Source organism: Nocardia sp. NPDC127526 (genome assembly GCF_042672265.1).
Classification (GTDB): Bacteria; Actinomycetota; Actinomycetes; order Mycobacteriales; family Mycobacteriaceae; genus Nocardia.
On the sequence record NZ_JBHXVO010000003.1, the window covers coordinates 169,707 to 227,377 of the forward strand.

At 68.3% G+C, this 57,671-nt stretch carries 47 protein-coding genes and 3 tRNA genes (2 of these 50 cut by a window edge); 25 read left to right on the forward strand and 25 right to left on the reverse strand.

All coding sequences use genetic code 11. The features are described 5' to 3' along the window. From recF to ACFVIV_RS06975, 11 genes are all read left to right on the forward strand, one after another. A protein-coding gene (gene recF / locus ACFVIV_RS06925) for a DNA replication/repair protein RecF (protein WP_379193853.1) crosses the window boundary here: on the forward strand, positions 1-1,056 show its 3' portion. The gene continues 117 nt to the left of window position 1, outside the view; the window shows 1,056 of its 1,173 coding nt (coding positions 118-1,173); its start codon lies off the left edge, out of view; its stop codon occupies positions 1,054-1,056. A 110-nt stretch (positions 1,057-1,166) separates the two neighbouring features. Beyond that, positions 1,167-1,742 (forward strand): DUF721 family protein, encoded by a 576-nt coding sequence (locus ACFVIV_RS06930; protein WP_379193854.1) that lies wholly within the window; start codon positions 1,167-1,169, stop codon positions 1,740-1,742. Positions 1,743-2,266: 524 nt separating this feature from the next. Then, on the forward strand, positions 2,267-4,297 hold the full coding sequence (gyrB, locus tag ACFVIV_RS06935; protein WP_379194201.1) for a DNA topoisomerase (ATP-hydrolyzing) subunit B: 2,031 nt from the start codon (positions 2,267-2,269) through the stop codon (positions 4,295-4,297). Between the two features lie 80 nt (positions 4,298-4,377). Then, a complete protein-coding gene (gene gyrA / locus ACFVIV_RS06940; protein WP_379193855.1) occupies positions 4,378-6,891 on the forward strand; it encodes a DNA gyrase subunit A in 2,514 nt (837 codons plus the stop codon). 44 nt (positions 6,892-6,935) lie between these two features. Further along, positions 6,936-7,919, forward strand: coding sequence for a DUF3566 domain-containing protein (locus tag ACFVIV_RS06945; protein ID WP_379193856.1), 984 nt, complete (start codon positions 6,936-6,938; stop codon positions 7,917-7,919). A 202-nt stretch (positions 7,920-8,121) separates the two neighbouring features. Next, positions 8,122-8,195, forward strand: a tRNA-Ile gene (locus tag ACFVIV_RS06950). Positions 8,196-8,224: 29 nt separating this feature from the next. After that, positions 8,225-8,332 (forward strand): DLW-39 family protein, encoded by a 108-nt coding sequence (locus ACFVIV_RS06955; RefSeq protein WP_218020906.1) that lies wholly within the window; start codon positions 8,225-8,227, stop codon positions 8,330-8,332. Between the two features lie 28 nt (positions 8,333-8,360). After that, positions 8,361-8,433: transfer RNA gene (locus ACFVIV_RS06960), tRNA-Ala, on the forward strand. A gap of 116 nt (positions 8,434-8,549) precedes the next feature. Beyond that, a complete protein-coding gene (locus ACFVIV_RS06965; RefSeq protein WP_379193857.1) occupies positions 8,550-9,575 on the forward strand; it encodes an adenylate/guanylate cyclase domain-containing protein in 1,026 nt (341 codons plus the stop codon). A gap of 499 nt (positions 9,576-10,074) precedes the next feature. Further along, complete coding sequence (locus tag ACFVIV_RS06970) at positions 10,075-11,076, forward strand: ATP-binding cassette domain-containing protein (RefSeq protein ID WP_379193858.1); 1,002 nt, start codon at positions 10,075-10,077, stop codon at positions 11,074-11,076. Next, positions 11,073-11,921 carry an ABC transporter permease gene (locus tag ACFVIV_RS06975; RefSeq protein ID WP_379193859.1) on the forward strand — a complete coding sequence of 283 codons (849 nt, stop codon included), beginning with the start codon at positions 11,073-11,075 and terminating at the stop codon, positions 11,919-11,921. The genes ACFVIV_RS06970 and ACFVIV_RS06975 overlap by 4 nt, the downstream gene beginning before the upstream one ends. Here the strand turns inward: ACFVIV_RS06975 and ACFVIV_RS06980 are convergent. The 3 genes from ACFVIV_RS06980 to ACFVIV_RS06990 all read right to left on the reverse strand — a co-directional run bounded on the left by ACFVIV_RS06980 (position 11,907) and on the right by ACFVIV_RS06990 (position 14,296). After that, on the reverse strand, positions 11,907-12,089 hold the full coding sequence (locus tag ACFVIV_RS06980) for a hypothetical protein (protein ID WP_379193860.1): 183 nt from the start codon (positions 12,087-12,089) through the stop codon (positions 11,907-11,909). The two genes, ACFVIV_RS06975 and ACFVIV_RS06980, sit on opposite strands and share 15 nt — an antisense overlap. 80 nt (positions 12,090-12,169) lie before the next feature. Beyond that, positions 12,170-14,008, reverse strand: a complete 1,839-nt coding sequence (gene glmS, locus ACFVIV_RS06985) for a glutamine--fructose-6-phosphate transaminase (isomerizing) (protein ID WP_379193861.1) — start codon at positions 14,006-14,008, stop codon at positions 12,170-12,172. A gap of 18 nt (positions 14,009-14,026) precedes the next feature. Continuing rightward, a complete protein-coding gene (locus ACFVIV_RS06990) occupies positions 14,027-14,296 on the reverse strand; it encodes a hypothetical protein (protein WP_379193862.1) in 270 nt (89 codons plus the stop codon). Positions 14,297-14,428: 132 nt separating this feature from the next. Between ACFVIV_RS06990 and ACFVIV_RS06995 the strand changes: the two genes are divergently transcribed. Together ACFVIV_RS06995 and ACFVIV_RS07000 are read left to right on the forward strand one after the other, a co-directional pair. Then, on the forward strand, positions 14,429-14,965 hold the full coding sequence (locus ACFVIV_RS06995) for a peptidylprolyl isomerase (RefSeq protein WP_379194202.1): 537 nt from the start codon (positions 14,429-14,431) through the stop codon (positions 14,963-14,965). Between the two features lie 28 nt (positions 14,966-14,993). Further along, positions 14,994-15,869 carry a rhomboid family intramembrane serine protease gene (locus ACFVIV_RS07000; RefSeq protein ID WP_379193863.1) on the forward strand — a complete coding sequence of 292 codons (876 nt, stop codon included), beginning with the start codon at positions 14,994-14,996 and terminating at the stop codon, positions 15,867-15,869. A gap of 6 nt (positions 15,870-15,875) precedes the next feature. Here the strand turns inward: ACFVIV_RS07000 and ACFVIV_RS07005 are convergent, their stop codons facing one another. Both ACFVIV_RS07005 and crgA read right to left on the reverse strand, forming a co-directional pair. Further along, the gene (locus tag ACFVIV_RS07005) at positions 15,876-16,319 is read right to left on the reverse strand and encodes a PH domain-containing protein (RefSeq protein ID WP_379193864.1); all 444 of its coding nucleotides are present in this window, start codon (positions 16,317-16,319) and stop codon (positions 15,876-15,878) included. A gap of 73 nt (positions 16,320-16,392) precedes the next feature. Further along, positions 16,393-16,656 carry a cell division protein CrgA gene (crgA, locus tag ACFVIV_RS07010; RefSeq protein ID WP_379193865.1) on the reverse strand — a complete coding sequence of 88 codons (264 nt, stop codon included), beginning with the start codon at positions 16,654-16,656 and terminating at the stop codon, positions 16,393-16,395. Positions 16,657-16,783: 127 nt separating this feature from the next. On the opposite strand from crgA, the gene ACFVIV_RS07015 reads away from it, so the two are divergent. From ACFVIV_RS07015 to ACFVIV_RS07025, 3 genes are read left to right on the forward strand one after another with little or no spacing between them, the layout of a single operon-like run. Then, positions 16,784-17,422, forward strand: a complete 639-nt coding sequence (locus ACFVIV_RS07015; RefSeq protein ID WP_379193866.1) for an aminodeoxychorismate/anthranilate synthase component II — start codon at positions 16,784-16,786, stop codon at positions 17,420-17,422. A gap of 20 nt (positions 17,423-17,442) precedes the next feature. Next, positions 17,443-18,117, forward strand: a complete 675-nt coding sequence (locus tag ACFVIV_RS07020; protein WP_379193867.1) for a RibD family protein — start codon at positions 17,443-17,445, stop codon at positions 18,115-18,117. Further along, positions 18,104-18,568 (forward strand): dCMP deaminase, encoded by a 465-nt coding sequence (locus ACFVIV_RS07025; protein WP_379193868.1) that lies wholly within the window; start codon positions 18,104-18,106, stop codon positions 18,566-18,568. Before ACFVIV_RS07020 ends, ACFVIV_RS07025 begins: the two co-directional genes overlap by 14 nt. A gap of 6 nt (positions 18,569-18,574) precedes the next feature. Here the strand turns inward: ACFVIV_RS07025 and ACFVIV_RS07030 are convergent, their stop codons facing one another. The 8 genes from ACFVIV_RS07030 to ACFVIV_RS07065 all read right to left on the reverse strand — a co-directional run bounded on the left by ACFVIV_RS07030 (position 18,575) and on the right by ACFVIV_RS07065 (position 28,931). Beyond that, positions 18,575-18,808 (reverse strand): hypothetical protein, encoded by a 234-nt coding sequence (locus tag ACFVIV_RS07030; protein WP_379193869.1) that lies wholly within the window; start codon positions 18,806-18,808, stop codon positions 18,575-18,577. 96 nt (positions 18,809-18,904) lie between these two features. Beyond that, entirely contained in the window at positions 18,905-20,812 is a 1,908-nt protein-coding gene (pknB, locus tag ACFVIV_RS07035) for a Stk1 family PASTA domain-containing Ser/Thr kinase (RefSeq protein ID WP_379193870.1), read from the reverse strand. After that, positions 20,809-22,383: a serine/threonine-protein kinase gene (locus tag ACFVIV_RS07040; protein WP_379193871.1), complete on the reverse strand. Its 1,575-nt coding sequence runs from the start codon at positions 22,381-22,383 to the stop codon at positions 20,809-20,811. The genes pknB and ACFVIV_RS07040 overlap by 4 nt, the downstream gene beginning before the upstream one ends. A gap of 34 nt (positions 22,384-22,417) precedes the next feature. Continuing rightward, on the reverse strand, positions 22,418-23,893 hold the full coding sequence (locus ACFVIV_RS07045; RefSeq protein ID WP_379193872.1) for a peptidoglycan D,D-transpeptidase FtsI family protein: 1,476 nt from the start codon (positions 23,891-23,893) through the stop codon (positions 22,418-22,420). Next, positions 23,890-25,365, reverse strand: coding sequence for an FtsW/RodA/SpoVE family cell cycle protein (locus ACFVIV_RS07050; protein ID WP_379193873.1), 1,476 nt, complete (start codon positions 25,363-25,365; stop codon positions 23,890-23,892). The genes ACFVIV_RS07045 and ACFVIV_RS07050 overlap by 4 nt, the downstream gene beginning before the upstream one ends. Beyond that, the gene (locus tag ACFVIV_RS07055) at positions 25,365-26,873 is read right to left on the reverse strand and encodes a protein phosphatase 2C domain-containing protein (RefSeq protein ID WP_379193874.1); all 1,509 of its coding nucleotides are present in this window, start codon (positions 26,871-26,873) and stop codon (positions 25,365-25,367) included. The genes ACFVIV_RS07050 and ACFVIV_RS07055 overlap by 1 nt, the downstream gene beginning before the upstream one ends. Continuing rightward, positions 26,870-27,337, reverse strand: a complete 468-nt coding sequence (locus ACFVIV_RS07060; RefSeq protein WP_379193875.1) for an FHA domain-containing protein — start codon at positions 27,335-27,337, stop codon at positions 26,870-26,872. The genes ACFVIV_RS07055 and ACFVIV_RS07060 overlap by 4 nt, the downstream gene beginning before the upstream one ends. Positions 27,338-27,533: 196 nt before the next feature. Further along, the gene (locus ACFVIV_RS07065; RefSeq protein ID WP_379193876.1) at positions 27,534-28,931 is read right to left on the reverse strand and encodes an FhaA domain-containing protein; all 1,398 of its coding nucleotides are present in this window, start codon (positions 28,929-28,931) and stop codon (positions 27,534-27,536) included. A gap of 299 nt (positions 28,932-29,230) precedes the next feature. Here ACFVIV_RS07065 and ACFVIV_RS07070 point away from each other — a divergent pair. Both ACFVIV_RS07070 and ACFVIV_RS07075 read left to right on the forward strand, forming a co-directional pair. Then, positions 29,231-29,313, forward strand: a tRNA-Leu gene (locus ACFVIV_RS07070). Between the two features lie 104 nt (positions 29,314-29,417). Continuing rightward, the gene (locus tag ACFVIV_RS07075; RefSeq protein ID WP_379194203.1) at positions 29,418-30,803 is read left to right on the forward strand and encodes a hypothetical protein; all 1,386 of its coding nucleotides are present in this window, start codon (positions 29,418-29,420) and stop codon (positions 30,801-30,803) included. A 596-nt stretch (positions 30,804-31,399) separates the two neighbouring features. Here the strand turns inward: ACFVIV_RS07075 and ACFVIV_RS07080 are convergent. Continuing rightward, positions 31,400-32,455, reverse strand: a complete 1,056-nt coding sequence (locus tag ACFVIV_RS07080) for a stage II sporulation protein M (RefSeq protein ID WP_379193877.1) — start codon at positions 32,453-32,455, stop codon at positions 31,400-31,402. Between the two features lie 58 nt (positions 32,456-32,513). On the opposite strand from ACFVIV_RS07080, the gene ACFVIV_RS07085 reads away from it, so the two are divergent. Continuing rightward, positions 32,514-33,293, forward strand: coding sequence for an RDD family protein (locus tag ACFVIV_RS07085; protein ID WP_379193878.1), 780 nt, complete (start codon positions 32,514-32,516; stop codon positions 33,291-33,293). Positions 33,294-33,365: 72 nt separating this feature from the next. On the opposite strand, the gene ACFVIV_RS07090 is transcribed toward ACFVIV_RS07085, so the two are convergent. From ACFVIV_RS07090 to ACFVIV_RS07110, 5 genes are all read right to left on the reverse strand, one after another. Further along, positions 33,366-34,661: a DUF58 domain-containing protein gene (locus ACFVIV_RS07090; RefSeq protein WP_379193879.1), complete on the reverse strand. Its 1,296-nt coding sequence runs from the start codon at positions 34,659-34,661 to the stop codon at positions 33,366-33,368. Positions 34,662-34,663: 2 nt separating this feature from the next. Continuing rightward, a complete protein-coding gene (locus ACFVIV_RS07095; protein ID WP_379193880.1) occupies positions 34,664-35,680 on the reverse strand; it encodes an AAA family ATPase in 1,017 nt (338 codons plus the stop codon). Next, the gene (locus ACFVIV_RS07100) at positions 35,677-36,753 is read right to left on the reverse strand and encodes a DUF4129 domain-containing protein (protein ID WP_379193881.1); all 1,077 of its coding nucleotides are present in this window, start codon (positions 36,751-36,753) and stop codon (positions 35,677-35,679) included. The genes ACFVIV_RS07095 and ACFVIV_RS07100 overlap by 4 nt, the downstream gene beginning before the upstream one ends. Next, entirely contained in the window at positions 36,750-37,613 is an 864-nt protein-coding gene (locus ACFVIV_RS07105) for a hypothetical protein (RefSeq protein ID WP_379193882.1), read from the reverse strand. Before ACFVIV_RS07105 ends, ACFVIV_RS07100 begins: the two co-directional genes overlap by 4 nt. 64 nt (positions 37,614-37,677) lie before the next feature. After that, entirely contained in the window at positions 37,678-38,238 is a 561-nt protein-coding gene (locus ACFVIV_RS07110; RefSeq protein ID WP_379193883.1) for a TetR/AcrR family transcriptional regulator, read from the reverse strand. A 75-nt stretch (positions 38,239-38,313) separates the two neighbouring features. On the opposite strand from ACFVIV_RS07110, the gene ACFVIV_RS07115 reads away from it, so the two are divergent. Continuing rightward, entirely contained in the window at positions 38,314-39,864 is a 1,551-nt protein-coding gene (locus ACFVIV_RS07115; RefSeq protein WP_379193884.1) for an MFS transporter, read from the forward strand. A gap of 75 nt (positions 39,865-39,939) precedes the next feature. Here ACFVIV_RS07115 and ACFVIV_RS07120 read toward each other — a convergent pair whose 3' ends face one another. Continuing rightward, entirely contained in the window at positions 39,940-41,853 is a 1,914-nt protein-coding gene (locus ACFVIV_RS07120; RefSeq protein WP_379193885.1) for a DUF4407 domain-containing protein, read from the reverse strand. 899 nt (positions 41,854-42,752) lie between these two features. On the opposite strand from ACFVIV_RS07120, the gene gltB reads away from it, so the two are divergent. From gltB to ACFVIV_RS07135, 3 genes are all read left to right on the forward strand, one after another. Further along, on the forward strand, positions 42,753-47,402 hold the full coding sequence (gene gltB / locus ACFVIV_RS07125) for a glutamate synthase large subunit (protein WP_379193886.1): 4,650 nt from the start codon (positions 42,753-42,755) through the stop codon (positions 47,400-47,402). Between the two features lie 44 nt (positions 47,403-47,446). Next, positions 47,447-48,916 (forward strand): glutamate synthase subunit beta, encoded by a 1,470-nt coding sequence (locus tag ACFVIV_RS07130; RefSeq protein ID WP_379193887.1) that lies wholly within the window; start codon positions 47,447-47,449, stop codon positions 48,914-48,916. Positions 48,917-49,240: 324 nt separating this feature from the next. After that, a complete protein-coding gene (locus tag ACFVIV_RS07135; protein ID WP_379193888.1) occupies positions 49,241-50,137 on the forward strand; it encodes a cutinase family protein in 897 nt (298 codons plus the stop codon). An 84-nt stretch (positions 50,138-50,221) separates the two neighbouring features. On the opposite strand, the gene ACFVIV_RS07140 is transcribed toward ACFVIV_RS07135, so the two are convergent. From ACFVIV_RS07140 to lysX, 3 genes are read right to left on the reverse strand one after another with little or no spacing between them, the layout of a single operon-like run. Continuing rightward, positions 50,222-50,827 carry a histidine phosphatase family protein gene (locus ACFVIV_RS07140; RefSeq protein WP_379193889.1) on the reverse strand — a complete coding sequence of 202 codons (606 nt, stop codon included), beginning with the start codon at positions 50,825-50,827 and terminating at the stop codon, positions 50,222-50,224. 48 nt (positions 50,828-50,875) lie between these two features. Next, on the reverse strand, positions 50,876-51,094 hold the full coding sequence (locus ACFVIV_RS07145) for a hypothetical protein (protein WP_379193890.1): 219 nt from the start codon (positions 51,092-51,094) through the stop codon (positions 50,876-50,878). 52 nt (positions 51,095-51,146) lie between these two features. Next, positions 51,147-54,476 (reverse strand): bifunctional lysylphosphatidylglycerol synthetase/lysine--tRNA ligase LysX, encoded by a 3,330-nt coding sequence (lysX, locus tag ACFVIV_RS07150; RefSeq protein WP_379193891.1) that lies wholly within the window; start codon positions 54,474-54,476, stop codon positions 51,147-51,149. Between the two features lie 130 nt (positions 54,477-54,606). Between lysX and ACFVIV_RS07155 the strand changes: the two genes are divergently transcribed. Further along, a complete protein-coding gene (locus ACFVIV_RS07155; protein ID WP_067532435.1) occupies positions 54,607-54,828 on the forward strand; it encodes an RNA-binding S4 domain-containing protein in 222 nt (73 codons plus the stop codon). 91 nt (positions 54,829-54,919) lie between these two features. On the opposite strand, the gene rraA is transcribed toward ACFVIV_RS07155, so the two are convergent. Together rraA and ACFVIV_RS07165 are read right to left on the reverse strand one after the other, a co-directional pair. Further along, positions 54,920-55,408: a ribonuclease E activity regulator RraA gene (rraA, locus tag ACFVIV_RS07160; protein ID WP_379193892.1), complete on the reverse strand. Its 489-nt coding sequence runs from the start codon at positions 55,406-55,408 to the stop codon at positions 54,920-54,922. 4 nt (positions 55,409-55,412) lie between these two features. Beyond that, the gene (locus ACFVIV_RS07165; RefSeq protein WP_379193893.1) at positions 55,413-55,919 is read right to left on the reverse strand and encodes a nitroreductase family deazaflavin-dependent oxidoreductase; all 507 of its coding nucleotides are present in this window, start codon (positions 55,917-55,919) and stop codon (positions 55,413-55,415) included. 95 nt (positions 55,920-56,014) lie between these two features. Here ACFVIV_RS07165 and ACFVIV_RS07170 point away from each other — a divergent pair, with 95 nt between their 5' ends. Next, positions 56,015-57,671: the 5' portion of a serine/threonine-protein kinase gene (locus tag ACFVIV_RS07170; RefSeq protein ID WP_379193894.1), read on the forward strand. It continues 572 nt past the right edge of the window; 1,657 of the gene's 2,229 nt are visible here — the first part of the coding sequence; the start codon lies at positions 56,015-56,017; the stop codon falls past the right edge of the window.

The window sequence follows — 57,671 nt, forward strand, 5'->3', positions numbered from 1 at the left end:
ATCGAAGCCGTCGGCTATTTGTCCACACTCGGTTCACACCGGGTGGCCGCCGATGCCCCGCTCATCCGCATCGGCGCGACGCGCGCCCGCATCGGCGCCACCGTGGTCAATGCCGGGCGGGAGCTGCGGGTGGATATGGAGCTCAATCAGGGCACCGCCAACAAGGCGCAGATCAATCGCTCGCCGGTGCGGCGGCCCCGGGAAATCCTGGGGATTCTGCAGACCGTGCTGTTCGCGCCCGAGGATCTGTCGCTGGTGCGCGGCGATCCGTCCGAGCGCCGCCGCTTCTTGGACGAGCTGGCCACGGCCCGGTTGCCGCGGCTGGCCGGGGTGCGCGCGGACTACGACAAGGTGCTGCGGCAGCGCTCCGCCCTGTTGAAAACCGCTGGGCGCAATGCCCGTTCGGGCAATCGCGGCGCCGAGCTGAGCACCCTCGACGTGTGGGACGGCCACCTCGCCGCGCACGGTTCGGTACTGCTGGCGCAGCGGCTGCGGTTGGTGCACGAACTTTATCCACATCTTGCACAGGCTTATTCAGGTATCGCTCCCGAATCCCGGCCCGCCGCAATCGGTTACCGCAGTTCGAGTCTGCCGCCGGAGTTCCTGGACCCGGCCCGGCCGCCCGGCGACGACGATGCGGAGGTGCTGGAGGCAATCCTGTTGCGCGAGTTGTCCACAGCTCGTCCCAAGGAACTGGAACGCGGGGTCTGCCTGGTCGGCCCGCACCGCGACGATCTGGAGCTCATGCTGGGCAGCGCACCCGCCAAGGGTTTCGCCAGCCACGGCGAATCCTGGTCCTTCGCACTGGCTTTGCGGCTCGGCGCATTCGAGCTGCTGCGCACCGCGGGCACCGATCCGGTGCTGATCCTCGACGATGTCTTCGCCGAACTGGATCGCCGCCGCCGCACCGCCCTGGCCGCCGTCGCCGCCACCGCCGAACAGGTGCTCATTACCGCCGCCGTTCCCGAGGACGTCCCCGCCGAACTCGACGCCAACCCGCTGCGGGTGGAAACCACCGGCGAAGCCGACCGCCGCATCTCGCGAATCGCCGCATGACACGCGGTCCACATGGCGTGACTGCGACAACCCCGCATGGGCCCGGCGAGCCTGTCGGCCCGATGCGGCAGAATCTCCCAGACTGACTGGCACGGACGAAAGGGAAGTGAATGGCCGAACAGCCGGAATTTCACGAGCCCGCGCCCGGCGCCACCGGCCCGGAGGGCGAACTCCGCGGCGTGGATCTGGCCCGCCGGGCACTCGAGGAAGCACGCGCCGCCGCCCGTGCCGCCGGTAAATCCGTCGGTCAGGGCCGCGCCTCGCCGCGCAAGGGCGGAGTCCGCGCGCTGCGCCGCCGCCGCACCGGCTGGTCCGGAGCCCATCCCGATGATCGCGATCCCCAGACCCTGTCGTCGCTGGCCATGCAATTGGCGAAGGGCCGCGGGTGGTCGGGCAAGGTCGCCGAGGGCACCGTCTTCGGCCGCTGGTCCAGCGTGGTGGGGGAGGACATCGCCGCGCACGCCCAGCCGATCTCCCTGGAGAACGGCGTGCTGAGCATTCAGGCCGAGTCCACGGCCTGGGCCACCCAGTTGCGCATGTTCCAATCCCAGATCCTGGCCAAGATCGCGGCCGCGGTCGGCAACGGCGTCGTCACCTCGGTCCGCATCAACGGCCCGACGGCCCCGAGCTGGCGCCACGGCGAACGCCACATCAAAGGCCGCGGTCCCCGCGACACGTACGGATAGCGCGCGACCGCCGGCCCGACAGCTTCTCGGAAAGGGGTTCGGGGGCGAAGCCCCCGAGAGCCTCCCGAGAGTTGGGGCGTTTCACGTGGAACCAGGCTGTTTTTGTCGGTGCCGCCGACTAGGGTGGGAAGTGATCGGTCGCTTTCCTCGCCCTGTCGTCGGCAGCGCGCGACCTAGATCGCGGTGGAAACCTGTCGCAAACTTTCCGGCCCGATTTCCGGCGCGCCGCGCCCGCCGCAGGATCGCCCGCTGAGGCTCTCGGAACCCCCGCCGCCCATGACCGGACATATTGTTGGTCGATTTCACGCGCGCACGGCCCACTCAGGGGTGTCATAGGTGCATTCTGTGTCGGGTGTACCAGTAGGATGGGGGAGTAACTAGCGGCGATACCTCCCGGCGCGTTCGGCGGCACTTCGCGCGTGAACCCGTAACTCTCGAGCAGACAGGCTTCGGGCCCCACGTGTGCACGCTCGCCAGTGCCCGGAGGATCAGCAAGTAAGGAGAGCTACCGACCAGTGGCTGCCATGGACTCCAACGCATCCGGCTCGACCTCGGGCAAGCAGAACTACGGTGCCGACTCCATCACCGTCCTCGAAGGCCTCGAAGCGGTTCGCAAACGCCCCGGTATGTACATCGGTTCCACCGGTGAGCGCGGCCTGCACCACCTGATCTGGGAAGTCGTCGACAACTCCGTCGACGAGGCGATGGCCGGATACGCCTCGCGGGTCGACGTGAAACTGCTGGCCGACGGCGGCGTCGAGGTCATCGACGACGGCCGCGGCATTCCCACCGGCATGCATGCCCAGGGCGTGCCCACCATCGAGGTGGTCATGACCCAGCTGCACGCCGGCGGCAAGTTCGACGGCGAATCCTATGCGGTGTCGGGCGGTCTGCACGGCGTCGGCATCTCGGTGGTGAACGCGCTGTCCACCCGGCTCGAGGCCGAGGTGGATCACGACGGTTACCACTGGACCCAGGAATACAAGGATTCCAAGCCGGGCAAGCTGTTCCAGGGACAGCCGACCAAGCGCACCGGCACCACCATCCGGTTCTGGCCGGATCCGGAGATCTTCGAGACCACCACCTTCAACTTCGAGACGGTGGCGCGGCGCCTGCAGGAGATGGCCTTCCTGAACAAGGGACTGACCATCACCCTGACCGATGAGCGGGTGTCCGAGGGAGATGTCACCGACGAGGTGGTGTCCGAGACCGCCGAGGCGCCCAAGCACGCCGAGGAGGGCGCGGAAGCCGCCGCGCCGAAGGTGAAGACCCGCACCTACCACTACCCGGGCGGGCTCGAGGACTTCGTCAAGCACATCAACCGCACCAAGACGCCGATCCACAATTCGATCGTGTCGTTCAGCGGCAAGGGCACCGGGCACGAGCTCGAGGTGGCCATGCAGTGGAACTCGGGTTACTCCGAGTCCGTGCACACCTTCGCCAACACCATCAACACCCATGAGGGCGGCACGCACGAAGAGGGCTTCCGCGCGGCGCTCACCACGGTGGTGAACAAGTACGCGAAGGACAAGAAGCTGCTCAAGGAGAAGGACGGCAACCTCACCGGTGACGATATCCGCGAGGGTCTCGCCGCCATCGTGAGCGTGAAGATCGCCGATCCGCAGTTCGAGGGCCAGACCAAGACCAAGCTCGGCAATACCGATGTGAAGGGTTTCGTGCAGCGCACCTGCAACGAGCACCTGACGCACTGGTTCGAGGCCAATCCGGCCGATGCGAAGACCATTGTGACCAAGGCGGTTTCGTCCGCCCAGGCCCGCGTCGCCGCGCGCAAGGCGCGCGAGCTGGTGCGCCGCAAGTCCGCCACCGATCTGGGCGGTCTGCCCGGCAAGCTGGCCGACTGCCGGTCCAAGGATCCGAGCAAGTCCGAGATCTACATCGTGGAGGGTGACTCCGCCGGTGGCTCGGCCAAGTCCGGCCGCGACTCGATGTACCAGGCGATCCTGCCGCTGCGCGGCAAGATCATCAACGTCGAGAAGGCGCGCATCGACAAGGTGCTGAAGAACAACGAGGTCCAGGCCATCATCACGGCCTTCGGCACCGGAATCCACGACGAGTTCGATATCGCCAAGCTGCGCTATCACAAGATCGTGCTGATGGCCGACGCCGACGTGGACGGCCAGCACATCTCGACGCTGCTGCTCACCCTGCTGTTCCGCTTCATGCGCCCGCTGGTCGAGCAGGGTCACGTATACCTGGCCATGCCGCCGCTCTACAAGCTCAAGTGGCAGCGGTCCGAGCCGGAGTTCGCCTACTCCGACCGGGAGCGCGACGGCCTGGTGGAGCGTGGCCTGGCCGCCGGCAAGAAGATCAACAAGGACGACGGCATCCAGCGCTACAAGGGTCTCGGCGAGATGAACCCGAAGGAGCTGTGGGAGACCACCATGGATCCGGCGGTTCGCGTGCTGCGCCTGGTCACCCTCGACGACGCGGCCGCCGCGGACGAGCTGTTCTCCGTTCTCATGGGCGAGGACGTGGAAGCCCGCCGCAGCTTCATCACCCGCAATGCCAAGGACGTTCGGTTCCTCGACGTCTAGTCCGCGCGAGCGGGGGCCGGTGAGCCCCCGCCTGCGCGCCGCGAGGAACCCCCGAACCCCCTTCTTACGGAGACCAATTCATGACTGATACCACCCTTCCGCCGTCCGGTGGCGACCGCATCGAACCGGTCGACATCCAGGCGGAGATGCAGAATTCCTACATCGATTACGCCATGAGCGTGATCGTCGGCCGCGCGCTGCCCGAGGTGCGCGACGGCATGAAGCCGGTGCACCGGCGCATTCTGTACGCGATGTACGACAACGGGTATCGGCCCGACCGCAGCTATGTGAAGTCCGCCCGCCCGGTCGCCGACACCATGGGTAACTATCACCCGCACGGCGATACGGCCATCTACGACACTTTGGTGCGCATGGCGCAGCCGTGGTCGCTGCGGTATCCGCTGGTGGACGGTCAGGGCAACTTCGGTTCGCGCGGCAATGACGGCGCGGCCGCCATGCGCTACACCGAGTGCCGCCTGACGCCGCTGGCCATGGAGATGCTGCGCGAAATCGACCACGAGACGGTCGATTTCCAGGCGAACTACGACGGCAAGACGCAGGAACCGATCGTCCTCCCGGCCCGCGTGCCCGCGCTGTTGATGAACGGCGCCAACGGCATTGCCGTCGGTATGGCCACCAATATCCCGCCGCACAATCTGACCGAGCTGGCCGAGGCCATCTACTGGGCGCTGGACAATCACGAGGCGGACGAGGAGTCCACCCTCGCGGCCTGCATGGAACGCGTGAAGGGCCCGGACTTCCCGACCTCCGGCCTGATCGTCGGCACCCAGGGCATCCACGACGCGTACACCACCGGCCGCGGTTCCATCCGCATGCGCGGTGTGGTGGAGATCGAGGAGGACGCCCGCGGGCGCACCACCATCGTCATCACCGAGCTGCCGTACCAGGTCAATACCGACAACTTCATCAATGCCATTGCCGAACAGGTGAAGGACGGCAAGATCGCGGGCGTCTCCGACATCCACGACGAGTCCTCCGACCGCGTCGGCATGCGCATCGTGGTCACGGTCAAGCGTGACGCGGTGGCCAAGGTGGTGCTGAACAACCTCTACAAGCACACCCAGCTGCAGACCTCCTTCGGCGCCAACATGCTGTCCATCGTGGACGGGGTGCCGCGCACGCTGCGCCTGGATCAGATGATCCGGCTGTACGTGACGCACCAGTTGGAAGTGATCGTCCGGCGCACCAAGTACCTGCTGCGCAAGGCCGAGGAACGCGCCCACATCCTGCGCGGTCTGGTGAAGGCGCTCGATCAGCTGGACGCGGTGATCGCCCTGATCCGCCGCTCGGCCGATACCGAGACCGCCCGCACCGGCCTCATGCAGTTGCTGGAGATCGACGAGATCCAGGCGACCGCCATCCTGGACATGCAGCTGCGCCGGCTGTCCGCCCTGGAACGCCAGAAGATCCTGGACGAATTGGCCAAGATCGAACTGGAGATCGCGGACCTGAAGGATATTCTGGCCAAGCCGGAGCGGCAGCGCGCCATCGTGCGCGACGAGCTGCAGGAGATCGTCGACAAGCACGGTGACGATCGCCGCACGAAGATCATCTCGGCCGACGGCGACGTGGCCGACGAGGATCTCATCGCCGTCGAGGACGTGGTCGTCACCATTACCGAGACCGGGTACGCCAAGCGCACCAAGACCGATCTCTACCGCTCGCAGAAGCGCGGCGGCAAGGGCGTGCAGGGTGCGGGGCTGAAGCAGGACGATATCGTCCGGCACTTCTTCATCAGCTCCACCCACGACTGGCTGCTGTTCTTCACCAACAAGGGCCGGGTGTACCGCGCCAAGGCCTACGAGCTGCCCGAGGCCAATCGCACCGCGCGCGGTCAGCACGTGGCGAACCTGCTGGCCTTCCAGCCGGACGAGAAGATCGCCCAGGTCATTCAGCTCAAGACCTATGAGGATCAGCCGTATCTGGTGCTCGCGACCCGCAATGGTCTGGTCAAGAAGTCCCGTCTGACCGATTTCGACTCGAACCGTTCCGGCGGCATTGTCGCGGTCAATCTTCGCGATGGGGACGAATTGGTCGGTGCGGCACTGTGTTCGGCCGATGACGACCTGCTGCTGGTGTCGGCGCACGGTCAGTCCATCCGCTTCTCCGCCAATGACGAGGTGCTGCGCCCGATGGGCCGCGCCACCTCCGGCGTGCAGGGCATGCGGTTCAACGCCAGCGATGAACTGTTGTCGCTCAACGTCGTTCGCGAGGGCGATCAGACCTATCTGCTTGTCGCCACCGCCGGTGGGTACTCCAAGCGCACGGCGATCGACGAGTACACCGCACAGGGCCGCGGCGGAAAGGGCGTATTGACCATTCAATACGACGAGAAACGTGGCAGTCTGGTCGGTGCGCTCATCGTCAACGACGACGACGAGCTGTATGCGATCACTTCGGGCGGCGGCGTAATCCGCACCGCGGCGAATCAAGTTCGCAAAGCCGGACGTCAAACCAAGGGCGTGCGATTGATGAACTTGGGCGAGGGCGATACGTTGCTTGCGATCGCGCGTAACGCGGATGAGCCCGACCAGGTTGCCGAAGATGACACCAGCGGTTCGGCGAAGCAGTAGTTTCTCCACAGCAGCGGCGGCACCAAGAATCGAAGGATTCACCATTGACCACGAATCAGCCGAATGACCAGCGCGGTCACGCCAACGGTGTGACCGAGAGAATCGCCCCCTCTCCGATTCCGCCGCGGCCCATTCCGCGCCCGGGTGCGAGCGAGGGCGGAGCGCCGCAAGCGCAGTCTCAATCGCACGAAATGCCGGATAACTCCGGTGATTTCGCGCCGGAGGTCACGGGGCGAATGAGTGATCCGACCGAGGTGACCGCACCCGAGTCGGTGGATGAACCACAGCAGCAGCCGGCCGGTTCGCCGTATCAGGACGGCGGCTGGTCGCAGCTGCCGCAGCGGGAGCCGCAGTCCAATCTGTACCGGCCCGGTCAGGCGCCGGTCCAGGGGCGGCCCAGCGGCGGACTGTCGGGCGGCCTCAATGCCGGCGTCTCCAATGCCCGCACCACCGCCGACCTGGCGGCCAAGGCGGCGCGCAAGGAGGCCGCCATGGTGAAGTCCGTCGGCATCGACGGGCCCACCCGCAGCATCGCCCGGCCGGAACTGGTGAAGGATCTGCCGGATCTGTCGGAGATGCGGCATCCGCTGCCGCCGCCGGAGCCCATCGCCCCGGCCGGTCCGGTCTCGCCGTCCGCCCCCGCGGCGGTGGCGCAGGCCGCGGCCACCGGGGAGCCGCTGCGCGCGACCGTGCAACTGCGCCATATCGATCCGTGGTCCACGCTCAAGGTCTCGCTGGTCATCAGCGTCGCCATGTTCTTCGTGTGGATGCTCGCGGTCGGCCTGCTCTACCTGGTGCTCGAGGGCATGGGCGTGTGGGAGCGCCTGAATTCCACGTTCACGGACATGGTTTCGGACAGCTCCTCCACCGCGCTCATCGACGCGGGCACCGTCTTCGGCTACGCCGGCGTCATCGGCCTGATCAATGTGGTGCTGCTGACCGCGCTGTCCACGGTCGGCGTCTTCGTCTACAACCAGTGCACCGACTTGGTCGGCGGCATTCAGGTGACCCTGGCCGACCCGGACTGACGCCCCTTCGGGGCGAAGGACAAGAGGGGTTCGGGGGGCTTCCCCCCGAACCCCCCTTTCATGTTGGGGGTTCGGGGGCGAAGCCCCTGAGAGTCCGAGAGTTGCAGCTGCCTCACAGGCCTGTGACCGGCCGTTTTGGTTATCGCAAGCCGATCCGGTAACCTTTTGCCTCGGCTCGGGAAACACTCCCGGAGCCGAACTAGGGCCTATAGCTCAGGCGGTTAGAGCGCTTCGCTGATAACGAAGAGGTCGGAGGTTCAAGTCCTCCTAGGCCCACTCCCGAGAATCACAGTAGGGTGGGATTCATGAAATTTCTCCTCACGATCGGTATTGTCGCCGCGGTGATCTTCGGAATCAGCAAACTGCGTCAGCGCAATGACGCGGACCTCTGGCACGAGGTAACCACCCGCTGATCGAAACTTCGGGGTTCCCACCCCGTCCGGGGCCTTAGCTCAATTGGCAGAGCACTGCCTTTGCAAGGCAGGGGTTAGGGGTTCGATTCCCCTAGGCTCCACACTCACGAAAGCCGTAGGCCACAAGCCTGCGGCTTTTTCACGTATTCGGTCCGGTTGCCCTGTGACACGGGACATCACGCGCTTTTCCGGCCTGATCCGGACGTAAGGTGGCGAGATGGCGTCCACTGAGATCTCCAAGCTCGTCCAGTCTGTGGTGGACCCGTATCTGCTGAACGGGACCCGCAAGTACAACCGGCGCGAGGTGGCGCGCAAGACCAAGGTGCCGACCTCGCTGACGCGACGGCTGTGGGTGTCGCTGGGATTCCCGGCCGATCCGGACGACAACGCGCTCGAATACAGCGACGCCGATATCGAGGCGGCCAAGACCTTCGGGCGGCTGAATGTGCTGGCGTCGGCCGATATTCACCGGCAGACCACCGCGGCGCGGACGCTGGGGCGGTCCATGGCGCGGTTGGCGGAGTGGCAGGTGGATCTGGTCACCGAGGAGATCCTGGAGCGGATCGCCAAGCGCACCGCCGCGGATCCGCAGGCCGATCCGGAGGCGGTGGCGCTGGTCGCCACCCAGGAGGTGATCGCCGACTTCGAGTCGCTCATGTCCTATGCCTGGCGGCGGCATCTGGACGCGGCGCTGGCGCGGTCGCTGGACGAGGGCGCGGTCGCCGGCGACACCATGCGGGTGCTGGCGGTGGGCTTCGCCGATATGGTCGGCTACACCCGCCTGACCCGGCATCTGGAGCCGGACGAGCTGTCGGCGCTGCTGGAGGCGTTCGAGACGGCCACCAGCAATGCGATCATCGCCAATGGCGGCTGGGTCATCAAGAACGTCGGCGACGAAGTCATGTTCGCCGCCAACAGCGCCAAGGACGGCGCGCGCATCGCGCTCGCCATCCAGGAGGCGGCGACGGCCTCGCACGGCGTCACCCAGGAATTGCGGGTCGGGCTCGCGTACGGCGAGGTGCTGCAACGGTTCGGCGATCTGTACGGCTCGGTGGTGAATGTGGCGGCGCGGCTCACCGGTGTGGCGCGGCCGGGCACCGTGCTGATCGACGAGGGCGCGGCCAAGGCGGTGACCGGTGATCCGCAATTCGAATTGCGCAATCTGCGCACCGTGCGGGTGAAGGGCATCAATAGGCTGCACGGATATGTGCTGCGCCGGAACGAGATTCGCCCGCTGGTCTGAGCGCGCCGGAAAAATGGTCCGGGAATAGGGGCGGGCCTCGGCGAAGGGGGGGAGTTAGCCGAGGCCCGCGTAAGGTCGGCCCGGGGGGGAGGGGCCGACGGGAACGATCCTACGCGACACCGGGCGATTGTGTGGCCATCGGGGCATCGCGTTCGAAGATTTTTTCGCGGAAAAGATGTCGTACCCCGGTGCGAGGATGGCGTCGTGACCGCGAAACCGGTTCCGAGCCTGCGAAGTCGAGTAGTGCGCTACTCGCGTTTCCGCCCGCTGACCGGGCGGATCATCGAATCGGCCGCATCCCGTCCCGGCACCCCCGAGCACCGCCGGACCCCCACGGGATGCGGCCACTGCTGTATTACGGCTTTTTCACATCCGGTAATTCAGATGACTTCCCACTCGGCGAAGAGTGATACTTGCTCGGAATGTCCGGTCTTGGTCGGCAGCATCGATGCAGCTCAGGGCACCTGCCACGACGAAATCACGAGACATCAGGAGAATCATGCCCGACGCCATAGTCGCCGAGGGTCTGGTCAAGAGATACGGCAAGGTAGCCGCTCTCGACGGACTCGACTTATCCGTACCCGAAGGAACCGTCACCGCCCTGCTGGGCCCGAACGGCGCCGGTAAGACGACCGCGGTCCGGGTGCTCACGACCCTGTTGATCCCGGATGCCGGGCGCGCCACCGTCGCCAATGTCGATGTGCTGAAGGATCCGCAGCTGCTGCGCTCGCGCATCGGCACCTCCGGCCAGTACGCGGCCGTCGACGAATACCTCACCGGCTTCGAGAATCTCGAAATGGTCGGCCGGCTCTATCACATGGGCGTGCAGCGAAGTAAAGAGCGCGCTCGCGAACTCCTGGAACGCTTCCGGCTCAGCGATGCCGGCGACCGGCCCGTGAAGGGCTACTCCGGCGGTATGCGCCGCCGCCTCGACCTGGCCGGCGCCCTGGTCGCGAATCCGCCGGTGCTGTTCCTCGACGAACCCACCACCGGCCTGGATCCCCGTGCGCGCCTGGATCTCTGGGATGTCATCGAGGAATTGGTGGCGGGCGGCACCACGCTGCTGCTGACCACCCAGTACCTGGAGGAGGCCGACCGACTGGCCGATTCCATCGCGGTCATCGACCACGGTCACGTCATCGCCGAGGGCACCTCCGACGAATTGAAGGCCATGGTCGGCGGCGACCGCATCGAGCTGGTCGTCGACCACGTGGACAATCTGGCCGTCGCGCAGCGTGCGCTGCAGGGCCTGGCGGGCGGCGAGATTCGGCTCGAACCCGGCCTGCGCCGCATTATCGTGCCGGTGAACGACGGGTCGCAGGCGCTGGTGGACGCCATCGGCCAGCTCACCAAACACGAAGTGGCGATTCATGATGTCGGCCTGCGCCGGCCCTCGCTCGACGATGTGTTCCTGACCCTCACCGGGCACGAGGCAGAGGAATTGATCAACGGCGCCAAGGGCGGCGCGGAGGATCTGGCCACGGACGGAGGAGCCCGATGAGCGCCACCCTGATCACCGCCGAGAAACCCTCGCTCACCCAGCGGGCCGCCATGCTGGTCAGCGACAGCCTGACCATTACCAAGCGCAATGTCATCAAGATCAAGCGTGTGCCCGACGTCCTGATCTTCACGACATTGTCGCCGATCATGTTCGTGCTGCTGTTCGCGTACGTGTTCGGCACCGCCATCAAGGTGCCCGGCCTGGAGGGCGGCTACCGCGAATTCCTCATCGCGGGCATCTTCGCCCAGACCGTGGTCTTCGGCGGCACCTTCACCGGCCTGAGCCTGGCCGAGGATATGCAGAAGGGCATTATCGACCGATTCCGGTCGCTGCCCATGGAACCGGCGGCCGTGCTCATCGGGCGCACCGGCGCGGATGTCGTCATCAATGTGGTGAGCCTGGTGGTCATGTCACTGGCCGGCCTGGTGGTCGGCTGGCGCATCCGCGGCTCGTTCCTGGACGCCGTGCTGGCCTATGTGCTGCTCTTGCTGTTCGCCTACGCGGTCTCGTGGATCATGGCCGTCATCGGCCTGATAGTGCGCGCGCCCGAAGTGTTCAACAACGCGGTGTTCATGGTGATCTTCCCGCTCACCTTCCTGGCCAACACCTTCGTGCCGCTGAACGATCTGCCCGGACCGCTGAAGGTGTTCGCGGAATGGAATCCGGTGTCGGCGTTGACCGAAGCGACCCGCGAGCTGTTCGGCAACACCAGTCCGGCCTTCCCGCCGCCGGACACCTGGTCCATGCGGCATCCGGTGGCGACGACCCTCATCTGGGTCGTGGTGATCCTGGTGATCTTCGTGCCGCTGGCCGTGCGCCAGTACAAGCGGTCAGTGAGCCGCTGAGTAATCCGGGGACGGAGCGGAGCCGTTGCGCGAATAACCCAGGCGCGGCGGTTCCGCGGCGGGCGCCGGAGGCTGCGGGCGGCGGCTCACGAAGAACGCCACGACCCCGCCGGTGACGGCGAGCAGCGCGGCCAGAATCAATCGAGTGCGAGAACTACCCAGGCCCATGCGACCACTGTGACACAGCAACAGTTTTCGCGCACGAATGGGTGCTGAGAGGCCCCGGAGACGGCTCCGGGGCCTATTTCTCATTCCACCGTCACGCTCTTGGCGAGGTTGCGGGGCTTGTCGACGTCGCGGCCCAGGGCGAGGGCGGTGTGGTAGGCCAGCAGTTGCAGGGGGATGGTGAGGATGATGGGGTCGAGTTCCGGGCAGACCGCGGGGACGCGGATGATTTCGTCGGCGACGCCGTCGGGGAGGGGGGCGTTGGTGACGGCGATGACCGGGCCGCCGCGGGCCTTGATCTGCTCGATGGTGGTGAGGTTCTTGGCGAGCAGTTCGTCGTCGGGGACCAGGACGACGCTGGGCATGTCCGGGTCGATGAGGGCCAGGGGGCCGTGTTTGAGTTCGGAGCCCTGGTACGCCTCGGCGTGAATGTAGGAGATCTCCTTGAGTTTCTGGGCGCCTTCGCGCGCCACCGGCCAGGCGCGCACGCGGCCGACGAAGAACATGCTGCGGGCCTTGGCGTAGCGGGCCGCCACCTCGGCGATGGCGGCATCGTCGGCGAGTACCGCGTCGATGGCGTCGGGCAGGGCGCGCAGACCGGTGACGACGCGTTCGCCGGCCGCCGCGGACAGGTCGCGGACGCGGCCGAGCAGCAGGGCGAGCATGGCGAAGGAGACGGTCATATTGGTGAGCGCCTTGGTGGAGGCCACCGAGACCTCGGGACCGGCGTGCAGGAACACGCCCGCGCCGCACTCCCGGGCGATGGCGCTGCCCACCACGTTCACCGCGCCGATGACGCGGCCGCCCTTGCGCTGCAATTCCTGAACGGCGGCAAGGGTATCCAGGGTCTCTCCGGACTGGCTGATGGCGATGTAGAGGGCATCCGGGTCGACCACCGGATTGCGGTAGCGGAATTCGGAGGCGGGCTCGGCCACCGCGGGAATGCGGGCCAGCTCCTCCACCAGCTGTGCGCCCAATTGGCCCGCGTAATAGGCGGATCCGCAGCCCAGGAAGACGACCTTGCGGATGCCGCGCAGCTCCCGCGCGTCCATATTGAGCCCGCCCAGGACCGCGGTGGCGAAGCGCTCGTCGAGCCGGCCGCGCAGGGCGCGGCGCACGGCGTCGGGCTGTTCGGCCATCTCCTTGCGCATGAAGTCCGGGTAGCCGCCGAGCGCGTAGTCCTCGGCCGCCATATCGATGGTGGTGGGCGTCTTGTCGGTGCGCCGGGCCTCGAGTCCCAGTGTGCTGGTGCGGAATTCGCCCGCCCGCACGGTAGCCAGCTCGCCGTCGTCCAGGAACACCACCCGCTGGGTGTGGTGCACCAGCGCGGCCACATCGGAGGCCACGAACATCTCGCCGTCGCCCACGCCGAGCACGATGGGGCTGCCATTGCGGGCCACCACCAGCTCGTCGGGGCGGCGCGGGTCCAGGACGAGCAGGCCATAGGTGCCCTCCACCCGGCGCAGCGCCGTGCGCACCGCATCCTCCAGGGAGTCGGCGTCGTCGAGCGCGGCGGCGATGAGGTGGGCGATGGCCTCGGTATCGGTGTCGGACACGAATTCCACGCCGGCGGCGGTCAATTCGGCCCGCAGCTCCTCGGCGTTCTCCACGATCCCGTTGTGCACCACGGCGATCCGGCCCGCGCCGTCGGAGTGCGGGTGCGCATTGGCGTCACTGGGCTCGCCGTGGGTGGCCCAGCGGGTGTGCGCGATGCCGGTATTGCCGCGCAGCCGCGCGCCCTCGGCGTCCACCCGGTCGCGCAGATCCTGCACCCGGCCCTGGGTTTTGGTGATCCGCAGCCGGCCGCGGTGCGGCACCGCCAGGCCGGCGGAGTCGTAGCCGCGGTATTCGAGCCGGTGCAGGCCCTCCAGCAGGACCGGTACCGCATCCCGATGGCCGATGTATCCGACGATTCCACACATTGCGCGTTGGTCTCCTAGTTACCCGTAGACGAGGCGTCGCAGCTGTCGTTCGGTGAAGGCGGGGGCGGCGACGCGGCGCTGCGCCAGCTCGGCCGCGATGCGCTGCCAGATCTCGGCATTGCGCACCTGCCGCCGCTGCAGCTCGGCATGGCGGCGGCGCACGAACTGTTCCGCGGTCTCGTCGAAATACCCGACCACATCGGCCACCACCCGGGCGGCCACCGCGGGCGGCAGGCCGGTGGAGGCCGCCACATGGCGGACCAGATCGTCGGGAACCCCGTCATTCACCCGCACGAGCCTGCCCGATGATCGGCAATTCGCCAACATTTCTGCCCGAATCCGGGCAAGAAGTCACATGCGCGCCATCTCTGCTGCTCGAGGCGCGTGCCGTGGAGCAGCCGGAACCCGCCCGCACTTAAGCTGGGCGGCGTGACCTCACCGAATCAGACCGCCGTGGCGACGCTGCACACCAATCACGGCGATATCAAGATCTCGCTCTTCGGTAACCACGCACCCCGCACGGTGGCGAACTTCCTCGGCCTGGCCGACGGCTCCGCCCCGTACACCACCAAGAACGCCGCGGGCACCGACTCCGGACCGTTCTACGACGGCGCCATCTTCCACCGGGTCATGGACGGTTTCATGATCCAGGGCGGCGATCCCACCGGCACCGGCCGCGGCGGCCCGGGCTACGAGTTCAAGGACGAGTTCCATCCGGAACTGCGGTTCGATCGCGCCTACCTGCTGGCCATGGCGAATGCCGGCCCGGCCACCAATGGCTCCCAGTTCTTCATCACCCTGGGCCCGCAGCCGCATCTGAACCGCAAGCACACCATCTTCGGCGAGGTCCTGGACCCGGACTCGCGCAAGGTGGTCGACACGATCGGGGCGGTGGCGACCGACCGCAACGATCGGCCCAAGGACGAGGTCGTGATCTCCGGAATCACCATCTCCTGAATCCGGCCGGACCCGAAGAGAAGTCGATATGAATCCGTACCAGCCCGCACCGACCTGCTTCCGCCATCCTGATCGCACCACCGGGCTGGGCTGCACCCGGTGCGGGCGTCCGGCCTGCCCGGACTGCCTCACCCCGGCCGCGGTCGGCCAGCACTGCACCGAATGCGTGCGCCAGGGCCGCCAGGATGTGCGGCCGGTGCGCAATCAGGCCGGGGCGGCGGTGTCGAGTAACTCGCAGCCGTTCGTCACCTGGGCGCTGATCGCGATCAATGTCATCGTCTTCGGCATCACCGCGTTCGAGGCGCGCAACGCCATGGAGAACCGCTACTCCAACCTGTTCATGGAGTGGGTGCTGGCGCCCGCGCTGGTCGGCGAGGGCGAATGGTGGCGGGTTATCGGATCTGGATTCCTGCACTTCGGCTGGATCCACCTGGCGGTGAACATGCTCGCGCTGTACATGCTGGGCCCGTATTGTGAGGCGGCGCTGGGGCGGGCGCGGTATCTCGCGGTGTATGTCGTGTCGCTGCTGGGCGGCTCGGCGGCTGTCACCGTTCTCGAGGATCCGTTGAGAGGGACAGCGGGCGCCTCGGGAGCCATCTTCGGCCTCTTCGGCGCGGTGGCGATCATCATGCTGCGAACGAAGCAGAACCCGACGCAGATCCTGGTGCTGCTGGTGATCAACCTGATCATCACGTTCACGGTGCCGAACATCTCGGTGTGGGGTCACCTCGGCGGATTGGTGGCCGGAACTGTCGCCGCGGCCGGGATCCTGTATCTGCCGCGCTGGCTGCGGGTCCGCACCCAGGGTTCCGCCGCGGGGATCGGCTGGGCGGTGCTGGCGGCGGTCGCGGTGGTCGCCATCGCGGCCATCGTGGCCGGTGCGCCGGCAGTGGTGTCGTTCTAGACGCGGCTACTTCGCGGTGAGATACGTGCGCAGTGTGTCGAGGACTTCCTCGGGACGCGTGCCCAGATCCCAGCGGCCGAAGATGAGCAGCTTCTCCGCGCCGTCGTGGTCCACATCCATTTCCAGCATGGGCAGGCGGCGGCCGAGCCGCCGGTAGTGCACCACGCGGGCGCGCATGACCTGATCCGCGGTGTAGCGCTGCGGCCCGGTCAGGCCGCGCACCACCAGCTGCGCCGGTTCACCGGGCTCGATGGCCAGGCGCGGGCGCTGCCGTGCGCCCATGAAGGCCAGGAACAGCACGCCCGCCGCGGCCAGCCCGATGAGCAGTTTGGCCGGAGGGTCGTTCGAGACGACGGCGGCCACCGCGAGCGCGAGGCCGCCGATACCGCAGGCGACGATGGCCGCGGTGGGGGTGGACCAGGAGAGCCGGGAGTCGGTCGGCGTGGTCACTGTCCGCACTCCATCCTCGAGTTGTCCACAAGGTCATCCACAGGTGTGTATGAATAACAATGATGTAAGGCACTCATCGCCAGCGCATGGTCATGATCAGACCCACGACCATGAGGCCGAAGCCGACCAGGAAGTTCCACGCGCCCAGATCGTTCATCCAGCTGATCTGCTCGGCCGCCAGGTAGTAGACGAGCAGCCACACCAGGCCCGCGAGCATGAAGCCCAGCATGATGGTGACGTACCAGACCGGTGACGGGCCGGCCTTCACCTTGACCGGCGTCCGGCTGGCCGGGTTGATCGTGTAATCGGTCTTCTTCCGGACCTTCGACTTGGGCATGACGTCCTCTTTTTTGGCGTGCGGTCTGGTTACAGGTTATCCCGGGCACCCTGGGGAAAGGCGACTTGGGGAGCCGTTCGGCGGTATTGCGTGCGACGTTTGCGGGCGCGACAACTACTCTCGACATATGCGTGTTCTGGTCGTCGACAACTACGACAGCTTCGTCTTCAACTTGGTCCAGTATCTCGGACAGCTGGGTGTCGACGCGGTGGTCTGGCGCAATGACGACCCGCAGCTCGCGGATCTGGACGCCGTGGTGACGAGCTTCGACGGCGTGCTGATCAGCCCCGGACCGGGCACCCCCGAGCGCGCCGGCGCCAGCATGGACCTGGTGAAAGCCTGTGCGCGGCACGAAACCCCGCTGCTGGGCGTGTGCCTGGGACACCAGGCCATCGGCGCGGCCTTCGGCGCGACGGTGACCCGGGCCCCCGAACTGCTGCACGGTAAGACCAGCGATGTCTTCCATATCGGCGCGGGCGTGTTGGCCGGTCTGCCCGACCCCTTCACCGCCACCCGCTACCACTCGCTGACCGTGCTGGAAGAGACCATGCCGGCCGAGCTGGAAGTGCTGGGCCGCACCGAATCCGGCATCGTCATGGCCATGCGGCATCGCACGCTGCCCATTCACGGCGTGCAGTTCCATCCCGAATCGGTGCTCACCCAGGGCGGGCACCGCATGCTGGCCAACTGGCTCGGCGTGTGCGGCGAGCGGCCCGCCGAGGGTCTGGTGCAGACCCTGGAGGCGGAGGTCGCGGCACTGGTGTGAGTGGCCTGAGGAGACCGCATGTGCTGCTGTCGGTGGCGGTGAGCATCGACGGCTATATCGACGATGCGGGACCGGACCGGCTGCTGCTGTCCAATGCCGCCGATTTCGACCGCGTCGACGAACTGCGGGCCGAGTCCGACGCCGTTCTCATCGGCGCGGAGACCCTGCGCCGGGACAATCCCCGGCTGCTGGTCAATGACGAGGAACGCCGCCTGCGCCGCATCGCCGCGGGCAAGCCGGAGTACCCACTGCGCGTAATCGTCACCGCGCGCGGTGATTTGGACCCGGACCTGCGCTTCTGGCACTGCGGCGGCGAACGGCTGATCTACACCACCGATCCCGGTGCCGCACGCCTCGACGAATGGATATTCGGCGAGAGCGAAGTCGTATCCCTGGGCGAGACCATCGATTTCGCGGCCCTGCTGGACGATCTCGCCACCCGCAAGGTGTCTCGCCTCATGGTCGAAGGCGGCGGTTCCATCCACACCGCCTTCCTCTCCACGGGCCTCGCCGACGAAATCCGCATGGCCGTCGCCCCGATCGCGGTCGGCGATCCCGCCGCCCCCCGCTTCCTCGGCCCCGCCGCCTTCCCCGGCGGCACACTGCATCGCATGCGGTTGGCCGATGTGGGCCGGGTCGGCGATATGGCGCTGCTGACGTATCTGCCGAAGGAGGAGTCGAATGTCGTCGGATGAGGCCCGCCTGGACCGCGGCTGGATGCGGCACGCCATCGGCCTGGCCCGCCTGTGCCCGCGCAGCGAAACCGCCTTCTCGGTGGGCGCGGTCATCGTCGGCGCGGACGGCGTGGAAATCACCCACGGCTGGTCCCGCGAAACCGACGACAAGGTCCACGCCGAGGAATCCGCGCTGAACAAGCTGGAACCCGACGACCCGCGCCTGCCGCACGCAACCATCTACAGCACCTTGGAGCCGTGTTCCCTCCGTGCCAGCAAGGACCGCACCCCGTGCACGGACCGCATTCTGGCGGCCGGAATCCGGCGCGTGGTTATCGCCTGGCGCGAGCCGGGCACATTCGTGGACAACTGCATCGGCGTCGAGCGGCTGCGCGAGCACGGCGTCGAGGTGGTCGAGCTGCCCGATCTGGCGGACGAGGCCATGTCCATGAATCGGCACCTGCGGCTCTGAGGCGTTTCACAGACGCCGTTTCGTGTTCCTGTCGCGCATGACAGTCACTGCGATCAACACCGCGATTCCGGAGAACACCCCGGCGATACCGATACCGAGCGTGGTCAGCACGCCCCAGACAATCGAGGACCCCATGCCAAGCCCGATGGCGACGGTGGTACCGAACGATCCCGCCGTCTGCACCGGGTAGGTGCCGGTCTGCTCGCCGCGCCGCATCACCCGGCAGCGGCGGGACTTCATACGGCGATCCGGCCACCCCGAAAGGATGACAGAAAGCAGCCTCAGGTTTGTGGCCTACGGCTTTCAGGGGGCACAGTCGTTTCGACTACCGCGAACTCACGGCGGGCCGAGGGAGAGGACGCCGGTCGTGATGGTTACCGTCTGGGTCTTGCCCAGTGAGGAGCCTGCGCTCGGTTGCTGGGCGATGATGCGGCCGACCTCGCCGGTGTTCAGGGTGCTCTGGGTGGTTTGGGTGATCTGGCCGGCCCAGCCGCGTTGGCGGAGTAGGTCGGCCGCTTGGGCCGGGGTGAGGCCGCGGAGGTCGGGCATGGAGATCTGGTCGCCGGTGGAGACCTGGACGGTGACGGTGGAGCCCTTGTCGGCCATGGTGCCGGCGGCCGGATCGGTCTCGATCACCGTGCCCTTGGGCTGTGAGTTCGGGACTTCCTCGATGACGACCTTGAAGCCCGCGCTGTCGGCCAGGTTCGGTTTGGCCACATCGATGGATTGGCCGACCACGTCGGGGACGCGCACCTTTTCCGGGCCGGAGCCGAGGGTGATGGTGACCTGGCCGCCGGCGTCGATCTTCTGGGCCTCGCCGGGGACCTGGCTGGTGACCTTGTCTTTTTCCTCGGCGCTGGAGGGTTCGCGCTTGATGTCCGGGTTGAGTTGGAGGCCTTGGGCTTTGAGTTGTTGTTCGGCTTGCTGCTGGGTGAGGCCGGCCAGGCGCGGGACCGAGACCTGGGCGGGGCCGGTGGACACCTGCAGGGTGATGGTGGAGCCCTTGTCGACGCGGGAGCCGCCCAGCGGCTGGGTGGCGATGACATTGCCCTGCGCGATCTTGGAGTCGGCCTTGTCCTGGACGGCCACGCTGAAGCCGAGCCGTTCCAGATCTCGTTGCGCCAGTTGGGCGTTCTTGTTGGCCAGGTCCGGCACCGCCACCTGATCGGGGCGCGCGCCGGGGCCGACCAGCATCCACAGCAGGGCGCCGATCAGGATTACCGCGACCGCGCCGAGCCCGGCGACCAGCATGGTGCGGCGCGGCGGCGAACCGGGTTCGACGATCTCCTGTTCGGTGGTGTCGTCGCGGCGTTCCACGGTGCGGTAGGTGCGCGGCGGCGGCAGTTCGTCGTCGAGGAAGCCGGCGCTCTCCTCCTCGGTCATGACCATGGGGGCGGTGGGCTTCTGCCCGCCCAGCACCCGGATCAGGTCGGCGCGCATCTCGGCGGCCGTCTGATACCGGTTGGCCGGGTTCTTGCTCATGGCCTTGAGAATCACCGAGTCCAGTTCGCGCGGGACGCCCGGATGCACGTGCGAGGGCAGCCGCGGATTCTCTCGCACATGCTGGTAGGCCACCGCGACCGGCGAATCGCCGGTGAAAGGCGGTTCGCCGGTGAGGATCTCGTAGAGCACGCAGCCCACCGAGTACACGTCCGAGCGCGCGTCCACCTGTTCGCCGCGGGCCTGCTCGGGCGAGAGGTACTGGGCGGTGCCGATGACGGCCGCGGTCTGGGTCATGGGATTGGAGCTGTCGGCGATGGCGCGCGCGATGCCGAAGTCCATCACCTTCACCGCGCCCGCGCGGTTGATCATGATGTTGGCGGGCTTCATATCCCGGTGCACGATGCCGTTGCGATGCGAGAAGTCCAGCGCCGCACACACATCGGCAATGATCTCCATGGCGCGCCGGGGCGGCAGCGGGCCCTTGCCGCGCACGATGTCGCGCAGGGTGTCGCCGTCGACGTACTCCATCACGATGTAGGGCAGCGGCCCGCCGTCGATCTCGGCCTCGCCGGTGTCGTAGACCGCCACGATGGCCGGATGATTCAGCGCGGCCGCGTTCTGGGCTTCCCGTTTGAAGCGCAGATAGAACGTGGGGTCACGGGCGAGATCCGCGCGCAGCACCTTGATCGCCACATCGCGGCCGAGCCGCATATCGCGGGCCTTGTGCACTTCGGACATGCCGCCGAACCCGATGATCTCGCCCAGCTCGTAGCGAGACGAGAGGTTCTTCGGGGTCGTCATGGCAGTCCTCGAGGGCTGGAGGGAGCGAAGTTGTCCTGCGATGAAGCGGGTTCACGGCCACCGTTTCCGATGCCCCCCGGAAATGTTAGTGAGGGGAAGCTCGGCAGCGGGAAGCGATCGGTGGTCGTCTTCGGCGGCGCGGTGGTCTTCTCGGCCGTCGTCGTCGGCGGCGCGGTCGTGGTCTTCTGCGGCGTGGTCGTCGGCGGCGTGGTGGTGACCGGCGGCGGCGTGGTCGTGACCGGCGGTTCCTCGGTCGTCGGCGGCGGCTCGTAGGTGGGCTGCACCGGCTGCGGCCGGGTGGTCGGCGGCACCGTGGTGGTGGTGCTCGGCGGCACCTGCGGCGGCGCCACCACGACACTGGTCTTGGTGGTCGGCGTCGACTCCGGCGGATTGCCGCTGAGCAGCACGAAAGCGGCCGCGGCGCCGAGGATCAGCGCGCCCACGCCGAGACCGGCGAGGGCCTTCTGGCTATTGGTGAAGCGTCCGCCGGACTCGCCGGCGCCGCCGAACTTGGCCGGCGGGGGCGGCCCGGCGGGCGTGTTCGGACCCGACATCATGACGGTCGCGCCGGTGGGCGGCGCGGGCTGCGGCTGCCGCATGGGCTGCGGCGGCGTCGGATAGCGCGTGGTGGCCTGGTCGGCATTGTTGGCGCCGGGAATCACCATGGTCGGCCCGGGCGGCAGGATGCGGGTGGCCCCGGTGGCCGTGCCGGTCGGGATGCCGCCGGTGGCGGGCGGTCGGCGGCCGGAGCGCACCGCCGCCACCGCGTCGGCGAATTCGCCGCCGCTGGTGTACCGCAGCTGCGGATCCTTGGCCATGGTGATCTCGATGAGCTCGCGCACATTCGGCGGCAGGTCCGCCGGCAGCGGCGGCGGCGCGTCGCGCACATGCTTCATGGCGACGGTGAGGGCGCCGTCACCGGTGAACGGCCGCGTCCCGGCGAGAGCCTCGTACCCGACCACGCCCAGGGAGTACACGTCGGAGGCGGAGGTGGCTTCCTCACCGGTGGCCTGTTCCGGCGCGATGTACTGGGCGGTGCCCATGACCATGCCGGTCTTGGTGACCGGTGAGGCGTCCACGGCCTTGGCGATGCCGAAGTCGGTGATCTTCACCAGGCCGGTCGGGGTGACGAGGATATTGCCCGGCTTCACATCCCGGTGCACCACGCCCGCCGCGTGCGCGACCTGCAGTGCGCGGCCGGTCTGCTCCAGCATGTCCAGGCCCTGGGCGACCGAGAGCCGCCCCATCCGGTTGAGCACCGCATTGAGCGGTTCGCCCTGCACGAGTTCCATGACCAGGTAGGCGGTTTCGCCGCCGGAGGGGTCCATGGTCTCGCCGTAGTCGTAGATGCCGGCGATGCCGGGGTGATTCAGCTGCGCGGTGGTCCGCGCCTCGGTGCGGAAGCGGTGCCGGAAGGTGGGGTCGGCGGAGAATTCCGCCTTGAGCACCTTCACCGCGACCCGGCGATCCAGCCGGGTGTCGAGCGCTTCCCAGACCTGGCCCATTCCACCGGTGGCGATCAAGCGTTTCAGCCGGTACCGGTCCGCGATCATCGCACCGTTGTTCAGCATTCGAGACCCTGTCTACCTTGCATGTTCATATCGTTCAGCCCCCCTGCAATCCGGCATCGAGCACCGCGCGCGCAATGGGCGCGGCGACCGATCCGCCGGTGGCGGCCAAGGCCCGGTCGCCGCCGTTCTCGACGATCACCGCAATGGCGATCTTCGGGTTCTGCGCCGGCGCGAAGGCGATGTACCAGGCGTGCGGCGGGGTGTTGCGGGGATCGCTGCCGTGCTCGGCGGTGCCGGTCTTGGAGGCGATCTGGTAGCCGCGCTGCTGGTTGCCGCCCTGGGTGTTCTTCTCCGATTCGATCATCAGGGTGGTCAGCTGGGAAGCCACCGGCTGGCTGATGGCCTGGCCGACCGACATGGGTTTGACGGTCTCCAGGGTGGACAGGTCGGGGCCCTGCAGCTGATCCACCAGATGCGGCTGCATCCGGACGCCGCCATTGGCGACGGTGGCCGCGATGACCGCATTGTCCAGCGGGGTGAGCGCCACATCGCGCTGCCCGATGCTGCTCTGGCCGAGCGCCGCGTTGTCGGGAATGGTCCCGACCGTGCTGTCCGCCCAGGGAATCGGAATATTCGGATGCGTGCCGATGCCGAAGGCGGCGGCCTCGTCCTTGAGCTTCGCGGCCCCCACTTTGATACCGAGCTCCACGAAAGCCGTGTTACACGAGTACTTGAAGGCCTCGGTGAGCGACGCGGTCGCCGAATCGCCGGGACCGCAGTGGCTGCCGTTGTAATTCTCCAGCGTGGTCGTGGTGTCCGGCAACGTGATCCGCGGCGCCGCGGTGAACTGGTCGTCGGGCTTGGCGATACCGCTGGACAGCGCCGCCGCGGTGGTGATCACCTTGAAGGTGGAACCCGGCGGATAGGTCTGCGACACCGCGCGATTCAGCATGGGCTGGCGCGGATCGGTCTGCAGCGACTTCCACGCCTCGCCGGCGGCCGCACCGTCGTGGGTGGACAACAGGTTCGGATCGTAGGACGGCGTGGACACCATGGTCAGGATGCGGCCGGTGCTCGGTTCGATGGCCACCACCGAACCGGTGTAGCCCTTGGCGGTGAGCTGCTCGTAGGCCACCTTCTGCATGACCGGGTCGAGCGTGGTGATCACATTGCCGCCGCGCGGATCCCGGCCGGAGACCATATCGATGAGCCGCCGCCCGAACAGCTGGTTGTCCGAGCCGTTGAGCACCGAATCCTCGGCGTGCTCGAGCCCGGTGCTGCCGTACTGCATGGAGTAGAAGCCGGTCGCCGGCGCGTAGGCCAGCGGATCGGTCGGGTAGGTGCGCAGGTACTTGTAGCGGTCTTCGGTGGCGACCGAGCTGGCCAGCACGGTGCCCGCGGCGGAGATCTGGCCGCGCTGGCGGGCGTACTCGTCGAGCAGCACGCGCACATTGCGGGGATCGCTGCGCAGGCTGTCGGCCTTGATGACCTGGACGTAGGTGGCGTTGGCGAGCAGCGCGACGATCATGACCATGACGGCCATGGCCACCCGGCGCAGGGGTGTGTTCACGCGGCGCCCCCCTTCGGCGGCCGCTTCACCAGTTCGGTGGGCGCGTCCGCGATCGGCTGGTCCGGCAGCCGCTTGCGCGCCGGGGCGGGCGCGCGGGCGGCGTCGGAGACCTTGATCAACAGGGCCAGCAGGGCGTAGTTGGCCAGCAGCGAGGAACCGCCGTAGGAGACGAACGGCGTGGTGAGGCCGGTCAGCGGAATCAGTTTGGTGACACCGCCGACCACCACGAACAACTGGATGGCGATGGTGAACGCCAGGCCCGCGGCGAGCAGCTTGCCGAAGCTGTCGCGGACCGCCAGCGCGGTGCGCAGGCCGCGGATCACGAAGACGCAGAACAGCATCAGGATGGCGGCCAGGCCGATCAGGCCCAGCTCCTCACCGATGGTGGTGATGATGAAGTCGGTCTTGGCGAAGGGCACCTGCGAGGGCCGGCCGCTGCCCAGGCCGGTGCCGGCCAGACCGCCGGTGGCGAGTCCGAACAGCGACTGCGAGATCTGGTAGCCGGTGTTGTTGTAGTCGTCGAAGGGATGCAGCCAGGTCTCGACGCGCACCTGCACATGCCCGAAAGCGTTGTAGGCGATCACGAATCCCAGGGCGAGCAGCCCGAGCCCGATGATCACCCAGCCCACCCGCTCGGTGGCGATGTAGAGCATCACCAGCACGGTGCAGAAGATGAGCAGCGAGGTGCCGAGGTCCTTCTCCAGGACCAGCACCCCGAGGCAGACCACCCAGACCACCAGGATCGGGCCGAGATCGCGGGCGCGCGGCAGTTCCATGCCGAAGACGTGCTTGCCCGCCGCGGTGAACAGGTCGCGCTTGGCGACCAGCACGCCCGCGAAGAAGATGATGAGCAGGATCTTGGCGAACTCACCGGGCTGCATGCTGAAGCCGGGCAGCCTGATCCAGATCTTCGCGCCGTTCACCTCGGAGAACCGGCTCGGGAGCAGGGCCGGGATGGCGAGCGCGATGAGCCCGATCAGGCCCAGGGTGTAGGCGTAGCGCGCCAGCGTGCGGTAGTCGCGCAGCACGATCAGCAGCGCCATGAAGACCACCATCCCCAGCCCCGTCCACAGCACCTGCTGATTGGCATCGGGGGAGGGGATGGGCTGGGACGCGGAGGCGGCGTTCTGCGCTTCGGCCAGATCGAGCCGGTGGATCAAGACCAGCCCGAGCCCGTTGAGCAGCGCCACGATCGGTAGCAGCAGCGGGTCCGCGAAGGCCGCGAAGCGCCGCACCGCCAGGTGCGCCACCCCGAACAGGGCCAAATAGGACGCGCCGAGTTTGGCGATGTCCCAGGTGATGGACTGTTCCTGACTGGCCTCCACCAGCACCAGCGACACCGTCACGATCACCGCCGCGAGCCCGAGCAGCAACAGCTCGGCATTGCGCCGGGTGGACGGCGGCGGCGCGGGTGCGAATCCGCCCGGCGGACTGGGAAAGGCCCCAGCGGACGGTGGTGCCGGCGCGGACATCAGTCCGTCACCCTGCAGTTCTGACCCGGCGTCTGCGGCACGGTCGTGGTGGTGGTGACCGGCGGCGTCGGCTGCTCGCTGACGCCCGGGGAACGCGGTTCCAGCGGACGGCCCTCACCGGTCTGCTCACCGGCGCCCGGCTGCGGGGCGCCCGGCGTGGTGGTGGCTGGCGCGGCGGGCGTGGTGGCGGTGGTGGTCTGGCCCGGATCGGTGGCCGGGGTGGTCGGCTGCCCCTGGGCGGCCTTCTCGCACGGCGGCAGCAGTTCGCTCTGCGCCAGCGCCTGCATCTGCTTGACGGCATCGTCGCGGGAGCCGGGCGGCAGGCCCTTGTCGACCGAATCACGGCCGGTGGGCTTGAGATCGGTGAGCTTCAGTTCCCGGCAGCCGGCCGGGAAACCGGCGCCGGGGGCGGTCAGCTGCAGTTCCCCGGTGCGGGTGACGCAGCCGACCTGATCGACATCGCGAATGGAGTAGCCGAGCACCGAACCGGGTAGCCCGCGCAGCACCACGACCCGGCCATTGTCCGCGCCCACGTAGTAGTTGCCGCGAATCATGTTGTAGCCCACGGTCAGTCCCGCGCCCACCGCCACCAGCAGCGCCAGCGACAGGGCCAGCCAGCGCAGTTTATGGCTCTTCTTCGGCGGTTCCGGCTCCGGCGCGGAGACCGCGCGGCGCGGGACCGCGCGCGGCGGTCTCATGGCGGCGGCGCGCCCGGCGGCGGTATTCGGCGGCGGCGTGTCCTCGTCCTCGCCGGAGGCCGCGCCCGCCACGATCGGATGGGACTGGCCGTAATCCAGATCGATGACATCGGCGACCACGACGGTCACATTGTCGGGACCGCCACTGCGCAAAGCCAATTCGATGAGCCGGTCGGCGGCCTCGTCGGTGCTGCCCTCGCGCAGGGTATTGGCGATGGTCTCATCGCTCACCACATCGGACAGGCCGTCCGAGCACAGCAGGTACCGGTCCCCGGCGCGCGCCTCGCGCACCACCAGGGTGGGCTCGATCTCGTTGCCGGTGAGCGCCCGCATGATCAGCGAGCGCTGCGGATGGGTATGCGCCTGCTCGGGGGTGATGCGGCCCTCGTCGACCAGCGACTGCACGAAGGTGTCGTCGCGGGTGATCTGGGAGAGCTCACCGCCGCGCAGCATGTAGGCGCGGGAGTCGCCGATATGGGCGAGGCCGAGTTTGGAGCCGGCGAACAGGATGGCGGTGAGCGTGGTGCCCATGCCGTCGAGCTCGGGCTCCTCCTCGACCTGATCGGCGATGGAGGCATTGCCCTCGCGCACCGCGCGATCCAGCTTGCCCAGCAGATCCGGGCCGGGCTCGTCATCGTCGAGATGCGCCAGCGCCGCGATCATCAGCTGGGAGGCGACTTCACCGGCGGCGTGACCGCCCATGCCGTCCGCGAGCGCGAGCAGCCGCGCTCCCGCATAGACGGAATCCTCGTTGTTGGCTCGGACGAGACCGCGGTCGCTGCGCGCTGCGTAGCGGAGAACAAGTGTCACGATCGCAGCTCGATCACTGTCTTACCGACACGGACTGGGGTGCCGAGCGGAACTCGCACCGGGGTGGTGACCTTCGACCGGTCGAGGTAGGTCCCGTTGGTGGAACCGAGATCCTCGACGTACCAGTCCTCCCCGCGCGGCGACAGGCGCGCATGCCGGGTGGAGGCGTAGTCGTCGGTGAGGACCAGTGTGGAGTCGTCCGCGCGCCCGATCAGCACCGGCTGTGTGCCGAGTGAGATGCGGGTGCCGGCGAGTGAACCCTGAGTCACCACGAGATATTTGGCGCCCTTCTGGCCCCGGCGCAAGGACGGGAGCACCGCGGAACCGCCAGCGGCGCGCGGTGCGACCCGGATACCGGAGGCCGCGTAGATATCGCTGCGTAGGGTCCGCAGCACCGCCCAGACGAACAGCCAGAGCAACAGCAGGAACCCCGCACGGGTCAGTTGCAGGATCAATCCCTGCACGGTGCTCCACCTCCTGTTCGACCGTGTCGTAGGTACGGGCAGTCAGTACGGAAAAAAGCTCCGTGACCCCCAACCGGTGCGCTTCGGCATGCCGCCTCGAGTGTTGGCAGCATCATAGGGCCGACGACCGGTTGCGATCACGATACGACCGAGGAATCTCGAGCCATATCGTGACCTGCATCGCGAGCTTACGGGATCAGACGATCCGGATCAGGATCTCGGAATGCCCGGCGCGGATGACATCCCCGTCGGCGAGCTGCCAATCCTGTACCGGCGACCCGTTGACCAGCGTTCCATTGGTCGAACCGAGATCGGAGAGCATGGCCGTCTGGCCGTCCCAGCGGACCTCGATATGACGTCGCGAGACCCCGGTGTCGGGCAGCCGGAAGTGGGCGTCCTGGCCGCGGCCGATGATGTTGCTGCCCTCGCGCAACTGGTAGGTGCGGCCGGAGCCGTCGTCCAGCTGCAGCGTGGCCGAGTAGCCGGAGGCGCCCGCCGGGGCCGCGTACCCGCCCTGCTGGCCGTAGCCGCCCTGCTGCTGCCCGTAGGCCTGATCGTCGGCGTAGCCGCCCTGATCGGGGTACTGGTCGTAGCCCTGCTGGCCGTAACCCTGCTGGCCGTAGCCGCCCTGGTCGTATCCGGGCTGCTGCGCGTAGCCCTGCTGCTGGCCGTAACCCTGGTCGGCGTACCCGCCCTGCTGGCCGTAACCCTGATCGGCATAGCCCTGCTGGCCGTAGCCTTGATCGGCGTAGCCCTGGTCGTAGCCGCCGCCCTGCTGGCCGTAGCCCTGATCGGCGTAACCCTGCTGGCCGTAGGCCTGGTCGCCGTACCCGCCCTGCTGGCCGTAGGCCTGATCGCCGTAACCACCCTGCTGGCCGCCGCCGTAGCCGCCGCCCTGCTGCTGGTAGTCGTAGCCGTTCTGGTAGTCGCCGTAGCCCTGCTGATCGGGCGCGTAGCCGCCCTGATCGGGGTACTGCTGACCGCCTTGGGGCGGATAGTCGCCGTAGCCCTGCGGGCCGGGCCGGCCCGCAGGCGGGGGCGCGTACCCGCGGTTACGTGGATCGGACTCCGCGGGCTCACGGCTGGGGTCGTAGCCTGAGTTCTGCGTCATGGGGCCAGCTCCTGGTTGCGGGTTGGGTCGTGGTCTGCGTTCAGGGTCGCGCGCCGGGCCCGCCCGGCGGTCGGCGGCCGGTGTGCCGCCGACGGCGTCCGGGTCCACCCGGCCGCGTGTCCTGAACTGTCCGGTGTGCAGCGTAGGGGATGCCTCGAACTCCACGTGCACTTCGCCGTAGGTCTGCCATCCTTGCTCGCGGATGTAGTCCTGCAGGTGTTTGGCGAATGCTCGCACGGTGAGGTCGTGGTCGGCCTGTCCCTCGCCCTGGACGAGCTGCCCCAGGTCCGACTCGTTGATGGTGATGACATAGCTGTTGGGTGCCAGCAGGTGGCCACCGCCGACGTCCTGGACGTGGTCGGCGGCCTCGCGCTGCAGCGCCGCCTCGACTTCCTGCGGGACGACGCTACCGCCGAACACCCGGGCGAACACATCACCGACAGCCCCTTGGAGGCGCCGTTCGAATCGCGAAACGATCCCCATCGCCCCTCCTCTCGGGTCAGGACGCTCCCTCGAGTGAAGCGTGCTTCGTGTCGTGCGTGTGCGACGCCGTGGCCCTGCCCGTCGGGCAAGGTGAACGCGGTGCATCCCCGATACAGCGACACGCGAACATGGCGTGTCGCCGCAGGGACACGGTGATTGCATGATATCCACGATCGTCCACACCTGTAACTCTTGGAAACGGCCCAAGGTTCCCTAGGTGGGAGTAACCATGTCCACCGGCGATAACCAGGCGATTTCGTTTTGGCGCATACCCCGTGATACGTTTCTTCCCGTCGCTCGGGCGAGTGGCGGAATGGCAGACGCGCTGGCTTCAGGTGCCAGTGTCCGTAAGGACGTGGGGGTTCAAGTCCCCCCTCGCCCACTTGAATAGGCATTAGGCCCGATCCGGATTCCGGATCGGGCCTAATGTCTTTTTCCGTGATCTCTGTGCGTGCGAAACGGTCGGCATCTTTCCTGGTGGCGGCCATGGCGGTAATGGGCTGGGCGGCAATGGGTTCCGCCGGTGCGGCGTGGGGGCCGCTGGCCGAGCCGAATCCGTATCTGGGTCCGGTGGGCACCTCGACCATGCACGGCGACGCCGGATCCTCCGATGCCGTCCCGTATCCGGGACCGGGCACCGGCGCGCAGCTGAAATCGGTCTATCCGCTGGCCTCGGCCTGCCCGACGCTGCTACAGGGTTCGGACGGCTTGGTGGTGGCGCTGTGCACGGCCATCGTGAATCGCGCGCCAGTGGTGCATCTCATAGATCCCGCCGCCGCGGGGCCCGTGGCCGGATCGCTCACCGCGCTGGAACTTTCACGCGGCGGACTGCTCGGCGGCGTGTATGCCTACCTGGACAACGCCGATCGTCTGGTGGTGGTCGACGGGGAGCGGCGACTGCTGCGGATCGGGCATGCGCGCGGCGACGCCGGCTGGCGGCTCTCCATCGAGGAGTCGGTGGATCTGTCGGCGGCCATCCCGGACGGCGACAGCGTGACGGGCCTGGTCCCGGACTGGTCCGGCACGGTCTGGTTCGCCACGGCGAAAGGGATTGTCGGCACGGTGGGTTCGGGCGGCGCGGTCGCGACTCTCGCGCTGCCGGCGGGGGAGCAGGTGGCCAACAGTATCTCCGCCGCGCCCAGCGGGCGGGTGACCGTCGCGACCACGCACGCGCTCTACGAGTTCACCGCGGATGCGGCGGGCCGCCCGCACCAGTTGTGGCGCGCGGTCTACGACCGAGGTTCGGCGCGCAAGCCCGGCCAGTTGTCCTGGGGCACCGGATCCACGCCCACCTATTTCGGTCCGCGCACCGGCGCGGACTACCTGACCATCGTGGACAACGCCGACGGGCAGGTGCACGTGCTCGTATACCGGTCCGGCAGCGGTGAACTCGTGTGCGAGCAGCCGGTGCTGACGCGCGGCGGCCCGGGCAGTGAGAATTCGCCGATCGGGGTGGGCCGGTCGGTCTTCGTGGCCTCCACCTACGGCTATCCGTATCCGGCGGTGCCGGAGGGCGCGGGTCCGGCGGTGCCGGCTGCGGCGCCGTTCACCGGCGGGATGACCCGGGTGGACATCGACGACGCGGGCGGCTGCCGGACGATCTGGGAGAACACGGTGCGCAGTGCGGCGGTGCCCCATCTCGCTATCGGTGACGGGCTGCTGTACACGGTGACGCGGGTGGGCCTGCCGGTCACCACCCCGGCGGACGGTTACGCGTTCACGGTGCTGGATCCGGAGACCGGGGCGGTGCTGTCGGATCGGGCGCTGCCGGGCACCGTCGTCTCCGATCCGCTGCAGACCTCGCCGCTGCTCCTGCCGAGCCAGGGCGTACTGCAGGGGACGACCACCGGGATCGTGCGCGTGGACCGCTGAATGGGATGGAAATTCCCAGGTCGCATGCGGTGTGACGAAGATCGCAGCCCCGGCCGGGAACCCCCCGGCCGGGGCGTTGCCGGAGGGGTTTTCCGGGGCCGCGCGGGGGTGAAAAACGATTGCCGGAAGGTGTCGGCTCGGGTATGCGCCCGATTTTCTTCCTCCATTGCCTGACGCTAGTTTAGTCAAAACTCGTTTAAACAAACTTCTAGTTTGTTTCAGATTGGGCGACCGCTCCGCAAAGGTTCTGAGCTGGGGCGAAACGCCAGCTTAACGCCGGTTGAACCGTGAGCGACCGGCAAAAGCGCGAGTTTTCCGCAAACCGTGCGAAGGGTGTCGCGCCGGTTCGTGCGCAAGGGGTCGAAACGGACGCGCGAACGGTACCGCGCGGAAGGATTCAGGGGTGTCCGCAGACCGCCCGCAAAGCGGAAGCTGGAAATTAGCGATCTTGTCGGGTTGCCTTCCGGCAAGGGGTGTTTCGCCTGGTCACTTATACGCCCGCCGCGCAAGTTGGAGGTTGCGTAGCCATAACGATTGTGTAGAGTCATCGGCAACGCTGGCCGCAGCTGAGCCGGACTCGCTGCGGCCAGTGGAAATCAATTTCCGGTACGAACGAGCGAGGGTGAACCCGCCCCTCCCGCAACCGGATCCACGCCTCTCCCCGTCGAGTAGCTCGACATGTGCTCTTCCCCGGTTACCGCGTCCTGATCGAGCGCCACCCGCCGGCCCAGCCCGAAGACGTAGCACAGGAAGCCCAGCTCGGCCAGTGCGCCGATGCCGATCCGCAGCGCGGCGGGCAGTCCGCTCGGGGTCACGAAACCCTCGAGCAGACCCGAGATGAACAGCACCACCACCAGGCCGAGCGCAATGACGGCCGTCGTCCGGCCCTGCCGCGCCAGCGCCGCCGCCCGGCTGGACCGGCCCGGATCGATGAGCGTCCAGCCGAGCTTCAGCCCGGCCCCGCCCGCCACGAAAATGGCCGTCAGCTCCAGCATTCCGTGCGGCAGGATATAGCCGAACAGCGCGTCCAGCCGCCCGGCATCGGCCATCAACCCGGCGCTCACGCCCAGATTGAGTGCGTTCATGGCCAGCACGTACACCGCGGGCAGGATGAGCACCCCGGTGAAGAGCGCGACCGCGGCCACCGAGGCATTGTTGGTCCACACCTTGGCCGCGAACGCGTCATTGGGATGCTCGAAGTAGTAGGTCTCGAAGGCCCCGCCCGGCTGGGTCAGGCGATCGGTATCGGTGTCCAGGCCCAAATGCCGCCGCGCCGATTCGGATTCGGCCACCCAGGCGCCCAGCGCCGTGGAACCGGCCAGGAACAACGCCGCCACGGTCACCCACCACGGCCACGCCCGGTACACCGCCGCCGGGAAGCGGTGCGAGAAGAACAGGCCGATCTCGCGCAGGGTATTGGTCTGCGCGCCCAGCACCCGCCCCCGCGCCCGGGTCAGCACCGCCGAGAGCCCGGCGATCAGTTCCGGATCGGCCGAGCGCGCCTGCAAGCGGGCCAGCTGCTGCGACGCCAGCCGGTACAGCCGCACCAGTTCGTCGGCCTCCGCGCCGCTGAGCCGCTTCCCGCGCGTGGCCAGGTGGTCGAGGCGGTCCCAGGACGGCTTGTGCACGAACGTATATACGTCGAGATCCATGGTTGCCTCCCCGTGCCGTCGCTCGGAAGAATGCTAGTCGCCCCCCACAAGGAGTGACATGGCACTTTTCACCACCGGCGAGGCCGTCGCCGTCGAGCTGCCGATCGCGCGCATCGCCACCCGCGCCGCGGCGTTTCTCCTCGACCTGACCCTGCAGGTGGTCCTCGGGATCGTGCTCGTGTTCGGAGTCGAGGCGATCCTGGTGTCCTGGAACGCGGATTCGGCGTGGCGCGATGCCGCCGCGGTCGTCACGATCGCGGCCGTGCTCGTCGGATATCCGGCGGTCGTCGAAACCCTCACCCGGGGACGGTCGGTCGGGAAGATCGCCCTGGGACTGCGGGTGGTGCGCGCCGACGGCGGGCCGATCGACTTCCGGCACGCGGTCACCCGGTCGCTGTCCGGGCTGGTGGACTTCTGGATTCTGGGCACCGGGCTGGTCGCGGTGGTGACCTCGATGTGCTCGCCGCAGGGCCGCCGGATCGGGGACGCGCTGGCGGGCACGGTGGTGGTGCACGATCGCAGCCGGTTGCCGTGGGCGCCGCTGGCGGTGTCGCCGCCGTGGCTGGCGGGCTGGGCGCGGCAGCTGGATCTGTCCGGGCTGCCGGAGGAGCTGGCGTTGGCCGCCCGCAACTATCTGATGCGCTCGCGCACGCTCACGCCGGCGATCCTGGACCAGCTGGGCCGCCGGCTGGTTATCGAGGTGTGCACCGCGGTGCGGACGCCGCCGCCGAATGGCTATCCGCCCGTGCACATTCTGGGCGCGGTGCTCGCCGAGCGGCAGCGCCGGGCCCTGCAGCGGTCGCCGCGACAGGCGCCCATGCGCCCGGTCGCCGCCTGACCGCCCCGATCGCCGCCTGACCGCCAGCGCCTTTCGTCATTCCGGCGTGCTTTTGGCCAGAATCCACACGACTTACAGTGCGCCCGTTTGCTTGAGCTCCAAGTATTCGTCGGCGAGGGCCTCGGGCAGCCGGTCGGGCGTGGCGGCGATGACGCGAACCCCGGCGCGGCGCAAGGTCTCCCGGGCGATCGAATGTTCGGCGATGACATTCTCGGCGGCGGCCGCGGTGTAGAGGTCGTCGAGGCCGGAGCGCCGGGTGGCGGCGGCCGCGACCTGCGGATCGGTGACCGAGACGAGGAGCACGCGATGCCGCCGGGTGAGGGTGGGCAGCACCGGCAGGATGCCCTCCTGCACGGTGGCGGCGTCGAGATGGGTGAACCAGACGACCAGGCTGCGGCGGCGGGCGCGGCGCAGGGTGGTGCGCAGCAGGCCCTGATAGTCGGTGTCGACGAGCTGCGGGGAGACCCCGGCGAGCGCGTGCATGAGCTTGAGCTGCAGGCGTTTTCCGCCGATACCGCTCACCTCGGCGCGCAGCTCGCGATCGTAGGCCAGCAGGTCCACCGAATCGCCGCCGGCGGCGGCCAGCCCGCCCAGCAGCAGGGCGGCCTCGATGGTGGCGTCCAGGCGGGTGCCCGCGCCGACGCGGCCCGCGCTGACCCGGCCGGTGTCCAGCAGCATGACCACGTGCCGATTGCGTTCCGGCCGCCAGGTGCGGACCAGGACGTCCTGGGCGCGGGCGGTGGCGCGCCAGTCGATGGTGCGCACGTCGTCGCCGGCCACGTATTCGCGGAAGGAGTCGAATTCGGTGCCCTGACCGCGAATCGGCGAGGTGTTGCGGCCCTCGAGCTGCTGCAGCTGCCGGACCTTGGCGGCCAGCAGGCGTTCGCTGCGGAACGGCGGCAGCGCCCGCAGCCGGGCCGGAATCCGGTGCCGCACCTGCCGTCCGGCAATGCCGAGCGGTCCGAGCAGCCGCACCGTGACCGGCCCGGCGGCGCGATCGCCGCGGTATTCGGGGGTGAGCTCGGTGTGCAGCCGGACCTTGGTGTTGGGCGGCAGTTCCAGTGGGTGGCCGCGGTTCTCGGGATGGGTGCTGGCGGGCCAGTCGTCCCACAGGGTGCCGCGCAGGGTGCGGGCGCCGGTATTGAGCGCGACCACCTCGACCTCGACGGTGCGGCCGGTGCGCACGATGGTGAGCGGCTCCCGGGAGATCTCCAGGGCGCCGGCGCCGCCCAGCAGCGCCAGATCCGCGGCGACCAGCGCCGCCAGCACCGCGGTGGCCAGCACCACGCCGAGCCAGGACGGCATGACCAGGGTGACGAACAGGGCCACGACCGCCGCCGCGACGGCCGCCCGGCCGGTGACGACCACGACTAGACCGGGACGGGAACGGACATGAGCAGCGAGTTCATCACGCCCTCGGCGGTGACGCCCTCCACCTCGTGTTCGGGCCGCAGCTGCAAGCGGTGCCGGAGCACCGCCACCGCAACGGCTTTCACGTCGTCGGGGGTGGTGTAGCCGCGGCCGTGCAGCCAGGCGAAGGCGCGCGAGGCCGCCATGAGCGCGGTGGCGCCGCGGGTGGAGGCCCCGTGCGCGACGGCGGGGGAGGTGCGGGTGGCCCGGCACAGATCGACGGTGTACGCCAGCACCTCCGGGCTGACGGCCACCTTGGCGACGGCCTGGCGGGCGGCCGCCAGATGCGCGGGCCCGGCCACCGGTCGCAGCCCGGCCGCGACCAGATCGCGCGGATCGAATCCGGCGGCATGCCGTTGCAGGATGCGGAATTCGTCGTCGCGCCCGGGGAATTGCACGTCGACCTTGAACAGGAACCGGTCCAGCTGCGCCTCCGGCAGCGGATAGGTGCCCTCCTGTTCGATGGGGTTCTGGGTGGCGATCACCACGAACGGGTCGGGCAGCGGCTGCGGCACGCCGTCCACCGAAACCTGCCGCTCCTCCATGGATTCCAGCAGCGAGGACTGCGTTTTCGGTGGGGTGCGGTTGATTTCGTCGGCGAGCAGCAGATTGGTGAACACCGGCCCGCGCCGGAAGGTGAACTCCGCCGAATGCGGGTCGTAGATCTGCGATCCGGTGACATCGCCGGGCATCAGGTCGGGGGTGAACTGAATGCGCGCGTGCTCCAGATCCAGCGTGGTGGCCAGCGCCCGCACCAGCAGCGTCTTGGCCACGCCCGGAACGCCTTCCAGCAGGACGTGGCCGCGGCACAGCAGCGCCAGCACCAGGTACATGACGGCGTGGTCGTTGCCGACCACCGCCTTGCCGATTTCGGCGCGCAGTGCGAGCAGCGCCTGCTGGGCCTGTTCGGCGGTGGGGGCGTGGTCGGTGTCCACGAGTGCCTTGTCCACGAGTTCCTTTGCGTCAGATCGGGTCACAGGACCTCCGCTTCGATCCATTCGAGTTGTGCGGCCACGAGTTCCAGGGTCGCCCGGTCCGGGACGGGGTCGTACAGGGCGGCGCGGACCGTGGCCGGGTCGGCGCCGGTGCGCACCGCGAGGGCGGTGACCACCACCTCGGGGGCGGTGTCGGCGGTGAGGTCGAGGGCGGGCCGCAGCCGGCGCAGCGCCGCCGCGCGCAGTTTGGCCGCCACATGATCGTGATCGCGGGATTTCCGGTACAGCCCGGCCTGTCCGGTGAGCAGTTCGGTGGCGGGCGCCTCCACGGGCCGGGCTTCGCCCACGACCGCGCCGCGGCGGCGGCCGCGCCAGGCGATGACCACGGCCCAGGCGATGAGGAATTGGACGCCGCCGAAGGCGGCCCAGGCGGGCATGCGCTGGAAGATCGAGTCCTGGCCCTCGCCGAAGTCCGGCGCGTCGACGTCCGGCCGCCGCGGCGGTTCGTCCGGGAGATCGATCGGCGGCGGGCGGTCCGGCAGGTCCGGTTTATCCGGCGGCGGTGGAGGCGCGCCGATGCGGGTCAGCAGGTAGACGACGGCGATGACGAGGATCGCTCCGCCCAGTGCCGCCCAGAATCGCCAATCGCGTAGGAGCGCGGGCAGTTCCAGCGGTTCACGATCGCGCTTCGCCTTCGTCTTCTTGGTGTTCTTCTTGCGACGGCGTTCGGTGATCTCGGCCGGTTCGGCCTTGGGCGGCGGTGCGACGGAGAACAGGTCGGCCTGTTCCAGCAGCCGGTACTCGGCCTCCTGCGCGGGCCGTCCGCCGTAGACGATCTCGTCGAAACTGTGTGCCGCCGCGGGCAATCCGGCCGAGCCCTCGGGCAGGGCGGCGGTGGCGGCGTGCGCGGTCTCGCGGGCGGTGCGGGCGCGCCGCACCTCGAGGATGCCGCGCTGTTCCAGGCCGCGGGTGACGGCGCGGTAGCGTTCGCGCACGGCGGTGCCGAAATCGGCGCGCAGGGCGGCCTCTTCGGCGGCGGCGCGGTGCAGGGCGGCCGGGCCGAGGGCGGGTTCCGGCGGTGCGGCGGGTAGGGCGGGGCGCTGCGTTTCGTTCATCGGCGGGCCTGTTCGGGCCAGCGGATATCCCAGGCTTCGCGGCGGCAGCGGCGGTCCACGTAGGACACCACCTGCGCCGCGGATTCCACCATTTCGGCGAAGGCCACCAGGAACAGGCCCAGCACGATGAGCATGACGGTCACCGTCCAGCGCCGGGTGCCGGCGATATCGGAGAACAGCCCGGGCACCACCAGGAACGGCACCAGCAGCACCAGCACCAGGCCGCGCAGATACATCAGCACCCCGACCAGCCGCCATTCCGCGCCGGACACCAGCAGTTTCGAGCGGGCCGCCGCGATCCGGTAGGCGGCGGACTCGTCGAAAATGGCGGGCACCGTGGCGAATTGCCGCGCCCGCAGCCAGAGCAGCCACAGCAGGGCCAGCGGCGCGGTGACGAGCAGCGGCGCGCCGAGCGCCAGCACACCGACGCCGATCAGGGTGTACATCACCTGATAGCCCAGCAGCGGACCGGCTTCCGAGGCCAATTGCTGTACGGCCCACCGCCAGGTGATGGGCTGGTTGTGCACCGCCGCCAGGCCGACCGGCACGGTGATGCCGCGCACGAACATGCGCAGCGCCCAGGCGCAGACCAGGGTGGTGAGCAGCGCGGCCCAGAAGACCCCGGCATCCGAATCGCCGGTGGCCAGCGAGACCAGCACGGTCGAGGTCACCGCCAGCGCGGACGCGACCGCGACGCCGATCCCGAAGAGCGTCGCCAGCATGGTGATCCGGGTCTGGATGAGCGCGAACGGGAGATCGATGAGTTCCCGGAACTGGAGGGGGCGGACAGGCACCGGCTCGGTGGCCGGTTCCCCCACCGAGCCGGCCGGACCGAACGAATCGGCAGCGGCAGGCAACACGAGCCCGAGTCTATAGTGACCAGCCCATTCGGTCGCCTGATCTTTTCCGGGGTGCGTCGCGGGATCAGTCGCCGAGCAGCCGGTCGACGACCTTGCGGTAGAGCTCCGGTTCGACGGGCGGCATGCCGAGTAGGGCGCGCAGGTAGACGCCGTCGCCGACCAGTTGCACGATCTCGGCCTGGACCGGGTCCCGGATCTCCTTGTCGAGTCCGGCCTTCCAGGTGGCCATCACCTCGGTGAGTGCGCGGTCGACCTCGTCCTCGTCGGTGTCGTGCGGCCCGTCGACGGTGCGCATGGCGGCCAGCATGGAGCGATAGAGCGCGATCTCGAGGGCGTCGGTCTCATTGTCGGGATGCGGCGCCTGCAGGTACCACTCCGTCACCGATTTTCCTTGGTCGACGGCGCTTTTCAGCTGCTGTTCGGCGCGTTCGCCGAGGCGGCGCACCAATCCGGCGAGCAGCGCGTCCTTGGACTTGAAGTGGTAGAGCAGCCCGCCCTTGGACACTCCGGCGGCCTTGGCGACGCTCTCCAGCGTCACCTGGGACATGCCCTTGTCGAGCAGCAGGGTTTCCAGGGCGTCGAGGATCCGGTCGCGGGTGCCGGATGCATCGCGGGTGTTGGTCACGGAATGACTGTACCGTCCGGACGGTTGAATCTGTTACTGTACCGTCTGGACGGTTCAACTCTGAAAGAGAAGACAATGACCACCCACACCACACCCTCCGGTTCCGCCGCCACCGCGGCGACCGGTGCGAGCACCGGCAGAGCGACGGCCCGCACCTGGGCCGGCCTCGGTGTGCTCGCCCTCGCCCTCCTGCTGATCTCGGTCGACGCCACCGTGCTCGACCTCGCGATCCCGGCCATTACCGGCGATCTCGCGCCCACCACGCCGCAACTGCTGTGGATCATCGACGTCTACTCGTTCGTGCTGGCCGGTCTGCTGATCACCATGGGCACCCTCGGCGACCGCATCGGCCGCCGCCGGCTGCTGCTGATCGGCGCGGCCGGCTTCGGCATCGCCTCGGCCCTGGCCGCCTGGGCAATGAGCCCGGAAATGCTGATCGCCGCGCGCGTGCTCCAGGGTGTCGCCGGCGCCACGCTCATGCCCGCCACCCTGGGTCTGATCCGCGCCATGTTCACCGATGCCCGCGAACGCACCCTCGCCATCTCGGTCTGGGGCGCCATGGCGAGCAGCGGCGCCGCGTTCGGCCCGCTGCTGGGCGGCTGGCTGCTCGAGCACTACTGGTGGGGCTCGGTCTTCCTGATCAACCTGCCGGTCATGGCGGTGCTCATTGTCGTGGCCCCGTTCCTGGTGCCGGAGTCGCGCGACCCGAACCCGGGCCGCTTCGACCTGGTGAGCGCCGGGCTGTCGATGCTGGCGCTGATCCCGGTCGTGTACGCGGTCAAGGAATTCGCCGCGCACGGCCCGAGCGTGAAACTGCTGATGCTGGCCCTGATCGGCGTCGCCGCGGGTGTGGCGTTCGTGCGCAGGCAGCGGGCCCTGGCCGATCCCCTGATCGACCTGGACCTGTTCCGGCTGCCGCCGTTCCGCTCGGCCGTGTTCGCGAACCTGCTGGCGGTGTTCGCGCTGGCGGGTGTGCTGTTCTTCGGTTCGCAGTACTTGCAGCTGGTGATCGGCAAGTCGCCGTTGCAGGCGGGTCTGCTGCTGATTCCGGGCACCATCGGCAGCATGGCCGGTGCGCTCGCCGCCGCGTACGCGGTGCGCCTGTGGCGTCCGGTGACGGTGCTGGCCGGCGCGCTGGTGACGGCCGCCGCGGGTGCGGTGCTGTTCTGGTTGCTGGTGGCCGACCCGGCCGGCTCGGTGCTGCCGTTCATCGGCGGCTTCCTGCTGATCGGTGTGGGTGTCGGTGTGGCCCTGACGGTTTCGTCGGACATGATCGTGAGCACCGCCCCCGCCGAGCGCGCGGGCAATGCCGCCGCCATCTCCGAGACCGCCATGGAGGCCGGTATCGCCCTGGGCGTCGCCGTGCTCGGCAGTGTGGTCATGGCAGCCTTCCGCCACGGCCTGGACCTGTCCACGGTCCCGGCCGCGCACACCGGCGCCGCCCGCGAATCCCTGGGCGGCGCCATCGAAACCGCCCGCGCCCTACCGCAACCCGCGGCCACCATGCTGATGGAGTCGGCGCAGTCCGCCTTCGTCTCCGGCGTCCACTTGGCCGCCACCGCGACGACGCTGATCCTGCTGGTGACGGCACTTGTCGCGTACCGCGCCGCGACCCCGCGCCGCTAGCGATGAAAACGGCTGTGGCCCGGAATGTTTCACGTTGAACACGGAAACATCCGGGCCACAGCCATTTTCGGGCATTTACTCGCCGCCGCTGCCCGGGGGCAGTGCACGCGGGTTGCGGTGCTCGAGTTCGGGGTTGTGCCGGGCGTCGAGCGAGCTCTGCTGCGGTGCGGCGGGCAGCGGGTGGCCGGGTTCGACGACCTGCCCGGCCGGCAGGGCGCCGTAGTTCGGGTACTGGCGGTAGGGCTGGTCCACCACGGCGGCCATGCGCTGGGCGTAGGCCTGCTGCGGGGAGCCGGGCGGGAGCTGGTAGCCGTACTGCTGCGGGGGCGCGAACTGCTGTTGCGGCTGAGCGGAATCCGCGGAGTCGACGGTGACCTTGCGGGTGCGCTTGAGGGTGAAGGTGATCTCCTCGGCCTCTTCGAAGGCCTGGCGCACGGTGCGCAGCGGGTGGGTGGCGGTATCGATGGCATTGGCCACGAACGACGGCACCAGGGGCCGGATCCAGCGGGCCGCGGTGTCGGTGAACGGCACCGTGCCGATGATCGGGAGTTCCAGTCCGCCACCCCGGTTGGCCGCCACGGGCTGCTGCCCCGGGGCGGCCGGTGCGAGCGCGCCGCCCGGCGCCACCGGCGCCACCGTGCCCGGCATGAGCTGTGCGGGCAGATTCGACGGCGTCACGATCCCCTCCTGAGACACGGAACTGTCCTTTCCCTCTCCGGCCGCGGTCCCGGCCGGGAGTTCATGCTGTGCGGCGCGGTCGAATTCGTCGATGGCGCGCTGCTGCGGTTCGGTGATGCCGATCTGGAAGTTCCCGATGGCGGCGATGATGCGCGTGCGCTGCCGCTCCCGGTCGATGGCGGTATCGGCGTGCGCGGCCAATTTGGCCGCGGTGAGCTGTTGTTCGGCGCGCAGGCTCTCGGTCTCCACCCGCACCTCGGCCTGTTTGACGGCAATGGCGGCGGCCGCGGCCTGATCGACGCGACCGGTCGCGGTGCGCAGCGCGATCTCCCGATCGAAGGAGGTCTCACCGCGCCACCGGCGCAGCAGCAGCGGCAGCAGGGCCAGCACGATGAGCAGCACCCAGGTGGCCAGGCGCAGGACGAGTGCGCCGACGTGATCGGTGGTGTGGTCGTTCATGGCCACCCAGCGCGCCCCGAGGCCGCGATCACCGGCGGTATGAGCGGTCTCCCGCGCGGCGGCGAGAGCGGCGTCCTTCTCGGTGATCCGGGCGTCGAAGCCCTCGATCTTGGCGCGCGCGGTGTTCAGCTGGGTCCGCGCGTCCTCGAGCATCTGATTGGCGGTGCGCTCCTCGGGCCCGCGGCCCGGCACGCCGGTGATGCGGGTCTGCGGGCATTCCGGGGTCGGATTGAATTCGCAGCGCGCCGTCACCAGCGCGGTGTCGATATCGCTCTGCGCCTTGGCGATCTGCTGGTCCAGGCCGGTCCGGTCGGCGCGCGCGGCGTCCAGTTCCGCCCGCGCGGTGACCACGGCCGGCGCGGATTCCACGTTCCGGGTGGCGGTTTCGTCGAGCAGCCGGTTCACGGTGCCGCCGAACAGGACGGTGCACGCCAATTCGGCGATCAGCACCCCCGCGACCACGGCGACGCCGATCCGTCCGGCGAATTCGGCTCGGGCGCGGCGGGTCTCGTCGCGTGCCGGTGTCGCACCGGTGGCCAGCGCGCGAGATACGGCCCCCACCAGCAGTGTCGCGATCAAGGCCACCGCGACGACGGCGAACAGCGACCAGTCCGCGGCTCCCGTCGCGACCGCGGTCACCACCCCGGCCGTGACCGCGAACGCCGCCACAACGGCTCCGGTCACCGCATAACCGCCGCGTTCGTGCCGATCGGTCAGCCGGGCGTGCGCGCCGCCGAGCCAGGTGAGCAATCCGGCAGCGCCCGCGACAACCGCGCCCGTTGTTTTCGTCGGTGTGGATGCGCCCCCCGGAGCAGCGGATTCGTCCGGTTCAGGGACGTGGTGAACGGTCATGGGAGCTCACATCCTCTAAGTCCCAGGCTGATTCGGCCTTGCGAAACCGTCGCCGATTCGTTGTCTCAGCGTCACATGCCCACGCGGATTCCATCGAGCCTGGCGGCTGGGATGTGGCCAGGCTCACAATGGCGTGTTTCGAGCATGTGACGTGGTGTTGCTCACGTCCCGAACTGCCGCAACGCCCGGGAAAATAGTGACCCGGCGCACAATTGCTGTTAGCCAGTGGTGTGCTGAACTCCACACCCGCGAAAGATTCCGTACGGTCGGCAGGTTGCCGGAGCACGTCGCCAGGACCGCCGCGCGGCGCTTGCGCGGTGTCCGGAAAGTTAGCCGCCTTACATCCGGTTTGCCGGGATCCCTTGCGGGGAAATCTGTTCCATTGCAGGTGAGAGGCTGTTCCGGGGCTGCGCCGGGATGGTCGGACGTTTCCCTCGCGCGCGCGGAATTCAGTGGGCAACTCAACTGAAAAGCCGGTGCACACCTGCTTTACACTGGAGAACGCGCAAGTAGTGGAGGACCGATGAAGAAGCCCAGCTAGACACTGTTATTAGTGCAACCTAAGTTGGTTGGGCTGTTGTCCTGACTTATCGTTTGCTCTTACGTCGAACTAGACAAGTTCGGCATATCTCCCCATACGGACCAGAGGCCCGATCGGCGCTCAGCCTAGCGGGGACGAACGGCGCGGTAGGTAGCGAGCACGTAAGCGTTCGGTTACCACCGAGCACCCGACTACATCACCGAGCGGGTGAAACAACTGGAGAGTTGACTGCACGGGATGACCATCAGCGCCGCTGGTCTCCGAAACGTCCGGGAGCAGTCTGACCGGAGGCTTTGGACGAACGCCGCATTCTTGCTGCGGTACGAACCGAAGGCCTGTTTTTTGTGAAGGCAGAGGCATGACGCAACTTCCTGGCCACAGGTCCCCTGGACCCCGCGGGCTCTATGACCCGGCGAACGAACACGACGCCTGTGGTGTCGCATTCGTCGTCGACATGCACGGCCGCCGCAGCCGCGACATCGTCGACAAGGCTATTACGGCATTGCTGAACCTGGAGCACCGAGGCGCGGCCGGCGCCGAGCCCAATTCGGGTGACGGCGCGGGCATTCTGATCCAGCTCCCGGACAAGTTCTTCCGTGCGGTGGTCGACTTCGACCTGCCGGCCGAGGGCGCCTACGCCACCGGTATCGCGTTCCTGCCGCAGGCCCGCCGCGAGGCCGCCCGCGCCGGATACGGCGTGGAGAAGATCGTCCGCGAGGAAGGTCTCGAGGTCCTCGGATGGCGCGAGGTTCCCATCGACGAGTCGTCGCTGGGCGCACTCTCACGCGATGCGATGCCTACCTTCCGGCAGATCTTCATCGCCTCTCCGAAGGACTCGGCAGAGCAGCTCACCGGCATGGACCTGGAGCGCCGCGCCTACGTCATTCGCAAGCGCGTGGAGCACGAACTCGGCAAGGCGGGCGCCGGTGAGGGACCCGTCGGCAAGGAGTCCGTGTACTTCCCGAGCCTGTCCGGTCAGACCTTCGTCTACAAGGGCATGTTCACCACGCCGCAGCTGCGCGCCTTCTACCTGGACCTGCAGGACGACCGCGTCGAGTCGGCGCTGGGCATCGTGCACTCCCGCTTCTCCACCAACACCTTCCCGTCGTGGCCGCTGGCGCATCCGTTCCGCCGCGTCGCCCACAACGGTGAGATCAACACCGTCTCCGGCAACGAGAACTGGATGCGGGCCCGCGAGGCGCTGCTGAAGTCGGATGTCTTCGGCACCGACCACGAGGGCAACAACCGCCTGGAGAAGATCTTCCCGGTCTGTACCCCCGGGGCTTCGGACACCGCTCGTTTCGACGAGGTTCTGGAGCTCCTGCATCTCGGCGGCCGCAGCCTGCCGCACGCGGTGCTCATGATGATCCCCGAGGCGTGGGAACGGCACGAGTCCATGGACCCGGCCCAGCGCGCCTTCTACCGCTACCACTCGTTCCTCATGGAGCCGTGGGACGGCCCGGCCTCGGTGTGCTTCACCGACGGCACCGTGGTCGGCGCGGTGCTGGACCGCAACGGCCTGCGCCCCGGCCGCGTCTGGGTGACCGAGGACGGTCTGGTCGTGCTGGCCTCCGAAGTCGGTGTGCTGGACATCGATCCGTCCACGGTCGTGCAGAAGACCCGGCTGCAGCCCGGCCGCATGTTCCTGGTGGACACCTCGCAGGGCCGCATCATCTCCGATGACGAGGTCAAGTCCGCGCTCGCCGCGGAGGCCCCGTACCAGGACTGGCTGGACCAGGGCCCGACCAAGCTGTCGGACCTCAAGGACCGCCCGCACGTGCACATGTCGCACGATCGCGTGCTCATCCGCCAGCAGATCTTCGGATACACCACCGAGGAGCTGAACCTGCTGATCTCGCCGATGGCGCAGACCGGCGGCGAGGCGCTCGGCTCCATGGGCACCGACACCCCGATCGCGGTGCTGTCGGCCCGGCCGCGGCTGCTGTTCGACTACTTCTCGCAGCTGTTCGCGCAGGTCACCAACCCGCCGCTGGACGCCATCCGCGAAGAGGTGGTCACCTCGCTGCGCAGCATGATCGGCCCGGAGGCCGACCTGCTGAACCCGGGACCGGAATCCTGCGGTCAGATCACCCTGACCCAGCCCATCCTGGACAACGACGAGCTGGCCAAGCTGGTGCACATCAACGACGACGGGTCCCGGCCCGATCTGCGGTCGGTGGTCGTGCACGGCCTGTACCCGGTCAAGAAGGGCGGCAAGGGACTTCGCAAGGCCATCGAGGCCGTGCAGAAGCAGGTGTCGGCGGCCATCGACGGTGGCGCGCGGATCATCATCCTGTCCGACCGCGAGTCCAACGAGAAGCTGGCGCCGATCCCGTCGCTGCTGCTCACCGCCGCCGTGCACCACCACCTGGTGCGCGAGCGCACCCGCACCAAGGTCGGCCTGGTGGTGGAGGCCGGTGACGCCCGCGAGGTGCACCACATGGCCCTGCTGGTCGGCTTCGGCGCGGCCGCCATCAACCCGTACATGGCGTTCGAGTCCATCGAGGACATGCTCGAGCGCGGCGCGCTGCAGATGCCGGGCAGCACCGGCGATCTGGCGGCCGACTACAAGAAGGCCGTCGGCAACTACAACAAGGCCGCCGGCAAGGGCGTGCTGAAGGTGATGTCCAAGATGGGCATCTCCACCATCGCCTCCTACCGGGGCGCGCAGCTGTTCCAGGTCGTCGGCCTGGCGCAGAGCCTGGTGGACGAGTACTTCACCGGCCTGCGTTCGCCGCTGGAGGGCATCGGCCTCGACGATATCGCCGGCGAGGTCGCGCAGCGGCACAAGGTCGCCTTCCTGGAGAACCGCAACGAGCGCGCGCACCGCGAGCTCGAGGTCGGCGGCGAATACCAGTGGCGCCGCGAGGGCGAGTACCACCTGTTCAACCCGGACACGGTGTTCAAGCTGCAGCACGCCACCCGCTCGGGTCAGTACTCCGTCTTCAAGGAGTACACGAAGATGGTGGACGACCAGTCCGAGCGGCTGGCCTCGCTGCGCGGCCTGTTCAAGTTCAAGTCCAAGGGCCGCAACCCGATTCCGCTCGAGGAAGTCGAGCCCGCCAGCGAGATCGTGAAGCGCTTCTCGACCGGTGCGATGAGCTACGGCTCCATCTCCGCCGAGGCGCACGAGACCCTCGCGGTGGCCATGAACCGCCTCGGCGGCCGCTCCAACTCCGGTGAGGGCGGCGAGCATCCGGCCCGCTTCGAGCCGGAGGACAACGGCGACTGGCGGCGCAGTGCCATCAAGCAGGTGGCGTCCGGCCGTTTCGGCGTGACCGCGCACTACCTGACCAACTGCACCGACATCCAGATCAAGATGGCGCAGGGCGCCAAGCCCGGTGAGGGCGGCCAGCTGCCGGCCCACAAGGTGTACCCGTGGGTCGCCGAGGTCCGGCACTCGACGCCGGGCGTGGGCCTGATCTCGCCGCCGCCGCACCACGACATCTACTCGATCGAGGATCTGGCGCAGCTCATCCACGATCTGAAGAACGCGAACCCGCAGGCGCGGATTCACGTGAAACTGGTCGCGGAGCCGGGTGTCGGCACCGTCGCCGCGGGCGTGTCCAAGGCGCACGCGGACGTCGTGCTCATCTCGGGCCACGACGGCGGCACCGGCGCCTCCCCGCTGACCTCGCTCAAGCACGCGGGCGGTCCGTGGGAGCTCGGCCTGGCCGAGACCCAGCAGACGCTGCTGCTCAACGGTCTGCGCGATCGCATCGTGGTGCAGGTGGACGGTCAGATGAAGACCGGCCGCGACGTCATGATCGCCGCGCTGCTGGGCGCCGAGGAGTACGGTTTCGCGACCGCTCCGCTGGTGGTCTCGGGCTGCATCATGATGCGCGTGTGCCACCTCGACACCTGCCCGGTCGGCGTCGCCACCCAGAATCCGGTGCTGCGCGAGCGTTTCACCGGTAAGCCGGAGTTCGTCGAGAACTTCATGCTCTACATCGCCGAAGAGGTGCGCGAGCTGCTGGCGTCGCTGGGTCTGCGGACCCTGGACGAGGCCATTGGCCGGGTCGATCTGCTCGACACCACCCGGGCCAAGGAGCACTGGAAGGCCAGCAAGCTGGACCTGTCGCCGATTCTCGACGATGTCGAGACGGCGTTCATGTTCCAGGATCGCCGCCGCACCAAGGATCAGGACCACGGCCTGGACAAGGCGCTGGACAACCAGCTCATCGCGCAGGCCGCGGATGCGCTGGAGCGCGGCAAGCCGGTCAAGTTCGACACCAAGATCACCAACGTGAACCGGACCGTCGGCACCATGCTCGGCCACGAGGTGACCAAGCTGTACGGCGGCGTCGGCCTGCCCGACGACACCATCGACATCACGTTCACCGGTTCCGCCGGTAACTCCTTCGGTGCGTTCGTCCCGGCCGGTATCACGCTGCGCGTGCTCGGCGACGCCAACGACTATGTGGGCAAGGGCCTTTCGGGCGGCCGCATCATCGTGCGCCCGTCGGCCGACGCCCCGTCGGCGTTCGTGGCGGAGCAGAACATCATCGCGGGCAACGTGATCCTGTTCGGCGCCACCAGCGGCCAGGCCTTCATCCGCGGCACCGCGGGCGAGCGCTTCGCGGTCCGCAACTCCGGCGCCACCGCGGTGGTCGAGGGCGTGGGCGACCACGCCTGCGAGTACATGACCGGTGGCCGCGTGGTCATCCTCGGCGAGACCGGCCGCAACTTCGGCGCCGGCATGTCGGGCGGCATCGCCTACGTCTACAACCCGAACGGCACCTTCCAGGCCAACCTGAACACCGAACTGGTGGATCTGGAACAGCTCTCGGGCGACGAGGCCGCGTGGCTGCAGACCGTGATCACCCAGCACCGCGACGAGACCGGTTCGGCCGTGGCCGAGCGCCTGCTCAGCGACTGGTCGCAGCAGGCCGGCAAGTTCGTCAAGGTCATGCCGCGCGATTACAAGAAGGTCCTGCTCGCCATCTCCGAGGCCGAGAAGGCCGGCCGGAACGTGGACGAGGCGATCATGGAGGCCGCTCGTGGCTGACCAGACCTTCGCCGAGAACCTTGCTAGCACGACTGGAGTTGTAAATGGGTGACGCACAAGGCTTCCTGAAGCACACTTCGCGGGAACTGCCGAAGCGCCGTCCGGTTCCGCTGCGCCTGATGGACTGGAAAGAGGTGTACGAGGAGAACTTCTCCAAGGACACCCTCCGGACCCAGGCCAGCCGCTGTATGGACTGCGGTATCCCGTTCTGCCACAACGGCTGCCCGCTCGGGAACCTGATTCCCGAGTGGAACGACCTGGTGTACAAGGGCGCCTGGAAGGAGTCGTTCGACCGGCTGCACGCCACGAACAACTTCCCGGAGTTCACCGGCCGGCTGTGCCCGGCTCCGTGCGAGGCGTCCTGCGTGCTCGGGATCAACCAGGATCCGGTGACCATCAAGCAGGTCGAGGTCGAGATCATCGAGAACGGTTTCGACGAGGGCTGGGTGACCCCGGTCTACCCGACCCGCCTGACCGGCAAGAAGATCGCCGTCGTCGGTTCCGGTCCCGCCGGTCTGGCCGCCGCCCAGCAGCTGACCCGCGCCGGCCACACCGTGACCGTGTTCGAGCGCGACGACCGCATCGGCGGCCTGCTGCGCTACGGCATTCCGGAATTCAAGATGGAGAAGCGCTTCATCGACCGCCGCATCGCGCAGATGGAGGCCGAGGGCACCATCTTCAAGGCCGGCGTGAACGTGGGCGTGGACATCACCGCCGAGGCGCTGCGCGAGCAGTTCGACGCGATCGTGCTCGCCGGTGGCGCCACCATCGCCCGTGACCTGCCGGTGCCGGGCCGCGATCTGGACGGCATCCACCAGGCCATGGAGTTCCTGCCGCTGGCCAACCGCGTCCAGCTCGGCGACGACATCACCGATGCCGACGGCCTGCCGCCCATTCACGCGCGCGGCAAGAAGGTCGTCATCATCGGCGGCGGCGACACCGGCGCGGACTGCCTGGGCACCTCGCACCGCCAGGGTGCGGAGTCGGTGCACCAGTTCGAGATCATGCCGCGTCCGCCGGAGGAGCGCGCCACCTCCACCCCGTGGCCGACCTACCCGCTCATGTACCGCGTCTCCTCGGCCCACGAGGAGGGCGGCGAGCGCGTGTTCTCCGTCAACACCGAGCGTTTCGTCGGGGAGAACGGCAAGGTCACCGGGCTGCAGGCGCACGAGGTGACGATGGTCAACGGCCGCTTCGAGAAGGTCGAGGGCACCGACTTCACCCTCGAGGCCGATCTGGTGCTGCTGGCCATGGGCTTCGTGGGCCCGCAGAAGAACGGCCTGCTCGAGGGCCTGGGCGTCGGCTATGACCAGCGTGGCAACGTCAAGCGCGACAATGACTGGGCCACCACGGTTCCCGGCGTCTTCGTCGCCGGCGATATGGGCCGCGGCCAGTCGCTGATCGTGTGGGCCATTGCCGAGGGCCGCGCCTGCGCCTCGGCGGTGGACAAGTTCCTCGAGGGCGAGACCGCGCTCCCGTCCCCGATCACCCCCACCATGGTCGCCCAGCGGTAACCCGCTCCCGGCACCGAAACTCGAAGCGCCCGTGGACCTCAGGGTCCGCGGGCGCTTCTGTGTGTCCGTGAGCCCGGCGAACGCGGTGGTGCACGAGGAATTCGGACAGATTGCGGCACTTGGTTGGCGCAGCGGGAAAGGCCCCTTTATTGTTATGCGCGGTGTGTCGCTGATCTCTGTCACGCGGTCTGCTTCGCGCATCTCATACGGGGCGGTTACTTCGGTTAACCCTCAGTGCACCGGATGGACATCCGGCGACTTCACCATGATCGGGAATCGGGACGGTCACAGCGGTCCCGGGCAAATGGCGTGAACTGGAGCAGTATGCGGTTGAAGAAGGTTGTCGCCGCTGCGGGGGCAGCAGCGAGCGTGCTCATGTCGGGAATCGTGCTCGGCAGCGGCCCCGTTACGGCAGACCCGGGATGCCCGGTCATGTATACGGTGGCGATTCCGGGAACCTGGGAGACCGGCCGGGACAAGGCGCCCGAACCGGGAATGCTGTCGGATGTGACCGACGGGCTACCGGGTCAGGTCGACTATGTGGTCTACGCGGCCACCGCCTTCCCCTGGGAGGGCGACGTCTACGGCGCGTCCAAGAAGGACGCCATCGACAAGGCGCGAGGCATGGTGGCGGCCATGGGAACTCGCTGCCCCGGCACCACGATCTCCATTACCGGCTACAGCCAGGGCGCGGATGCCGCGGGTGATCTGGCCGCCGAGATCGGCACCGGACTCGGTGTGGTGCCGCCGGATCGGATCGGCGCGGTCGCGCTCATCTCGGACCCGCGGCGCTCGCCCACCGATATTCAGGTCGGCCCGGCCGTGCCGGGTATGGGCGCGGGCGGACCGCGCGTCGGCGGCTTCGGCTGGATTGCGGATCGGGTGCGGACCGTGTGCGCCATCGGCGATCTGTACTGCTCGACCGAGGAGAGCGACTTCGTCAGCCGCTTCGCCGGATTCCTGGCGCAGACCTCGAATCCGAACCCGGTGAACCTGTGGCGGTATCAGCTCGAGTTCGGCGCGATCATGAACGATCTGATGGCACAGGGCGGCATCCCGACGCTGCAGTCGCAGCTCAGCGAGGGCGCCAATGAGGAGCGCGCCAAGCAGTTCGAGCAGTTCTTCCGCACCGGCAAGCACACCAGCTACGGGTACTACCCGGTCGGCGGCGGGCAGACCGCGCTGACCTGGATGCACAACTGGCTCGCTGACGCTGCGTGACTCTGAGATCTCGAAGGCCGCTCCCCGACGGGAGCGGCCTTCGTTGTATGAAAGGGGAGGGCGGGGGCGAGCTCGCTGCCGCGCTTACCGGTTCCGGGGCAGCAACTCCCAGACGTGCCCGTTTTCGTTGATGGTCGCAGCGGTTCGTCCGCCCGTGCGCGAGTACAGGATTCGCGTGATCGAGCAGTAGTCGATCGGGAAGGTCAGCGGGCGCGCCAGACCGAGAACGTCCTGCAGCAGGACATTGATGACCCCGCCGTGGGCGAAGACGACCACCGTCTCGGTGTGGTCGGCGTCGGCGACGATGGCCGAAATGCCGTCCAGCACACGGCTGATGAAGGCCGGGCCGTCGATCTGCTCGGGCAGGTGGCCCGCTTTGATGCGCGCGTAGGCATCGGCGAAATCGCGCTTGGCGTCCTCGATGGGGATATAGGCGGGCAGGTCGCGATCGTATTCCGCGAGGCCGTCCAGGATATCGACGCTCAGGCCCAGCTTTTCGGCGGTGGGACGGGCGGTTTCCCGCGCCCGCAGCTGCGGGCTGCTCACCACGCGGGCAATGCGGTGGTGGGCCAGCGCGGCGGGCACGCGCGCGGCCTGTTCGACGCCGATCTCGGTGAGATCCGGGTCGGCCGGGCCGGACAACTCGGTGACGCGTTGCGGCTGAGCGTGGCGGACGAGGATCAACTGCACGCCATCACTCTGCCGCACCGTGCCGTCACATTCCCCGGCGGGGCGGCGCTACTGCTGCTTCTTGCGCTTGGTCATGAGGTAGACGATGCCCAGGACGAGGGCGACGACGCCGATACAGCAGACCGCAGCGAAGATCCAGAAACTGCCGCCGCGCTTGCTCTTCTTCTTGGCGGCCTCGTATTCGATAGCCGAGGTCCAGGTGTTCGGATCGGTCCATACGGTGTGATCCAGCAGGTTTGCCTGGGTCATCATGTCCAGGTAGTACATCGGGAAGCCCCTCTCAGATCGGAACGGCCCTCCTCCCGGGGCCCAATTCAGATTAGCTGGTACGCGGTTTCACCAAGGGGAATGGCAAGGTTTCCCTAATACTGCGACCGGTGAGCAGCATGACCACCCGATCCACGCCGACGCCGAGACCACCGGTGGGCGGCATGGCGTGCTCGAGGGCCTGCAGGAAGTCCTCGTCGAGTTCCATGGCCTCCGGGTCGCCGCCCGCGGCCAGCATGGACTGCTCGGTGAGCCGGCGGCGCTGTTCCACCGGATCGGTCAATTCGCTGTAGGCCGTGCCCAGTTCGACGCCCCAGGCCACCAGGTCCCAGCGTTCGGTGACGCCCGCGATGTGCCGGTGCTGCCGGGTGAGCGGGGAGACCGAGGTGGGGAAGTCGATGTAGAAGGTGGGCTCCTCGGTCTGCGATTCCACCAGGTGCTCGTACATCTCGAGCACGATCTGCCCGGTGTCCCAGCCCATTTGATGCGGTATGCCGGCCTTGTCGCAGAGCAGCCGCAGGCGTTCCTCATCGGTGTCGGGGGTGATGGTTTCGCCGAGCTTCTCCGACACCGCGCCGTGCACGGTCTGCACCGGCCATTCGCCGGAGATGTCCACTTCGTCGAAGGTGCCGTCCGGTTTCGGCCGCAGCGCCACCATCTTCCCGTTGGCCGCCACCGCGGCCTCCTGGATGAGCTGGCGGCAGGTGTGCATCATGCGTTCGTAATCGCTGTGCGCCTCATAGGCTTCCAGCACCGTGAACTCGGGATTGTGCGAGAAGTCCACGCCCTCGTTGCGGAAGACCCGGCCGAGTTCGAAGACCTTCTCCATGCCGCCCACGCACAGCCGCTTGAGATACAGCTCGGGCGCGATGCGCAGATACAGGTCCAGATCGTAGGCATTGATGTGGGTGGTGAACGGGGTGGCATTGGCGCCGCCGTGCACCCGTTGCAGGACCGGCGTCTCGACTTCCAGGAATCCCCAGCCGTGCAAGGTGTCCCGCAGCGAGCGCACCACCGCGCTGCGCTTGGCCATCAGCTCGCGCACATCGGTGTTGATGGCCATGTCGACGTAGCGCTGCCGCACGCGCGCCTCGGGATCGGCCAGGCCCTTCCACTTGTCGGGCAGCGGGTGCAGGCATTTGCCGAGCATCCGCCAGTCGGCGGCCAGTAAAGACAGCTCGCCGCGCCGGCTGCGCCCGATCTGGCCGCTCACCTCGATGAGGTCGCCGAGATCGAAGTACTCGTCGAATTCGGCGGCGTGTTCCGCGCCGACCCGGCCGCGGTCGATGACCAGCTGGATCTCGCCGGACCAGTCGCGCACCAGGGCGAAGATGACGCCGCCGTAGTCGCGAATCCGTAAGAGCCGCCCGCAGACCCGCACCGTGGTGCCCTGCGGGGAGCGGCGGGCGGCGGCCACCGTGTGGGTGGGCGGATAGGCGACGGGGTAGGCGTCGATGCCCGCGGCCCCGAGCTTGTGCAGTTTGTCCATGCGCACCCGCACCTGTTCGGGGCGGCGCGGTCCGGCCTCCTCGAGCTCTTCGGGGGTCGGCTCGGGCGGGCTGCCGTCGGCGTGCAGCCCGGTGATGGTGGCGGGCACCGAGGACCGCACGCCGGTGTGCGCGGAGGCGTCGTGATCCTTGCCCATGCGCGGCAGGAAGCCCTCGGCGAGCGCGCTGGCGATGGCGACCCGGGGTAGGTGCCGGCGTTCCTCGAACAGCGAGAAGCGCGGCACCCAATCCGGTTGGTATTTCACATTGGAGCGGTACAGCGCCTCCAGTTGATACCAGCGCGAGAAGAACATGAGAATGCTGCGCCACAGCCGCAGCACGGGGCCCGCGCCGATGCGCCCGCCCTCTTCGAAGACGGCGCGGAAGACGGCGAAGTTCAGCGAGATGCGGGTGATGCCGTACTGCTCGGAGGTGAGCGCCAGCCGGGAGATCATCAATTCCATGACGCCATTGGGGCTTTGGCGGTCGCGGCGCATGAGGTCCAGGGAGACGCCGGTGCGGCCCCACGGGACCAGTGAGAGCATGCCCAGGACGCGATCGCCGGAGTCCACCGCTTCCACGAGCAGGCAGTCGCCGTCGAGTGGATCGCCGAGGCGGTCGAGGGCCATGGAGAAGCCGCGTTCGGTCTCGGTGTCGCGCCAGGCGTCGGCGCGGCGCATGACTTCCCGCATCTCCTCGGCCGGAATCTCCTTGTGCCGCCGCACGCGCACGGTGACGCCCTGTTTGGAGAGCCGGTTGACGGCCTGGCGGACCTGTTTCATCTCCGGCCCGGCCAGGGAGAAGCTGCGGGTCTCCAGAATGGCCTCGTCGCCCAGGCGCAGCGCCGACAGCCCGGCCCGGCCGTAGGCGGTCGCACCCACCTCGCTCGCGCCCATGACGGCCGGAGCCCAGCCGTATTGGTCGGCCAGCCGCAGCCAGGCGTCGATGGCGTGCGGCCACGCCTCCTTCATGCCGATGGGGTCGCCGGAGGCCAGGCACACCCCGAGTTCCACGCGGTAGGTGACGGCCGCCTTCCCGCTGGGCGCGAACACCACCGCCTTGTCGCGCCGGGTGGCGAAATAGCCGAGCGAGTCCTCCACGTCGGAGCGTTCCAGCAGCCCGCGCAGCGCGGATTCGTCGATTCCGGTGAGCGCGTTGGCCGCTCGCTGCGACCGGAACAGCACCGCCACCGCGGCCAGCAGGGCGATGGCGCCGAACAGGCCGAGCAGCAGGTTCACCAGATGCGGCGGGTGCCCGTCGAAGTTCTCATTGCTGACCAGGATGGCCGCGGTCACCCGCGAGATCGACCACAGCGGGCGCTGCACGCCGCCGGCCAGGGTGCCGGGGAAGAGTTCGATCAGTCCCCAGCCGATGAGCGAGCCCAGCGCGAGCCCGCCGGCCAGCCAGCCCAGCGCCCGCCATACCGCGCCACGCTGCACATGGGTGTAGAACTCCGACCAGGACGCGATCAGCACGCCGATGACCGCGAGATGGACGATCAGCGCCACCAGCGCGTTGACGTCCTTCTCGGCGGCGAACTCCAGGGCGTTGGCGAGGGCGTACACCGCCATGTAGCCGGTCAGTAACCACCAGGCGATGCGCTTGCGGCTGGCGGTGGCGCCGGCCAGCAATCCGACCACCACGGCCCACACCAGTGAGGTGTCGGGCGCGTCGAAGTAGTAGTTGTCGACGTAGTGCCGCAGCGGCGCGGTCAGATACCGCAGGGCCGGCGAGATGCTCCACAGCGCGCAGAAGGTCGCGAAGACGCCCAGGATCAGGCCCGCGACGTGCGGGACCTCACGGAACCGGCCGTGCCCGCGGTGCGGGACCTCCGGTGCGCGCGCGTCCGGTCTGTGCTCGCTGTCCTGGTGTTGCCGGTCCTGCGTCGAAGTCACCGCACCAGTGTGTACGGTGCGCTTGCCCGCGCGCACTCAGAACCGCGTTCGTGTCGGCCACGCACCACTTACCGGCCGGTTGCGGGGGCCGGTATTTGGACTCTCGCGGCGCGCGGGTAAGGATGTACCCATGACGGATCCAGTCGATGTTCCGATCGCGGACGAGGTCATTCGACTCGGCCAGTTCCTGAAACTGGCGAATCTCATCGATTCCGGCTCGGAGGCCAAGACCGTGATCGCCGAGGGCCTGGTGCGGGTCAACGACGAGGTGGAATTGCGCCGCGGACGGCAGCTACACGCGGGCGACGTCGTCACCCTGGCGGGCCACCGGGCGCGAGTCACCGCAGGCTGACCAGCCTCGTCATCCCGGCGTGCTGTTGGCCGGGATCCACGGAGGTCGGTGTGGATTCCGGCCAAGAGCGTGCCGGAATGACGGGGGAGGGCTAGCTCTCCGCGCGAACGACGACGCCGTCGTGGTCGCTGTAGAGCATGTCGCCCGGCACGAAGGTGACGCCGCCGAACTGGACGGGCACGTCCTTGTCGCCGGATCCGGTCTGGGTGCTCTTGCGCGGGTTGGTGCCCAGCGCCTTGATGCCGATGGGCAGCGTGCGCAGGATCGCGGAGTCGCGGACCGCGCCGTTGACGATCACCCCGGCCCAGCCGTTGTCCACGCCGCGACCGGCGATGATGTCGCCGACCAGGGCGGTGTGCACGCTGGCGCCGCCGTCGACCACCAGCACCCGGCCTTCGCCGGGTTCGCCGAGGGTCTGCTTGACCAGCAGGTTGTCCTGGAAGCAGCGAATGGTCACGATGCGGCCGGAGAACGCCTCGCGCCCGCCGAACTGAATGAACTGGGTGTCGCAGCTGCGGATCTCGGGGCCGATCTCATCGGCCAGATCCGCGGTGGCCACTGCGTTTGCTGATTCGGTCACGGGCCTATCTTGTCAGGGCGAAAATTCGCAAATCACGCGTGGTGCGGTTCTTGTAGGCGGTGTACGCCTCGGTGGTCTCCTCGAACCTGGCGAAGATCTCCCGCTTGCGCTCCTCGTCCTCGACCAGCGTCGCCGTCACGGGAATGCGCTGCCCGGCAATGGTGACCTCGGCGGCGGGGGTGGCCAGCAGATTTCCGGTCCACGCCGGATGTTTGGCCTGCCCGAAATTGCTGCCGATCACATACAGCACGTCCCCGCCGTGCACATAGAGCAGCGGGCTGGTGCGCGGCTGCCCGGACTTGCGGCCGACGGTGGTGAGCAGGACGACCGGGGCGCCGATCGGCCCGAGCACGGTGTATTTGCCATTCGTACGCTCCAGCACCCGGCGATCCAGCGGGGTCAATTTCCGGATCACCAGCGAGCCGAATGTCGTCGCGGCGAACGGACTGGCAAGGCGCGACAGGAGATTGGTGCGTGATCCCCAGATCCGGTCGGGAAACTGCTCACTCATGCCCCGGAGCGTAGTTGGTGAAGCAATCCGGGTGCGATCAACGATTGAACGGCTGAGAATTGATCCGCACGTACACGCCGGTCGCAGGGGAGGGCATGAATGTGGAGCCGGCCATAGATTCCGACGCTGTCGATGAGACCCGCTCGCTGCTGACCGCGCTCACCGCCCGGTTCACCGCGGCGTGGGAGGCCGCGGGCGCGCCGCCGGAGCTGGCCGAATTCCTGCCGGATGCACCGGAGTTGCGCCGGTTGTGCCTGATCGAGCTGATCAAGATCGATCTCGAGTATCGGTGGATTCGCTACGACTTCCCGAAGCGGCTGGCCGAATACCGCCTGGAATACGACGAACTGCGCTCCGGGCCGCTGCCGCCGGATCTGGCCTACGAGGAATTCCACGCCCTGCGCCGCTCCGGCCGCGGCCTGGACCACAGCGGCTTCCCCACCGAGGCCGCCTCCACCGAGATCGAATGGGATCAGCGCGACTACCGCAGCACCCTCATCGCCCGGCCGCAGGCCCGCGCCGCCCTCGACGTCATCGAGGTCGGCGATCGGGTGGACGATTTCGACCTGCTCGTCGAATTGGGCAGCGGCGCCTTCGCCCGCGTCTTCCTGGCCCGGCAGCGGTCCATGCAGCGGCTGGTGGCGGTGAAGATCTCGCAGAATCACGGCACCGAATCCGAGACCCTCGCCCAGCTCGACCACGAGAACATCGTGCGCGTCTTCGATCAGCGGCTGATGGCCGAGCACGAACTCAAGCTGATGTACATGCAGTACCTGCCGGGCGGGACGCTGTCGCGGCTGCTGAGCCTGGTGCGCGAGCGCCCGCCCGAGCAGCGCTCCGGCGCGCTGCTATTGGAGGCCGTCGACCGCGCCATGCGGGACAAGGGCGGGCTGGTGCCGAGCGAATCCGCCGCCCGCGCCGGCGTCGCCGCGCGCAGCTGGCCGGAAACCGTGGCCTGGCTGGGCAGCCGCCTCGCCCGCGCGCTCGACTACGCCGCCGCCAACGGCGTGCTGCACCGGGATATCAAGCCCGCCAATGTGCTGCTCACCGCCGACGGGATTCCCAAGCTCGCCGACTTCAATATCAGCTTCAGCCTGCACGTGGCCGGGACCAGCCCGCTGGCCTACTTCGGCGGATCCCTCGCCTACATGTCGCCCGAGCAGCTCGCGGCCTGCCATCCGCACCTGCCCGCCAGCGCCGAGGATCTGGACGGCCGCAGCGATATCTACGCCCTCGGCGTGGTGCTGTGGGAACTGCTCACCGGCCGGCGCCCCTTCGACGACGAATCCCGGGCGGGCGATTCGGAATCCTCGCTCGAACGCATGCTGGAATTGCGGCGGCGCGAACTGGATACCGCGCAGCAGTCGCTGCTGCCACCGGACTGCCCGCCCACGCTGCGGCGCGTGCTGCTGAAATGCCTGGCTCCGAATCGGGAGGACCGCTGGGCCACCGGCGCGGAACTGGCCCGGCAGCTGGATCTGTGCCTGGATCAGCGCGCCCGGGATCTGGTGGATCCGCCGGCGGGCAGCTGGCGCGCCAAGGCCGGACCGTGGTCATTGCTGGGCATCATCACCCTGGCGAGTGCGACCGGCGGCATTCTCGGGGTGCTCTACAGCAATCTGCACAGCAGCCCGCTGTTCGACGCCTGGATACCGCACGACGAGCAGCTGCGATTACAGAACATCAGCGGACTGTTCGGGCTGTTCACCACCGTGCTGGTGCTGATCGTCACGAACTTCATGTGCCGCAAGG

Coding starts and splice junctions, on each gene's coding strand:
- ACFVIV_RS06930 (WP_379193854.1), top strand. CDS start 1,167: ATGGCCGAACAGCCGGAATTTCACGAGCCCGCGCCCGGCGCCACCGGC.
- gyrB (WP_379194201.1), top strand. CDS start 2,267: ATGGACTCCAACGCATCCGGCTCGACCTCGGGCAAGCAGAACTACGGT.
- gyrA (WP_379193855.1), top strand. CDS start 4,378: ATGACTGATACCACCCTTCCGCCGTCCGGTGGCGACCGCATCGAACCG.
- ACFVIV_RS06955 (WP_218020906.1), top strand. CDS start 8,225: ATGAAATTTCTCCTCACGATCGGTATTGTCGCCGCGGTGATCTTCGGA.
- ACFVIV_RS06965 (WP_379193857.1), top strand. CDS start 8,550: ATGGCGTCCACTGAGATCTCCAAGCTCGTCCAGTCTGTGGTGGACCCG.
- ACFVIV_RS06970 (WP_379193858.1), top strand. CDS start 10,075: ATGCCCGACGCCATAGTCGCCGAGGGTCTGGTCAAGAGATACGGCAAG.
- ACFVIV_RS06975 (WP_379193859.1), top strand. CDS start 11,073: ATGAGCGCCACCCTGATCACCGCCGAGAAACCCTCGCTCACCCAGCGG.
- ACFVIV_RS06980 (WP_379193860.1), bottom strand. CDS start 12,089: ATGGGCCTGGGTAGTTCTCGCACTCGATTGATTCTGGCCGCGCTGCTC.
- glmS (WP_379193861.1), bottom strand. CDS start 14,008: ATGTGTGGAATCGTCGGATACATCGGCCATCGGGATGCGGTACCGGTC.
- ACFVIV_RS07000 (WP_379193863.1), top strand. CDS start 14,994: ATGAATCCGTACCAGCCCGCACCGACCTGCTTCCGCCATCCTGATCGC.
- crgA (WP_379193865.1), bottom strand. CDS start 16,656: ATGCCCAAGTCGAAGGTCCGGAAGAAGACCGATTACACGATCAACCCG.
- ACFVIV_RS07015 (WP_379193866.1), top strand. CDS start 16,784: ATGCGTGTTCTGGTCGTCGACAACTACGACAGCTTCGTCTTCAACTTG.
- ACFVIV_RS07025 (WP_379193868.1), top strand. CDS start 18,104: ATGTCGTCGGATGAGGCCCGCCTGGACCGCGGCTGGATGCGGCACGCC.
- ACFVIV_RS07030 (WP_379193869.1), bottom strand. CDS start 18,808: ATGAAGTCCCGCCGCTGCCGGGTGATGCGGCGCGGCGAGCAGACCGGC.
- pknB (WP_379193870.1), bottom strand. CDS start 20,812: ATGACGACCCCGAAGAACCTCTCGTCTCGCTACGAGCTGGGCGAGATC.
- ACFVIV_RS07040 (WP_379193871.1), bottom strand. CDS start 22,383: ATGCTGAACAACGGTGCGATGATCGCGGACCGGTACCGGCTGAAACGC.
- ACFVIV_RS07050 (WP_379193873.1), bottom strand. CDS start 25,365: ATGTCCGCGCCGGCACCACCGTCCGCTGGGGCCTTTCCCAGTCCGCCG.
- ACFVIV_RS07065 (WP_379193876.1), bottom strand. CDS start 28,931: ATGGGGATCGTTTCGCGATTCGAACGGCGCCTCCAAGGGGCTGTCGGT.
- ACFVIV_RS07075 (WP_379194203.1), top strand. CDS start 29,418: ATGGCGGTAATGGGCTGGGCGGCAATGGGTTCCGCCGGTGCGGCGTGG.
- ACFVIV_RS07080 (WP_379193877.1), bottom strand. CDS start 32,455: ATGGATCTCGACGTATATACGTTCGTGCACAAGCCGTCCTGGGACCGC.
- ACFVIV_RS07085 (WP_379193878.1), top strand. CDS start 32,514: ATGGCACTTTTCACCACCGGCGAGGCCGTCGCCGTCGAGCTGCCGATC.
- ACFVIV_RS07100 (WP_379193881.1), bottom strand. CDS start 36,753: ATGAACGAAACGCAGCGCCCCGCCCTACCCGCCGCACCGCCGGAACCC.
- ACFVIV_RS07115 (WP_379193884.1), top strand. CDS start 38,314: ATGACCACCCACACCACACCCTCCGGTTCCGCCGCCACCGCGGCGACC.
- ACFVIV_RS07120 (WP_379193885.1), bottom strand. CDS start 41,853: ATGACCGTTCACCACGTCCCTGAACCGGACGAATCCGCTGCTCCGGGG.
- gltB (WP_379193886.1), top strand. CDS start 42,753: ATGACGCAACTTCCTGGCCACAGGTCCCCTGGACCCCGCGGGCTCTAT.
- ACFVIV_RS07130 (WP_379193887.1), top strand. CDS start 47,447: ATGGGTGACGCACAAGGCTTCCTGAAGCACACTTCGCGGGAACTGCCG.
- ACFVIV_RS07135 (WP_379193888.1), top strand. CDS start 49,241: ATGCGGTTGAAGAAGGTTGTCGCCGCTGCGGGGGCAGCAGCGAGCGTG.
- ACFVIV_RS07145 (WP_379193890.1), bottom strand. CDS start 51,094: ATGTACTACCTGGACATGATGACCCAGGCAAACCTGCTGGATCACACC.
- ACFVIV_RS07155 (WP_067532435.1), top strand. CDS start 54,607: ATGACGGATCCAGTCGATGTTCCGATCGCGGACGAGGTCATTCGACTC.
- ACFVIV_RS07165 (WP_379193893.1), bottom strand. CDS start 55,919: ATGAGTGAGCAGTTTCCCGACCGGATCTGGGGATCACGCACCAATCTC.